Annotated in this window: 57 protein-coding genes, 2 tRNA genes, 2 rRNA genes and 1 pseudogene (2 of these 62 only partly in view); 5 read left to right on the plus strand and 57 right to left on the minus strand. The window is 48.0% G+C overall.

Going from position 1 to position 57,671, the window contains the following annotated elements:
• The 16 genes from ACX4JR_RS15565 to ACX4JR_RS15640 all read right to left on the minus strand — a co-directional run.
• Positions 1-1,644, minus strand: a 23S ribosomal RNA gene (locus ACX4JR_RS15565) (it extends 1,784 nt beyond the left edge of the window).
• Positions 1,645-1,692: 48 nt separating this feature from the next.
• Positions 1,693-1,768, minus strand: a tRNA-Ala gene (locus tag ACX4JR_RS15570).
• An 81-nt stretch (positions 1,769-1,849) separates the two neighbouring features.
• A tRNA-Ile gene (locus ACX4JR_RS15575) sits at positions 1,850-1,926 on the minus strand.
• A 202-nt stretch (positions 1,927-2,128) separates the two neighbouring features.
• A 16S ribosomal RNA gene (locus ACX4JR_RS15580) occupies positions 2,129-3,679 on the minus strand.
• Together the 16S and 23S rRNA genes with 2 tRNA genes alongside form the textbook arrangement of a ribosomal RNA operon.
• Before the next feature lie 283 nt (positions 3,680-3,962).
• On the minus strand, positions 3,963-5,483 hold the full coding sequence (gene lysS / locus ACX4JR_RS15585) for a lysine--tRNA ligase (RefSeq protein ID WP_476058913.1): 1,521 nt from the start codon (positions 5,481-5,483) through the stop codon (positions 3,963-3,965).
• Positions 5,484-5,581: 98 nt separating this feature from the next.
• On the minus strand, positions 5,582-6,055 hold the full coding sequence (gene greA / locus ACX4JR_RS15590; RefSeq protein ID WP_476058914.1) for a transcription elongation factor GreA: 474 nt from the start codon (positions 6,053-6,055) through the stop codon (positions 5,582-5,584).
• Positions 6,056-6,301: 246 nt separating this feature from the next.
• The gene (locus ACX4JR_RS15595) at positions 6,302-7,384 is read right to left on the minus strand and encodes a shikimate dehydrogenase (protein ID WP_476058915.1); all 1,083 of its coding nucleotides are present in this window, start codon (positions 7,382-7,384) and stop codon (positions 6,302-6,304) included.
• Between the two features lie 26 nt (positions 7,385-7,410).
• Positions 7,411-7,935, minus strand: coding sequence for a transcriptional regulator (locus ACX4JR_RS15600; RefSeq protein ID WP_476058916.1), 525 nt, complete (start codon positions 7,933-7,935; stop codon positions 7,411-7,413).
• A 360-nt stretch (positions 7,936-8,295) separates the two neighbouring features.
• On the minus strand, positions 8,296-9,249 hold the full coding sequence (gene dusB / locus ACX4JR_RS15605; protein ID WP_476058917.1) for a tRNA dihydrouridine synthase DusB: 954 nt from the start codon (positions 9,247-9,249) through the stop codon (positions 8,296-8,298).
• An 18-nt stretch (positions 9,250-9,267) separates the two neighbouring features.
• Positions 9,268-10,035: a type III pantothenate kinase gene (locus ACX4JR_RS15610; protein WP_476058918.1), complete on the minus strand. Its 768-nt coding sequence runs from the start codon at positions 10,033-10,035 to the stop codon at positions 9,268-9,270.
• Positions 10,036-10,202: 167 nt separating this feature from the next.
• On the minus strand, positions 10,203-10,787 hold the full coding sequence (locus tag ACX4JR_RS15615) for a biotin transporter BioY (protein ID WP_476058919.1): 585 nt from the start codon (positions 10,785-10,787) through the stop codon (positions 10,203-10,205).
• A 65-nt stretch (positions 10,788-10,852) separates the two neighbouring features.
• A complete protein-coding gene (locus ACX4JR_RS15620) occupies positions 10,853-11,848 on the minus strand; it encodes a biotin--[acetyl-CoA-carboxylase] ligase (protein WP_476058920.1) in 996 nt (331 codons plus the stop codon).
• Positions 11,849-12,018: 170 nt separating this feature from the next.
• Entirely contained in the window at positions 12,019-12,402 is a 384-nt protein-coding gene (panD, locus tag ACX4JR_RS15625) for an aspartate 1-decarboxylase (RefSeq protein WP_476058921.1), read from the minus strand.
• A gap of 2 nt (positions 12,403-12,404) precedes the next feature.
• Complete coding sequence (gene panC / locus ACX4JR_RS15630; protein WP_476058922.1) at positions 12,405-13,253, minus strand: pantoate--beta-alanine ligase; 849 nt, start codon at positions 13,251-13,253, stop codon at positions 12,405-12,407.
• A gap of 52 nt (positions 13,254-13,305) precedes the next feature.
• A complete protein-coding gene (panB, locus tag ACX4JR_RS15635) occupies positions 13,306-14,139 on the minus strand; it encodes a 3-methyl-2-oxobutanoate hydroxymethyltransferase (RefSeq protein WP_476058923.1) in 834 nt (277 codons plus the stop codon).
• A complete protein-coding gene (locus tag ACX4JR_RS15640) occupies positions 14,129-15,088 on the minus strand; it encodes a Rossmann-like and DUF2520 domain-containing protein (protein ID WP_476058924.1) in 960 nt (319 codons plus the stop codon). Before ACX4JR_RS15640 ends, panB begins: the two co-directional genes overlap by 11 nt.
• Before the next feature lie 279 nt (positions 15,089-15,367).
• Between ACX4JR_RS15640 and ACX4JR_RS15645 the strand changes: the two genes are divergently transcribed.
• The gene (locus ACX4JR_RS15645; protein ID WP_476058925.1) at positions 15,368-16,531 is read left to right on the plus strand and encodes an amidohydrolase family protein; all 1,164 of its coding nucleotides are present in this window, start codon (positions 15,368-15,370) and stop codon (positions 16,529-16,531) included.
• 50 nt (positions 16,532-16,581) lie between these two features.
• Here ACX4JR_RS15645 and folK read toward each other — a convergent pair whose 3' ends face one another.
• From folK to ACX4JR_RS15785, 28 genes and pseudogenes are all read right to left on the minus strand, one after another.
• Positions 16,582-17,097 (minus strand): 2-amino-4-hydroxy-6-hydroxymethyldihydropteridine diphosphokinase, encoded by a 516-nt coding sequence (gene folK / locus ACX4JR_RS15650; RefSeq protein WP_476058926.1) that lies wholly within the window; start codon positions 17,095-17,097, stop codon positions 16,582-16,584.
• On the minus strand, positions 17,094-17,465 hold the full coding sequence (gene folB, locus ACX4JR_RS15655; RefSeq protein WP_476058927.1) for a dihydroneopterin aldolase: 372 nt from the start codon (positions 17,463-17,465) through the stop codon (positions 17,094-17,096). The genes folK and folB overlap by 4 nt, the downstream gene beginning before the upstream one ends.
• 19 nt (positions 17,466-17,484) lie before the next feature.
• The gene (gene folP, locus ACX4JR_RS15660; RefSeq protein WP_476058928.1) at positions 17,485-18,669 is read right to left on the minus strand and encodes a dihydropteroate synthase; all 1,185 of its coding nucleotides are present in this window, start codon (positions 18,667-18,669) and stop codon (positions 17,485-17,487) included.
• Between the two features lie 243 nt (positions 18,670-18,912).
• Complete coding sequence (locus tag ACX4JR_RS15665; RefSeq protein WP_476058929.1) at positions 18,913-19,425, minus strand: HD domain-containing protein; 513 nt, start codon at positions 19,423-19,425, stop codon at positions 18,913-18,915.
• A 72-nt stretch (positions 19,426-19,497) separates the two neighbouring features.
• A complete protein-coding gene (locus ACX4JR_RS15670; RefSeq protein ID WP_476058930.1) occupies positions 19,498-19,959 on the minus strand; it encodes a DUF134 domain-containing protein in 462 nt (153 codons plus the stop codon).
• 188 nt (positions 19,960-20,147) lie between these two features.
• Complete coding sequence (locus ACX4JR_RS15675) at positions 20,148-21,908, minus strand: formate--tetrahydrofolate ligase (protein WP_476058931.1); 1,761 nt, start codon at positions 21,906-21,908, stop codon at positions 20,148-20,150.
• Positions 21,909-22,022: 114 nt separating this feature from the next.
• Positions 22,023-22,424 carry a thioesterase family protein gene (locus ACX4JR_RS15680; RefSeq protein ID WP_476058932.1) on the minus strand — a complete coding sequence of 134 codons (402 nt, stop codon included), beginning with the start codon at positions 22,422-22,424 and terminating at the stop codon, positions 22,023-22,025.
• Positions 22,425-22,728: 304 nt separating this feature from the next.
• Positions 22,729-23,178 (minus strand): nucleoside-diphosphate kinase, encoded by a 450-nt coding sequence (gene ndk / locus ACX4JR_RS15685; protein ID WP_476058933.1) that lies wholly within the window; start codon positions 23,176-23,178, stop codon positions 22,729-22,731.
• 98 nt (positions 23,179-23,276) lie between these two features.
• Entirely contained in the window at positions 23,277-25,100 is a 1,824-nt protein-coding gene (ftsH, locus tag ACX4JR_RS15690) for an ATP-dependent zinc metalloprotease FtsH (RefSeq protein ID WP_476058934.1), read from the minus strand.
• A 139-nt stretch (positions 25,101-25,239) separates the two neighbouring features.
• On the minus strand, positions 25,240-26,667 hold the full coding sequence (gene tilS / locus ACX4JR_RS15695; RefSeq protein WP_476058935.1) for a tRNA lysidine(34) synthetase TilS: 1,428 nt from the start codon (positions 26,665-26,667) through the stop codon (positions 25,240-25,242).
• A gap of 109 nt (positions 26,668-26,776) precedes the next feature.
• Positions 26,777-29,227, minus strand: coding sequence for a stage II sporulation protein E (spoIIE, locus tag ACX4JR_RS15700; RefSeq protein ID WP_476058936.1), 2,451 nt, complete (start codon positions 29,225-29,227; stop codon positions 26,777-26,779).
• 83 nt (positions 29,228-29,310) lie between these two features.
• Complete coding sequence (locus ACX4JR_RS15705) at positions 29,311-30,201, minus strand: Ppx/GppA phosphatase family protein (RefSeq protein WP_476060589.1); 891 nt, start codon at positions 30,199-30,201, stop codon at positions 29,311-29,313.
• A 91-nt stretch (positions 30,202-30,292) separates the two neighbouring features.
• Positions 30,293-30,676 (minus strand): FtsB family cell division protein, encoded by a 384-nt coding sequence (locus ACX4JR_RS15710; protein ID WP_476058937.1) that lies wholly within the window; start codon positions 30,674-30,676, stop codon positions 30,293-30,295.
• A 4-nt stretch (positions 30,677-30,680) separates the two neighbouring features.
• Entirely contained in the window at positions 30,681-30,911 is a 231-nt protein-coding gene (locus ACX4JR_RS15715) for a helix-turn-helix transcriptional regulator (RefSeq protein WP_476058938.1), read from the minus strand.
• 153 nt (positions 30,912-31,064) lie between these two features.
• Positions 31,065-31,205, minus strand: a complete 141-nt coding sequence (locus tag ACX4JR_RS15720; RefSeq protein WP_476060600.1) for a hypothetical protein — start codon at positions 31,203-31,205, stop codon at positions 31,065-31,067.
• Positions 31,206-31,364: 159 nt separating this feature from the next.
• Positions 31,365-31,625: pseudogene (yabQ, locus tag ACX4JR_RS15725) on the minus strand (spore cortex biosynthesis protein YabQ); the annotation flags it as partial.
• A gap of 52 nt (positions 31,626-31,677) precedes the next feature.
• Positions 31,678-31,962: a sporulation protein YabP gene (yabP, locus tag ACX4JR_RS15730; protein WP_476058939.1), complete on the minus strand. Its 285-nt coding sequence runs from the start codon at positions 31,960-31,962 to the stop codon at positions 31,678-31,680.
• Positions 31,963-32,059: 97 nt separating this feature from the next.
• Positions 32,060-32,998 (minus strand): SpoIID/LytB domain-containing protein, encoded by a 939-nt coding sequence (locus ACX4JR_RS15735; RefSeq protein WP_476058940.1) that lies wholly within the window; start codon positions 32,996-32,998, stop codon positions 32,060-32,062.
• 88 nt (positions 32,999-33,086) lie between these two features.
• Complete coding sequence (locus ACX4JR_RS15740; RefSeq protein ID WP_476058941.1) at positions 33,087-33,353, minus strand: RNA-binding S4 domain-containing protein; 267 nt, start codon at positions 33,351-33,353, stop codon at positions 33,087-33,089.
• Between the two features lie 36 nt (positions 33,354-33,389).
• A complete protein-coding gene (locus ACX4JR_RS15745) occupies positions 33,390-33,770 on the minus strand; it encodes an HU family DNA-binding protein (protein ID WP_476060590.1) in 381 nt (126 codons plus the stop codon).
• Positions 33,766-35,250: a bifunctional methyltransferase/pyrophosphohydrolase YabN gene (gene yabN, locus ACX4JR_RS15750; RefSeq protein ID WP_476058942.1), complete on the minus strand. Its 1,485-nt coding sequence runs from the start codon at positions 35,248-35,250 to the stop codon at positions 33,766-33,768. Before yabN ends, ACX4JR_RS15745 begins: the two co-directional genes overlap by 5 nt.
• Before the next feature lie 134 nt (positions 35,251-35,384).
• A complete protein-coding gene (gene spoVT, locus ACX4JR_RS15755; protein ID WP_476058943.1) occupies positions 35,385-35,945 on the minus strand; it encodes a stage V sporulation protein T in 561 nt (186 codons plus the stop codon).
• Positions 35,946-36,103: 158 nt separating this feature from the next.
• A complete protein-coding gene (locus ACX4JR_RS15760; RefSeq protein WP_476058944.1) occupies positions 36,104-37,102 on the minus strand; it encodes a SurA N-terminal domain-containing protein in 999 nt (332 codons plus the stop codon).
• A 73-nt stretch (positions 37,103-37,175) separates the two neighbouring features.
• Positions 37,176-40,706, minus strand: a complete 3,531-nt coding sequence (gene mfd, locus ACX4JR_RS15765; RefSeq protein ID WP_476058945.1) for a transcription-repair coupling factor — start codon at positions 40,704-40,706, stop codon at positions 37,176-37,178.
• Between the two features lie 108 nt (positions 40,707-40,814).
• Complete coding sequence (locus tag ACX4JR_RS15770) at positions 40,815-41,216, minus strand: hypothetical protein (protein ID WP_476058946.1); 402 nt, start codon at positions 41,214-41,216, stop codon at positions 40,815-40,817.
• 82 nt (positions 41,217-41,298) lie between these two features.
• Positions 41,299-41,862 (minus strand): aminoacyl-tRNA hydrolase, encoded by a 564-nt coding sequence (pth, locus tag ACX4JR_RS15775; RefSeq protein ID WP_476058947.1) that lies wholly within the window; start codon positions 41,860-41,862, stop codon positions 41,299-41,301.
• 73 nt (positions 41,863-41,935) lie between these two features.
• The gene (locus tag ACX4JR_RS15780) at positions 41,936-42,265 is read right to left on the minus strand and encodes a hypothetical protein (RefSeq protein WP_476058948.1); all 330 of its coding nucleotides are present in this window, start codon (positions 42,263-42,265) and stop codon (positions 41,936-41,938) included.
• 46 nt (positions 42,266-42,311) lie between these two features.
• The gene (locus ACX4JR_RS15785; protein WP_476058949.1) at positions 42,312-42,938 is read right to left on the minus strand and encodes a 50S ribosomal protein L25; all 627 of its coding nucleotides are present in this window, start codon (positions 42,936-42,938) and stop codon (positions 42,312-42,314) included.
• 114 nt (positions 42,939-43,052) lie between these two features.
• Here ACX4JR_RS15785 and ACX4JR_RS15790 point away from each other — a divergent pair, with 114 nt between their 5' ends.
• Positions 43,053-43,754: a PRC-barrel domain-containing protein gene (locus ACX4JR_RS15790; protein ID WP_476058950.1), complete on the plus strand. Its 702-nt coding sequence runs from the start codon at positions 43,053-43,055 to the stop codon at positions 43,752-43,754.
• A gap of 55 nt (positions 43,755-43,809) precedes the next feature.
• On the opposite strand, the gene ACX4JR_RS15795 is transcribed toward ACX4JR_RS15790, so the two are convergent.
• The 7 genes from ACX4JR_RS15795 to ispE form a co-directional block, all read right to left on the minus strand.
• Positions 43,810-44,754 carry a ribose-phosphate diphosphokinase gene (locus ACX4JR_RS15795; protein WP_476058951.1) on the minus strand — a complete coding sequence of 315 codons (945 nt, stop codon included), beginning with the start codon at positions 44,752-44,754 and terminating at the stop codon, positions 43,810-43,812.
• Positions 44,755-44,789: 35 nt separating this feature from the next.
• A complete protein-coding gene (gene glmU, locus ACX4JR_RS15800; RefSeq protein WP_476058952.1) occupies positions 44,790-46,160 on the minus strand; it encodes a bifunctional UDP-N-acetylglucosamine diphosphorylase/glucosamine-1-phosphate N-acetyltransferase GlmU in 1,371 nt (456 codons plus the stop codon).
• Between the two features lie 172 nt (positions 46,161-46,332).
• Positions 46,333-46,593, minus strand: coding sequence for a septation regulator SpoVG (gene spoVG, locus ACX4JR_RS15805; RefSeq protein WP_476060591.1), 261 nt, complete (start codon positions 46,591-46,593; stop codon positions 46,333-46,335).
• 98 nt (positions 46,594-46,691) lie between these two features.
• On the minus strand, positions 46,692-47,900 hold the full coding sequence (ilvA, locus tag ACX4JR_RS15810) for a threonine ammonia-lyase (protein WP_476058953.1): 1,209 nt from the start codon (positions 47,898-47,900) through the stop codon (positions 46,692-46,694).
• Positions 47,901-48,045: 145 nt separating this feature from the next.
• Positions 48,046-48,807 carry an NTP transferase domain-containing protein gene (locus ACX4JR_RS15815; RefSeq protein ID WP_476058954.1) on the minus strand — a complete coding sequence of 254 codons (762 nt, stop codon included), beginning with the start codon at positions 48,805-48,807 and terminating at the stop codon, positions 48,046-48,048.
• Position 48,808: 1 nt separating this feature from the next.
• The gene (locus ACX4JR_RS15820; protein ID WP_476058955.1) at positions 48,809-49,492 is read right to left on the minus strand and encodes a GntR family transcriptional regulator; all 684 of its coding nucleotides are present in this window, start codon (positions 49,490-49,492) and stop codon (positions 48,809-48,811) included.
• A 67-nt stretch (positions 49,493-49,559) separates the two neighbouring features.
• Positions 49,560-50,405, minus strand: coding sequence for a 4-(cytidine 5'-diphospho)-2-C-methyl-D-erythritol kinase (gene ispE, locus ACX4JR_RS15825; protein ID WP_476058956.1), 846 nt, complete (start codon positions 50,403-50,405; stop codon positions 49,560-49,562).
• A 172-nt stretch (positions 50,406-50,577) separates the two neighbouring features.
• On the opposite strand from ispE, the gene ACX4JR_RS15830 reads away from it, so the two are divergent.
• Positions 50,578-51,147 carry a L,D-transpeptidase family protein gene (locus ACX4JR_RS15830; RefSeq protein WP_476058957.1) on the plus strand — a complete coding sequence of 190 codons (570 nt, stop codon included), beginning with the start codon at positions 50,578-50,580 and terminating at the stop codon, positions 51,145-51,147.
• Positions 51,148-51,154: 7 nt separating this feature from the next.
• Entirely contained in the window at positions 51,155-51,880 is a 726-nt protein-coding gene (locus ACX4JR_RS15835; RefSeq protein WP_476058958.1) for a ZIP family metal transporter, read from the plus strand.
• Here ACX4JR_RS15835 and ACX4JR_RS15840 read toward each other — a convergent pair.
• Positions 51,866-52,318, minus strand: a complete 453-nt coding sequence (locus ACX4JR_RS15840; RefSeq protein ID WP_476060592.1) for a DMT family transporter — start codon at positions 52,316-52,318, stop codon at positions 51,866-51,868. The genes ACX4JR_RS15835 and ACX4JR_RS15840 overlap by 15 nt on opposite strands.
• A gap of 233 nt (positions 52,319-52,551) precedes the next feature.
• Positions 52,552-53,109: a hypothetical protein gene (locus ACX4JR_RS15845; protein ID WP_476058959.1), complete on the minus strand. Its 558-nt coding sequence runs from the start codon at positions 53,107-53,109 to the stop codon at positions 52,552-52,554.
• Positions 53,110-53,244: 135 nt separating this feature from the next.
• Here ACX4JR_RS15845 and ACX4JR_RS15850 point away from each other — a divergent pair, with 135 nt between their 5' ends.
• Positions 53,245-53,631, plus strand: coding sequence for a hypothetical protein (locus tag ACX4JR_RS15850; protein ID WP_476058960.1), 387 nt, complete (start codon positions 53,245-53,247; stop codon positions 53,629-53,631).
• A gap of 71 nt (positions 53,632-53,702) precedes the next feature.
• Here ACX4JR_RS15850 and ACX4JR_RS15855 read toward each other — a convergent pair whose 3' ends face one another.
• The 4 genes from ACX4JR_RS15855 to ACX4JR_RS15870 all read right to left on the minus strand — a co-directional run.
• Positions 53,703-53,921: a hypothetical protein gene (locus ACX4JR_RS15855; RefSeq protein WP_476058961.1), complete on the minus strand. Its 219-nt coding sequence runs from the start codon at positions 53,919-53,921 to the stop codon at positions 53,703-53,705.
• A gap of 15 nt (positions 53,922-53,936) precedes the next feature.
• Positions 53,937-54,239, minus strand: a complete 303-nt coding sequence (locus ACX4JR_RS15860; RefSeq protein WP_476058962.1) for a YbaB/EbfC family nucleoid-associated protein — start codon at positions 54,237-54,239, stop codon at positions 53,937-53,939.
• A 159-nt stretch (positions 54,240-54,398) separates the two neighbouring features.
• Complete coding sequence (locus ACX4JR_RS15865; RefSeq protein ID WP_476058963.1) at positions 54,399-55,970, minus strand: DUF3794 and LysM peptidoglycan-binding domain-containing protein; 1,572 nt, start codon at positions 55,968-55,970, stop codon at positions 54,399-54,401.
• 179 nt (positions 55,971-56,149) lie between these two features.
• Positions 56,150-57,671: the 3' portion of a CAP domain-containing protein gene (locus tag ACX4JR_RS15870; RefSeq protein WP_476058964.1), read on the minus strand. It continues 188 nt past the right edge of the window; the window shows 1,522 of its 1,710 coding nt (coding positions 189-1,710); its start codon lies off the right edge, out of view — the gene reads right to left on this strand; its stop codon occupies positions 56,150-56,152.

A 57,671-nucleotide genomic window follows, 5' to 3' on the forward strand; every position in this document is an offset into this window, starting at 1 on the left:
AACGGAGCGGATTTGCCTGCCCCGCACCCTACAGGCTTGGACGCGCTTTTCCAGCCGCGCGCTTGGCCTACCCTCCTGCGTCACCCCTTCCTCAATCGGCCTGCCGGTGGCATCGGACTCTCAACCGATTCCCCATCGCCTACGCCTCTCGGCCTCGGCTTAGGCCCCGGCTTACCCTGGGCGGACGAGCCTTCCCCAGGAACCCTTAGGCTTTCGGCGGGCAGGATTCTCACCTGCCTTATCGCTTACTTATACCGGCATTCTCACTTCCCAGCAGTCCACAGCTCCTCCCGGTACTGCTTCTGCCCGCTGGGAACGCTCCCCTACCCCCACCACTCAATCCCTTGAGTGCTGGGCCACGGCTTCGGTACTGTGCTTGAGCCCCGTTACATTTTCGGCGCAGGGCCACTCGACCAGTGAGCTATTACGCACTCTTTAAATGATGGCTGCTTCTAAGCCAACATCCTGGTTGTCTCGGCAACCCCACATCCTTCCCCACTTAGCACAGTTTCGGGACCTTAGCCGGTGGTCTGGGCTGTTCCCCTCTCGACCACGGATCTTTGCACTCGCAGTCTGACTCCCAAGGTCCAATATCCGGCATTCGGAGTTTGATTGAGTTCGGTAACCCGTGAAGGCCCCTAGCTCAATCAGTGCTCTACCTCCGAATATCACCCCTTGAGGCTAGCCCTAAAGCTATTTCGGGGAGAACCAGCTATCTCCGGGTTCGATTGGCATTTCACCCCTACCCACACCTCATCCACCGCCTTTTCAACGACGGTTGGTTCGAGCCTCCACGCGACTTTACTCGCGCTTCACTCTGGACATGGGTAGATCACCCGGTTTCGGGTCTACTCCGGCGGACTTATGCGCCCTCTTAAGACTCGCTTTCGCTGCGGCTCCAGACCTCTGGCCCTTAACCTCGCCCGCCAAACGTAACTCGCCGGTCCGTTCTACAAAAAGTACGCCGTCACCCAGCACTCAACCCAACACTTAAGTTGAGTGCCAGGGTTTGGTAAATACTCCCCAAATCAACACTCTGTTCCCTTAAATGCTTGGTTGAGTGCTGGGCTCCGACTGCTTGTAGGCATACGGTTTCAGGTTCTCTTTCACTCCCCTCCCGGGGTGCTTTTCACCTTTCCCTCACGGTACTATCCGCTATCGGTCGCTAAGGGTATTTAGCCTTGGGAGGTGGTCCTCCCCGATTCCCGCGGGATTCCCCGTGCCCCGCGGTACTTGGGATCCTCTCCAGGTTAATTCGCCCTTTCGCCTACAGGGCTTTTACCTTCTCCGGCGGAACGTTCCAGTCCACTTCGGCTAGAACTCCTTAACCCCTTCGGAGAGTCCCGCAACCCCGGCAGCTGCATGCCGCCGGTTTAGGCTGGCCCCCTTTCGCTCGCCGCTACTCAGGGGATCGCTCTTGCTTTCTTTTCCTCCGGGTACTTAGATGTTTCAGTTCCCCGGGTGCCCCTCCCGCACCTATGTGTTCAGTGCGGAATGATACCGGTTTGCGGTACCGGGTTGCCCCATTCGGAAATCCACGGGTCTTCGCCTGCTTGCGGCTCACCGTGGCTTTTCGCAGCTTGCCACGTCCTTCTTCGGCCCTTAGCGCCCAGGCATCCACCGTACGCCCTTATTAGCTTGACCTACGGTATCTTACCTTCTCTACTGTGCAGTTCTCAAAGAGCAGGTACCTGGTGGAGATGACCGGACTCGAACCGGTGACCCCCTGCTTGCAAGGCAGGTGCTCTCCCAGCTGAGCTACACCCCCACACTTGGGATGTGAGAAGTGAGATGTGGGAAATGAGAATTTACTTTCCCACCTCCAACCTCTCACTTCCTACTCCTCAAATGGTGGGCCTGGATGGACTTGAACCATCGACCTCACGCTTATCAGGCGTGCGCTCTGACCGACTGAGCTACAGGCCCATATTAATTATTGGTCGCTTGTCGCTGGCCGTTGGTTATTATAACAACTTATAATAACAACTTTCAACGTATATTTTTTACCAACGACCGCTCACTGAAACAAACAACCACCTTGGTCTTTCAAAGGTCTTTCAAAACTAAACAGTGAACCCCGGTCTCTTAAGCCCCCTCTGTTTCCCGCTCTTTCGCAAAAACTCCTTAGAAAGGAGGTGATCCATCCCCACCTTCCGGTAGGGATACCTTGTTACGACTTCACCCCAATCACCAACCCCACCTTCGACGGCTGCCTCCCTTAAAAGGGTTAGCTCACCGGCTTCGGGTGTTGTCGGCTTTCGTGGTGTGACGGGCGGTGTGTACAAGGCCCGGGAACGTATTCACCGCAGTTTGCTGACCTGCGATTACTAGCGATTCCGCCTTCATGCAGGCGAGTTGCAGCCTGCAATCCGAACTGAGACCGGCTTTTTGGGATTCGCTCCGCCTCGCGGCTTCGCTGCCCTCTGTACCGGCCATTGTAGCACGTGTGTAGCCCAGGACATAAGGGGCATGATGATTTGACGTCATCCCCACCTTCCTCCGTCTTGTCAACGGCAGTCCCTCTAGAGTGCCCACCCTCCCGTGCTGGCAACTAGAGGTAGGGGTTGCGCTCGTTGCGGGACTTAACCCAACATCTCACGACACGAGCTGACGACAACCATGCACCACCTGTCTCCGCGCCCATAGTATCACTATGGAAAACCGTATCTCTACGGCTGTCGCGGGATGTCAAGCCCTGGTAAGGTTCTTCGGGTTGCGTCGAATTAAACCACATGCTCCACCGCTTGTGCGGGCCCCCGTCAATTCCTTTGAGTTTCAGTCTTGCGACCGTACTCCCCAGGCGGGGTGCTTATCGCGTTAACTACGGCACTGATGCCTCAGCGACACCAACACCTAGCACCCATCGTTTACAGCGTGGACTACCAGGGTATCTAATCCTGTTCGCTCCCCACGCTTTCGCGCCTCAGCGTCAGGTCCAGGCCAGAGAGCCGCCTTCGCCACTGGTGTTCCTCCCAATATCTACGCATTTCACCGCTACACTGGGAATTCCACTCCCCTCTCCTGCCCTCAAGCCGAGCAGTTTCAAGAACACTCCTGCGGTTGAGCCGCCGGCTTTCACCCCTGACTTGCTCGGCCGCCTACGCGCGCTTTACGCCCAGTAATTCCGGACAACGCTCGCCCCCTACGTGTTACCGCGGCTGCTGGCACGTAGTTAGCCGGGGCTTCCTCCAGGGGTACCGTCACCTCTTCTTCCCCCTGGACAGAGCTTTACGACCCGAAGGCCTTCTTCGCTCACGCGGCATCGCTCCGTCAGGCTTTCGCCCATTGCGGAAAATCCCCCACTGCTGCCTCCCGTAGGAGTCTGGGCCGTGTCTCAGTCCCAGTGTGGCCGGTCACCCTCTCAGGCCGGCTACCCATCGTCGCCTTGGTGCGCCTTTACCACACCAACTAGCTAATGGGACGCGGACCCATCCAGAAGCGGCGCTCCCGCACCTTTCCTTCTACTGCCATGCAACAGTAAAAGCTCATCCGGTATTAGCACCGGTTTCCCGGTGTTATCCCGGTCTTCCGGGTAGGTTATCCACGCGTTACTCACCCGTCCGCCACTAGGCACTCCCCCGTCCGTCCCGAAGGACTTCCAAAGGCTGCCCCGTTCGACTTGCATGTGTTAGGCATGCCGCCAGCGTTCGTCCTGAGCCAGGATCAAACTCTCCATCTATTTATCCGGAAAGTTTAATCTCTTATCTCCAAGGGCTCTATCAAAACCAGGGTCACTGTTCAGTTTTCAAAGACCTTTTGTCATGCCTCGGGTTCTTATGTTAGCATAACCTTTGATAACTGTCAAGCCAATTTTTTAACTTTTGGATCGGAACTTTTCTCAATTATCTAATTTGGCTTGTGTAATATCGTTATCTCGCTTAACAATTAAGTATAGTACCATAAGAACCTTTAAGTGTCAACATTCAAATTAAGCCGCTTTAAATGTTTTTAAGGCCCGGGATTTAATCCCTGGGCCTCATTAGCGGAAACAATATGACATCTCTTATGGATGGAGAATCGGTAAGCAGCATAATTAGCCTGTCTATCCCTATACCCAGTCCTCCGGCGGGAGGCATACCGTACTCCAGGGCAGTTATGTAATCTTCGTCCATCATATGGGCCTCATCATCCCCAGCCTTGCGCTTGTCCAATTGGCGTAAAAAACGTTCCTTTTGGTCAATGGGATCATTTAATTCCGAAAATGCATTGGCTATTTCCCAGCCGTTGATGAAGAGCTCAAATCTATAAGTCAATTCCGGCTGATCTTCTTTTCTCTTGGCCAGGGGGGATATTTCAATGGGATAATCCATAATAAATGTAGGCTGAATAAGGTGGGGTTCAACTTTTTCTTCAAAAACTTTGTTTAAAATGCTACCCCACCCGTCGGCCTCTTCTACTTCCAGCCCCATGTCTTTGGCCACTTTTTGGGCCTCCTCTACTTCAAGCCGGGTAAAGTCCAATCCGCTATACTGCTTTACCGCTTCCAGCATAGACATTCTTTCCCACGGGCGGGCAAAATTTATTTCTTTCCCCTGGAAGTTTATTCGGGTGGTGCCAAGGATCTCTTCGATCACGGCAGATATCAGCTTTTCCGTAAGGTCCATCATATCGTAATAATCGGCATAAGCCTGGTATAATTCCAGCATGGTAAATTCGGGATTATGTTTGGTACTTATCCCTTCATTGCGAAAATTACGGTTAATTTCAAACACCTTTTCGAAACCGCCCACAAGCAGGCGCTTAAGGTAAAGCTCAGGAGCAATGCGCAAATAAAGATCCATATCTAAAGCATTATGATGGGTTATAAACGGCCGGGCTGCAGCACCACCTGCTATGGGGTGCATCATGGGTGTTTCTACTTCTAAAAAACCTTCTTCTGTTAGGAAATTCCTAAGCGCCTTTATTATTTTACTCCTTAATATAAATGTTTGCTTAACATCAGGATTAACAATTAAATCTAAGTACCGCTGCCTGTAGCGCAAATCCACGTCTTTAAGCCCGTGCCATTTTTCCGGCAAAGGGCGCAGGGATTTTGCCAGTAAAACCAGTTTTTTTACTGCCACGGTTACTTCGCCCGTCCGCGTTTTAAATACCGTTCCCCTGACGCCCACTATATCTCCTATATCCAGGCCTTTAAACAATTGATAATTTTCCTGCCCTAAATCATTTAAGCGGGCGTAAATCTGTATTTGACCCGTTGCATCCTGGACGTTGGCAAAGCCGGCCTTCCCATGACCGCGCTTGGCCATTATCCTGCCGGCTATGGATACATTTTTATCAGCATATTCCTCATAATTTTCTCTTATTTGCCGGGCATGATGGGTAAACTCAAATTTTTCACCAAAAGGATTGATGCCGGCATTCCTGAGTTCCTCAAGCTTCTCCCTTCGCACCCGCATCAGCTCATTATATTTTTCCTTATCTGTATCTGTCAAATCATCACATACCGGTTCCGCTCCGTCAAATTCCCTGCTATTTGCCATAGCACTCCCTCCGGGTTCTTATAACTTCACCTGTATATCAACAAGCACAGGAGCTCTATACCGTACTGTTAAATTAAATTTTAATTCGGCGGAAGTCTTTAAGACATTATATCTAATATTTGATACTTAAAAACACCTGCCGGAACAGTTATTTCTACCACGTCACCTTTTTTATGGCCAAGAATGGCCTTACCAACGGGAGATTCATTGGAAATTTTATTTTCATCCGGTTCCGCCTCCATTGAGCCCACAATGGTATACTGGATTTCATCTCCGGTCTCAATGTCTTTTAACTTTACAGTGGATCCAATAGAAACTTCATCTGTATTGGTATCTCCGATGATCTTGGCGTTCCGCAACATTTTTTCTAAAGTGATAATTCTGCCTTCAATAAAGGCCTGTTCATTCTTGGCATCTTCATACTCAGAATTTTCACTGATATCCCCAAATTCAATTGCCTGCTTAATTCTTTGAGCTACTTCCCTGCGGCGAACAGACTTTAACTCTTCCAACTCATCTTCAATTTTTTTAAGGCCGCCTTTAGTCAAAATGACTTCTCTATTCTCACTCATAAATTTAAATCGTCTCCTCACCTAAAGTAATTTTTAACTTCAATTACAAAAAAATATATTGCATTTCCCCAGATGTTATTCAAAAAAAGAGCAGGAGAAAATATACTCCGGCCCTCAATCTTACAACGGCGTATGAAAACACTGCAAAAAAAATTTGCAGTGCACCATATCCCCGGCTAAACTTTTTAACATTATATGAGCCATGGTATTGTTTGTCAAGGCAATAATAAAAGACGAGGAGCATACCTAATTTGCAACTTTCAACTTCATTTCCGCATTTCTTTTTATTGTCTCTATTTCCTCCATAGTAACTGCCCTCTCAAAACTTCTAAAGCCCGCCAGTTCAAATCCATGTTTTTCGGCCAAGCGCGAAATTTCTTCCACCTGCTCCAAAGTTAAATCCCTACCCAAGGTAAAATTCTCATAGCGCTCTTCCAAGGCCAAAATCATTGTTTCCGACATGCAGGCATAAGCCATGCCCGGAGGAAAACCAAAATTAAAATTAAATTTTACCGGGCCCGGCACCTTTACAACTCCTCCCTCAATAACCAATACGTCATTTCTCTGTTCGGCCACCTGCCTGGAAACATTGCGGGGCCTGCTAACATCACAAACAACCGCTCCCGGCATAAGATCTTCAGGGCCGATAAGGGAATCTAAGGCACTGGTTACAGCCACCACCACCTGAGCAGATCTAAGAGCACTTTTAACATCTGAAGTTATCTTCGCTGCCAGGCCGGTCTCATACATTATGGTCCGGGCCAATTGTTCCAGCCGTGACCGCTGCCGGGCCACCAGGGTAAGTTTATTTACTTCTTCGGCCAACAGCCGTGCACACACCCTGCCGATGGAGCCTGTGGCGCCCAGTACCACCACCCGTGCCTTTTTTAAATCATGTCCCATCAGCTTCGCTGCCTCCCGGATCCCCTGCATGGCAGTGGCCACGGTATAACTGTTGCCTGTGGTTACGGCAATATTAAGTTCCCTGGCAATACTTATACCGGCATCCCCTACCACGGAAGTAAAAGCCCCCAGGCCAAGCACCTTGGCCCCCAGTTTTTCTGCCAGTTTTCCGGCTTGAATGATTCGCTTTATTACATAGTCTTCAGGCAATTCCATCATTTGTCTCGCAGTAAGAGGGCAGGAAATAAACCAGCCCTCCACCGAATTGTAAGGTGATTCAACTCCGGTAATTTTTGAAACCTGAAGGGGGGGAAGCACCCGTAAAAGTCTCTCCACCAGAGAAGCAGGCATGTACTTTACAAAACCAAACTTCCGGGCAACATCTTGAACATCCAGTGGATGAATTATAAAGGCAAAGGAACCCATTATTAATTATCTCCCTCCCTGCAGGCTCAGTCCTTAATGGCCTCTAGCAATTCTTTAATTTCCTGTACATTTACGTACTTATCTTCTTGAATAGGCGATTCCCCAATTTCAAAACCTATAACGTCCTTATCCATTACCGCTTCAGCTATCTTTATCCTCTTGTTGGAACCAATGATAACAATGCGGTCATAGCTATGCAACCTGGCTACCATGTCCATAATAGCGTTAAAAAGGTCCAACCCGGTTTTTTCTTTAACAAATTGCCACCTTTCCTTCTCCGTCATCAAAAAAACGAAATCAATACCCATGGATGCCAGGACATTTTCCAACTCTTTTTTGTTGGCTATAGGAAAGCCTATGACGGCAATCCGCCTGCCCTTCCTGATTTCCCCAAGGCTCTCCAACCTGCTTATAAAAGTACGGTCAATAGATAACCGCTGGGCGACCTCACTTTGGGAAAAACCCGCCTGGCGGAGTTTTAGAATTTCCTTTATGGATTTATCAATCTTTTTTTTACTGATGACCTTTTCACCGATTCTTATAAAATCCATTTCCTTTCCCTAACATTTTATCCCCTTAGCAGAATTTTTATGTGCACAACTTTGTGTACAAAACCTATTTTAGCTAAAAATACCAGTGTTGGCAAGAAAAAAAGTATTGTTGCCGCTAATTTACCTGTAACATTACCGGGCAGCGGAGATTTGCCCCCCCCTTAACCCTGGACTGGCGAGATTTTTGCTCCCGGGAAAAGCTGGAAGCCCATGCCATGCATCTGGAGAATGTGGGAAATAAAGAGGGTGGTGTCCATGTGCGAAAGGTTATCTCAGAGGGGATGGGGGATTAAAGCCTGCATCTCCAAAGATGCAGGCTTTATTAACAGCATGGGGCTGGTTAATTTTTCTATTGTTTTTCTAATCCAAAAACGCCAGCAATATCCCCCTGAGTTCCTCCAGGGATTTGGCCTTGTTTACCTGTTCCCGCAGGCGGGCGGCACCCGGCATTCCCTTCATATACCAGGCAGCATGCTTCCTCATCTCCCAAAGGGCCGATTCCCCCTTGTCTTCAACCATCAAATCCAGGTGCCGCAAGGCCGTGGCGATTTTTTCCCTTTTCCCGGGCCCGGGAGGTAAAATTCCCGTTTGCAAATACATAACCGTTCTATTGAAAATCCAGGGGTTTCCCAGGGCGGCCCTGCCGATCATAACGGCGTCGCAGCCCGTTTCCTCCATCATTCTGGCCGCATCCTCGGGACAAAAAATATCCCCGTTGCCGATAACGGGTATGGATACCTTTTCCTTAACCGCTTTAATAATATTCCAGTCCGCTCGCCCGCTGTAAAACTGGTCCCTGGTTCTGCCGTGTACAGTTACCGCCTTTGCCCCGGCATCCTGCACGGCCATTGCCAGTTCAACGGCGTTAATGCTGTCGCCGTCCCAGCCCTTACGCATCTTAACGGTAACGGGCAGTTCCACTGCCTTTACCACTTCAGACACTATTTTGGCCGCCAGGGCCGGGTTCTTCATCAAGGCCGCACCTTCCCCGTTTTTCACTATTTTGGGAGTGGGACAGCCCATATTAATATCAATAATGGCAGCACCGTACCGGGATACAATCTCCGCGGCACGGGCCATGTATTCAGGATTGCTGCCAAAAATTTGCACACTCACCGGGCCCTCTTCGCCCCTGCAATCCATTAACCGGTAGGTTTTTGCATTTTTATAAACCAGGGCCTGGGCACTGACCATTTCAGTGCAAACCAGGGCACACCCGGCTTCCCGGGCCAAAATACGAAAAGCCCGGCAGGTTACTCCGGCCATGGGGGCGGCAACCACCGGGTTCTCAAGGGGTACACTTCCAATATGCACGTATTTACCTCCGTGGATTTAAGATTTGTTCCTTTCGTATATTATTCTCAATCCTTTAAGGGTTAATAAACGATCCACCTTGTCTATCGTCCTGGATTCGGCGGAAATCAAGCCGGCCAGGCCGCCGGTAGCCACTACCATTGGATCTCCCTTTAATTCCTGCTTCATGCGTCGTACTATTTCGTCCACCTGGCCGACAAACCCGTAAAAAATACCCGACTGCATACTGTTTACGGTGGTCTTACCTATAACGGAAGGGGGTTTTGCTATTTCCACCCGGGGAAGTTTAGCCGCCTTGGCAAATAAGGCCTCGGTTGAAATACCGATACCGGGGGCTATGGCGCCTCCAAGGTACTCTCCGCGGGCGGATATGGCACAAAAGGTAGTGGCAGTGCCGAAATCAACAATAATTAACGGGCCGCCGTAAATCTCGAAGCCGGCCACCGCGTTAACAATTCGGTCTGCTCCCACTTCCCTGGGATTTTCATACTTTATGGGCATGCCCGTTTTAATGCCCGGGCCCACAACCAGCGGGTCAACCCCCAAATACTTTTGGCACATTCGTTCCAAAGAGTAATTCAACGGGGGAACCACCGAAGACAGAACTACCGCCTTAACCCGGGATAAAGACAACCCTTTGGACTCAAACAGGTCCCGTAAAAGCATCCCGTATTCATCCGCCGTGCGGTGGCTGGCAGTGGATAATCTCCAGTGTACCACCAGGCGGGATTCTTCAAAAATACCGAGCACAATATTTGTATTTCCCACATCAAAAACCAGTAACAAATTAATCCCTGCTTTCCTTGCTTCGTTGTCCTAATTCTATCAAAGGCATATTTCAGGTGCAACTTCAGAAAACATGCCCTTACTTTCAATAAAGGCACTATTCAAAGAAAAAAACGGCCGGGCGGCTTTAAAGCAGCCCGGCCGGCATTCTTCATTTTGCGACACCTTCAGCTGCTTCCCTGCATGTCATATTTTCCTTGAGACAGGCGCAAGTGAACCGCCCTGGCCAGTCCCGCAGCTACCACAGCTTTCAGAATATCCCACCCGACAAAGGGAATAAAGCCAATTTTTAATACTTCCCAAACGGGAAAAGCTTTGCCCATGTAAAAATTAAGTACCAAGTAAAGGTAAGGAAGGCCTACCAGGTATATTGCCGCCATCCCTGCCAAAGTGGCCACCACGTACCGTGCCAGCCCCGCTGAATCATTCCCTTTAATTACACGCCCGGTTACATAGGCCGCAGCTACAAAGCCCATGATAAATCCAAAGGTGGGCTGCAGGATATAGGCGGGCGTCCCGAAGGGCGGCTTTTCAAATACGGGCACTCCTACCAGGCCCAAAAGCATGTATACCAGCATGCTCAGGGCTCCCAGTTTGGGCCCCAAAATACACCCCGCCAAAACTACTATAAACGGAACAATGCTAAAGGGAACTATTGCTCCTCCCAGCCACCTGAAAATCAGGGCTCCCACGGCAGCCAGGGCGGCAAACATGGAAACCAGCACCATATCCCGGGCTGACAGATTTTTCACTGAAATTACCTCCTTTAGATAGTAAACCACTTACAATCTAACAGTTAACGATATAGATAAAAAACTTACTCATTATTCTCCCGCAGGGAAACCTCCCCGGCCATAAATCTTTTTAATCCCCCGCTGTCCAGCCTGACTACAAGGGACCCGTTTTCATCTACATCTTCCGCCCTCCCCTCTACTACCTCTTTAAAAGTAGTAACTTTCACCCTGCGCCCCAGGGTAACATTCCAATCTTTCCACTGTTCCAAAACGGGCTTAAACCCCCTGGCAAGCCATTCTTGATACCAGTGGTCCAATTCCCGGAGAATAACCTGCAGCAACTTGACCCGGTTAATCTTTTTTCCCGTTTCCATAGCCACCGAGGTAACTATATCCCGTAATTCCCGGGGAACATCCTCCCGGGTAATATTTACATTGAGGCCGATACCGAGCACTGCATAATTTATCCGATCCATATCTGCATTCATCTCGGTCAAAATCCCGCACAATTTTCTCCGCCTGCCGTTTCCCATAAGTAAATCGTTAGGCCACTTGATTCCTGCGGTCAGGCCTGTTTCTTTATAAACAGCCCTGGCCACTGCCACGGCAGCCACCATGGTAATCTGCGGGACATCCGCCGGATTCATGCGGGGCCGCATAACCACGCTAAACCAAAGGCCCTTGCCTGCGGGAGAAAACCAGGCACGGCCCAGGCGCCCCTTTCCTGCACCCTGTTCTTCGGCAATAAAAACACCCCCGTCGGGAGCACCTTCCCGGGCCCATTCCTTGGCAAATTCATTGGTGGAGCCCACACTAGGGGCATAGCGTATTTCCCTGCCTATTACCGAAGTGCCCAGGCCCGCCCCCACTTCTTCCGGGTAAAGCCGGTCAGGTACGGAAACCAGCCGGTACCCGGCATTGGAGCGGGCGTCAACTTCATAGCCCATATTCCGGAGAATTTCCACCTGTTTCCAAATTGCCGTTCGAGACACGCCCAGCTGCCGGCAAATTTGCTCCCCGGAAACATAATGGGAGCTGTTCTCTTTTAAAAGCCGGAGTAAGTCTGCCCTTAAAGCCATCGGCTCTCTCCCCGTTAAAGATTTATTGCTCAACATAATGTTATAAAATAAATATTTCCAACCTTGTCAACTGATATACTTTAAAAGGTTAACAAAGAATTGTTACTTACAAGGCCCGGTGCATCCTGTAAGTCAATTATACAGGCACCGGCCCTGCTTAAGTACTGGCTTCACGCCGTTTCACCGTGAACTTCTCCCTCTACTACCTTCTTGATTTTGTTTTGCTCATCTACCAGGATTACCTTCGGGCGAAATTCAAGGGCCTCCTTTTTATCCATCATGGCATAGGAAATAATAATTACGGTATCCCCCGGCTGCACCAGCCTGGCAGCAGCCCCGTTCAGGCATATGATACCGGAGCCCCTGGGTCCTTTTATGGTATATGTTTCAAACCTGGCGCCGTTATTAATATTTACTATTTGCACCTTTTCATTGGAGAGTATGTCCGCCGCTTCCAGTAATTCTTCATCTATGGTTACGCTACCCACATAGTTAAGGTTGGCTTCGGTTACCGTGGCCCGGTGAATTTTTGACTTGAACATGGTAATGAACATTTCTACGACACCTCCACCATGGTGTTGTCAATCAGCCGGGTTTTGCCGAACCGGACAGCCAGGGCAATCAAAATCCGGCCCTTTAAAACTTTCAAGGGCCTAAGATCCGGAATGCCCAGTATTTCCACATAATCTATATCGGCAAGGGGCTCGGATTTAATTTTATTTACTATTTGTCGGCGCAGTTTCACCGGGTCGGTTTCCCCGTTTTTTATCCTTTCCTCTGCCTCCCGGAGACTGCGGTATAACACGGTGGCGGCCTTGCGCTCCTCCGGGCTTAGATAAACATTTCGAGAACTCATGGCCAGCCCGTCATGTTCCCGCACAATGGGCCCGGTGACAATTTCAACGTTCATATTCAAGTCCCTTACCATTTGTTTTATAACCATTACCTGCTGGGCATCCTTTTGGCCAAAATAAGCCCTGTCCGGCTCCACAATATTGAATAGTTTTGTCACCACCGTGGCCACACCCCTGAAATGTCCCGGCCGCGAACGCCCGCACAGGGGCTTGGAAACCTCTTCAACTTCCACGTGGGTTTGGAAGCCGGAAGGATACATTTCCTCTGGCTCCGGAGCAAAAATAACATCCACCCCCACATCCCTGGCCAGCTGGACATCCCGCTCGAAATCCCTGGGATATTCGGCATAGTCCTCATTGGGTCCGAATTGAGTGGGGTTCACAAAGAGACTCACCACCACCAGGTTACAATCCTTGCGAGCGGCCCGCATTAGGGAAAGATGGCCTTCATGAAAATATCCCATAGTGGGCACCAGCCCTACGGTGCGGCCGGCGGATCTGGCCTCGCGGATAACGGATTTTACTTCAGCAATTGTTCGGCAGATGATCACTTAGTCTCTCCCCCACCTTTAAAGGCTTACCAACGCAGTTAAAAGGACCGCCTTAATATAACTTCTTTAAAACCTCTTCATTCATGTCAAACTGGTGTTCTTCGGCGGGAAATACGCCTTCCTCAACTTCCCGCTTGAAGGTTTGGAGCGCTTTCCGTATATCCTCCCGGACATTAATGTATCGCTTGGCAAACTTGGGGCTGAAACCGCCCACCAGACCTATCAAATCGTGGGTTACCAAAACCTGGCCGTCACAGTAGGGCCCTGCCCCTATGCCAATTGTGGAAATGGCTAATTTTTCGGTAATCAATTTGGCCAGCGGGGTGGGAACACACTCCAGCACCAGGGAAAACGCCCCGGCGTCCTCAACCGCCCTGGCATCCGCCAGCAGTTTCCGGGCCGCCTTTTCATCCCTACCCTGAACCTTATAGCCGCCCATCTGGTGAATGGATTGCGGTGTCAGTCCCAGGTGCCCCATTACGGGAATACCGGCATCCGTTATGGCTTTTATTATTTCCGCCACTTCCTGCCCGCCTTCCAGCTTCACGGCCTGGGCGCCCGCCTCCTGCAGCAGCCGCCCCGCATTACGTACAGCCTCTTTCTTGGAAACATGATAAGACAAAAAGGGCATGTCGGCTATTACTATGGCCCTTTTCACCCCTCTGGTAACCGCTTTGACATGGTGAACCATATCGTCCATGGTAACGGGAATGGTTGATTCATATCCCAGCACCACATTACCCAGGGAATCTCCAACCAGTATGGCATCAATACCCGCCTCATCCACCAGCTGGGCCAGGGGGTAATCGTAAGCGGTAAGCATGGTTATAGGTTGACCTTCTTGCTTTTTAGCCCGAAAATTTGCCGTAGTTACCCTATCTTTCAATCCAAGCATCTCCTTTTAACATTTTTATCAGGTGTTTTCCCTGATTGGCGTCAATACTCCCTTTTTCCAGGGCCACCCGCACGGTGTATTCGCCTAATTGCCTGTACAGTTCCCTTTCCTGCCCGCTCACCTTCTCCAGGGCCTCCAGGTGTCCTTTAACGGTGGGGACATCTCCCCGGGCCAGCGGCCCGGTAAGTGCCTTTACCGGCCCCGCGCGCCTGATGTTTTCCACCGTTCCCCGCACAAGGGGAAGTAATGCTTTAAAGGCCTCCTCTCTGGAAAGGCCGAAGTTTCGATACAATCCGGTGGCAAAGTGCATCAATGAAACCAGGTAATTGGACGCTATACAGGCGGCAGCGTGATAGAGGGGTTTATCCCTGGCATCAATAATAAAACTTTTGCCGCCCAAATCCTTTACAATCCTTTCGGCAAGTTTTACGGCGCCCTCATCACCCTCCAGGGCGAAATAAGAGCCGGGCAGATTTTCCATGGCCCCCTCCACTTCCGCAAAGGACTGCAGGGGGTGAATGCTGACTGCCAGGGCCCCGGCCTCCCTCGCCCCGTGAAGTTCACCTGAAGGATGTGCACCGCTGGTATGGGCCACAATCTGCCCCGGCCTGTACCCGCCGCCCGCAGCAATTCGGGCTGAAACAGGGGCTATTTCCCGGTCCGGAGTAGTCACAAAAACCACCTCTGCGTCCCGGGCGGCCCGGGCGCAGTCCTCAAATGCGGGACAGTTCAACCTCCCGGCCAGCCTGGCTGCAGAATCCAATGTCCTGCTGGCCACACCGGCCACGGCATAACCCTTCTTATGTAATAATATGGCCAGGGCGGAACCCACTTTTCCCGCTCCGATTACGGCTATACTTGGCTTGCTCATACCCTCTCCTTTCCCCGGGCAGACCGCAAAAAACGTTAAAATGCCCTCCGGGCACATTCCGGAGGGCATTAACAGCCACCAGTTTAAAGCACCCGTCTCGGTCCGCTTCCGGCTCCAAGCGGAATGTTTTTTGTTATTTTAAGGAAAAAACAACGGAAGGTGCGGTTCCACAAGGATACCGCCCTTTTCGTCAATAATTTTAACATATCATTATTTTTTCGGCAACGTTAAGTTTTAAAAAATTATTTAAAGTTTTTAAATTTCAAGAAATGTTTCTATTTAATTGATTCCCCGCCCCGGTAGTGATAAATTGGAAAACGTAATACCACAAAAAGCAGGTGTCCGGTCTTGAAATTAATAGATATCAATAACATTTTAATACATGCCGGGACGTTACTTGCCGGCAAATCCCTGCACCCTGTTAAAAGTGTTTACGTGGAGATCAGGAACGGCATCATCACCGGCATTAAACCGGAAAGAGATAGTAATAACCCCGGAAAGGAAGTACTGGACCTGTCCCACTTCACCCTGCTACCGGGACCCGTTGACTGCCATGTACACCTGGCCCTGGACGGCGTGGATTTTCGGAGGTGCCTGCAAAAGTGGGAATCGCCCTCGGAAATGGAACGGCATATCAGGAAACAGCTTAAAAATAACCTTGAGCACGGAATTACACTGGTAAGGGACGGGGGGGACAGGAAAGGGCAGGTACTGGCTTTTAAGGCCGGGATAAGCCCAAAGCCCTGCATAAAAGCCTCCGGAGCGGCCCTCCGGGTGAGGGAAATGTACGGGAGCTTTCTTGGCCCCGGCCTGGAGGAACACCAGGTGCGGGAAGCTGTTTCCTACCTGGCCCGGAAGGGAGCAGACCAAATCAAGGTGCTTGTCTCCGGGGTGGTGAGTTTTAAGGAATACGGGCGCGTGGGCCCGCTGCAGTTCGACCTGCCGGCTTTAAAAGAAATCGTCCGGGCAGCCCGGCACCACGGGCTTAAGGTCATGGCCCACGCCAGCTCGGACCGTGCAGTGGAAATCTGCGCCCGCGCCGGGGCTCACTCGGTGGAACACGGCTATTTCCTCAGCGAGGATACCCTTAAAATTATGGCTGAAAAGGGTATTTGGTGGGTTCCCACCCTGGTCCCCGTAGCTAACCAGTTAAAAGGAGCCCGAGCCGAAAAACTGTCCCCGCAGGAAAAAAACACCATTGAAAAAACCTGCAAGAAACACCAGGAAATGCTCTGTACAGCCCGCCATCTGGGCGTTCCCGTGGCCGTGGGCACCGATGCCGGGGCCACCGGGGTCCTGCACGGAAAAGGCTTCCACGAGGAACTGCGCCTCTACAGCGAAGCGGGACTCTCCAACCTGGATATTTTAAAGGCCGCCACTATTGAAGGCTCCAGGCTGCTGGGGCTTGATTCAGGCTTGGAAGTGGGGAAACCGGCCCGGTTTATAGCAGTTGAAGGTAACCCCTTAGAGGATCTAAGCGTTCTTAGAAATCCCGCCTATGTGGCTTTGTAACGATTATAATTACATACATACCAAAACCAAAACTCTATAATTATTTCCGGTCAAATTGAGCACCGGTCACAGAGTAAATGCCACCTTTCTATCCCCTGCTCCCCTTTTAAAACCTCTGCCAGCTCCGCAGCCAGTTTCCCCCCGGGAAGCACCAGGTGAGGGGCCAGGTCGGCCAGGGGAACCATAACAAAGGCCCGCTCACACATCCGCGGGTGTGGCACTTCCAGGCCCGGCTCTGAAATTACCTGCCGGCCGTATAAAAGCAAATCAAGGTCCACCACCCGGGGCCCCCAGCGAATTGTGCGCTTCCTTCCCAGGCGGTCTTCTATCTCCAGCATTTCCGCCAGGAGCTCCCGGGGCCCCAAACTGGTTCTTATTTCCGCCACAGTATTTAAAAACCAGTCCTGCTCCGTATAACCCACCGGTTCGGTCCGGTAAAAGGGTGCCAGCGCCTGTATTTCAACTCCGGGTGAATCCCCGAGCATGTTCAGGGCCCGGTAAATATAGCCGGCTTTATCCCCCATATTGGACCCCAGCCCCACGAAAACACGCTCCCCATTCATCATTTTTCAACATCCCCGGCACGGCGGGTTATTTCCACGGCCATATACGAGAAGTGACCGGGCACGGGGGCCGACGGCTTTTTTACCTTAACCGTAACCTGCCGGACAGGGAACCGCTTTATTATAGCCGCGGCAATATCTTCGGCCACCGCCTCAATTAGCTTGCGGGGCTTACCCTCAACTATTTCCCTGGCCACCTCAAAAACCTCGGCGTAACTGACTGTGTGGGCGGGGTCATCGGTTATGCCAGCCTTTTTCAAATCCAGGTCCAATTCCAAATCAACAAAAAACCTTTGTCCCAATTCATTTTCTTCCGGAAGTACGCCATGGTACCCGAAAAATTCCATACCCTGCAGGATAATCTTGTCCACGAAAAACACCGCTTTCCCTTTATTTCCTCACCATGGCATCGGTCATCCTGGCCACCCTGACCATTTCCTTCACGTCGTGCACCCGAACTATATCGACACCAAAGGTAATGCCCACCGCCACTGTGGCGGCGGTGCCTTCAACCCTCTGGTCCACGGGCAGATCCAGGGTCTTTCCAATCATGGATTTGCGGGAAGTACCCAGGAGTACAGGCTGTCCCAGGCAATCCAATTCTTTAAGCCTGCGCATTACTTCCAAATTTTGCTCCAGGGTTTTGCCAAAGCCGATACCCGGGTCGATAATGATTTTTTCCCTGGGTATACCGGCCTCCTCCGCCATGGCAATGCTTTCCCGGAAATAGGCAATAATATCACCCATCAGGTCCCGGTATTCGGTACCTTGTTGGTTATGCATAATCACCACAGGTGCCCCGTACTGCGCCACCACGCCGGCCATATCCTTGTCCGCCCGCAGCGCCCACTGATCGTTTATTATATTTGCGCCAATCTCCAGCGCCCGCCGGGCCACTTCTGCTTTGAAAGTATCCACCGAAATGGGGACCTCTATTTCCTTGACCAGCCGTTCCAGCACCGGCATTACGCGCCGCAACTCCTCATCCAGCCCGACGGGAGTATGCCCGGGCCTGGTGGACTCGCCGCCGATATCAATTATATCTGCCCCTTCATCCACCATTTGTCTGGCCCTTTTAAGCGCATCCTCAACATTGACATACCTTCCGCCGTCCGAAAAAGAATCCGGCGTAACGTTCAGTACACCCATTACCAGGGTTCGTTTACCAATGATTAACGTCTTTCCCCGGCAGTCCAGGGTATACGGGCGGCGCCCCTCCAGATTTTCCAGCGCGGCTTTTATTTCCCCGGCCAGCCGGGCCAGGCCGAAGGGCTGCATCTTCAATTTGGCTACAAGCCCGTCAAACTGTTTCAAGGTACCCATGAGCAAAAGGTCCGTCTTTTCAACCGACCCGTCCACGGTCCCGCGGGCAACTGCTGCTTCTCCTCCCCGGCTGAGCATTTCTTGCTTTATTATGTTGGCCTGCTTGGGCTCAAGGCCGGGAACTTTCAGCACCCGGTGAACGGCTTTGGGGGCCATCAAGCGGCACCCCACGGAGTCGCTGCCCACCCGGGATATTTCCTCCCGTGCCTCTTCCTGATTGGATAACACAACATTGCGTACCGAAAAAGACAAACCCTATCCCTCCATACGAAGAGTAATTATTCATAAAAAATGAAATTAGAGAGGATTAACAGGATAGAACAGAATAAAATCAATAATATCCTAATTAGCCTCATAATTTTTTAAAAATAGATGTTTTTTGAATAAAAAAGTTTAATTAGGTATTAAAAATTATCAATTAAATTCATAATTTATATCCAGTTAATCCGGTTAATCCTGTAATCCTGTCAAAAAATTAAAAATTAATCCTTTATCTTAATAAAGCACCCCCCCGGCTGTTTCCATCCGCGCCAATTTCTTACACTCGTCCCGCACCTTACAATTCCAGCAAGGGCGAGCCAAGTCATCAGCCCTCCGCAAGTATCCTCCCAGTGGCCCGCCGCCGGCGGCACCAGTTCGGTGCTGGGATATGGCCCGGACTATCAGGGCTATTTCCTCCCCGTCAAACCCGGCATCTTTAAGGACTCCTTCGGCCAGTTGGGCCCCTAGCCGGGCATGGTCTTCACCGGTATCATATTGCTGCCACCGCCCAATATCATGAAGCAACCCGGCAGCATATACCACTTCTTTAACTTGCTCTTTGCCGGCGCCGGGAATAATTTCACCTGCTGCTTGTTCTTCCAGCACCAGAATATAACATATGCGGGCCACATCAATTAAGTGCTGCCAATCATGGCGACAAAAGCGCCTGTTTTCTTCCCGGGAGCAATTGAGGGCCAAACACTTCTGGAAAAAAGCATTTTTTAATATTTTGTAAATCCTGTGCATAAAACTCCCCCACCCCGTGACCTTCCGCAACCAAATAACCCCGGTTAACAAGCCGGGGTAATTAAAAAATAATTATTGCTGCTTTGCCGGGCCCCTTCGGCAGCGCCACTGACGGCCGAAGGGCTTGCCCTTGTCGTCCACCCGGTATACCCCGGGATGCGAACATTTGGGGCAGCCGCCCCGCTCCTTACCGCAGGTGGTTTCCCACTCATGGCCACACTGCTCACACCTGAAGCGCTTCATAATAATTTTAAAGTGGCCACCCTCCACCCTTATGGCCTTACCTTCCACCAGGGCCCGGGCAACCTTTGCCCGGGCGGAAGAAAGGATCCTGTGATAAGTAGGGCGGGAAATTCCCATCCTTTCCGCGCACGCCTCCTGTTCGAGGCCTTCCACGTCCTTTAGCCTGATAGCTTCCAATTCCTCCACGGTTACTGAAATCTCTTCCAGATCCCGCAGGGGAACCCCGGCGGGCTTAAAAAAGGTTAATTCAGGCATGAACTCAACACGCCGACACTTAGGTGGTCTGGACATGATTATGCACTCCATTCCGTTTAATTAGGTTAAACATTTTTCACCGTCTACAGTTTTAATTAATTTTATATGGTTCTATTTTAAACAATTTTTCTCCTGCGGGATAGTTTTAAAAATTGTTTAATTCTAAAAAAAATAAATAACTCCGGGCCTGAGCCCGGAGTTATTTAACATCGGCAAGCGCTTTTTTAGAACAAGCCTATTACCTTTCCGGTTTCGGTATCTACATCGATTCTCCGGAAAGCCGGATCAGAGCTGGTGCCCGGCATCAAGCTGATGGTACCGGTCATCGGGCAGAGGAACTTGGCTCCGGAGTAAACCAGAACGTCACGAATCGGAAGAATCCAGCCCTTGGGTACTCCTTTAAGGTTCGGGTCATGGCTCAAGCTCAGGTGAGTCTTAACCATCATGGTAGCGTAGTCCCTAAACTTGGGATCTTCTTCAAACTTCTTGGCCTTGGCTTCGGCTTCCGGGGTCCAGGAAACGCCGTCGGCACCGTAGACTTCTTTGGCAATTACTTCTACCCTTTGCCGCAGCGGCATCTCAAGAGGATAGAGGAACTTGAAGTCTACCTTGTCATTGCAGGCATCGATAACAGCATCGGCCAGCTCCAGCGCACCTTCCCCGCCCTTGAGCCAGTGCTCGGAAACAGCGCAGCGGGCACCCGCCGCTTCTGCAGCCCTGCGGACAGCCGCAATTTCATCCTTGGTATCGGTATAGAAAGCGTTAATGCAGACCACAGGATTGATACCGGCTTTCTTGACGATATTGATATGATGGATGAGGTTCTCGCATCCCTTTTCCACCAGTTCCACATTTTCCCTGGTATACTCATCAGGCAGGGGACGGCCTGGTACCACCTTGGGACCGCCACCGTGCATCTTAAGGGCCCTGATGGTGGCCGTCAGTACCGATACGTTGGGAACATGCCCGCTCAAGCGGCACTTCACGTTCCAGAACTTTTCAAAGCCGATATCGGCGCCGAATCCGCTTTCAGTTACATGGTAGTCGAACATCTTCAGGCCGATGCGGTCGGCAATAATGGAGGACTGGCCTATGGCGATGTTGGCAAAGGGACCGGCATGCACCAGAACAGGCTGGTATTCAACGGTGCTCATCAACGTCGGGTTAATGGTATTCCTCATCCAGGCACACATGGCGCCGTCAACTTCCAGGTCGGCAGTGGTTACAGGATTACCCTTCTTGTCATAGGCCAGGGTAATCTCACCCAGTCTCTTCCGCAGGTCCTTCAAATCGGTGGCAACGGCAAGAATGGCCATAAGCTCGGAGCTAACGGCAATGCCGAACTTGGACTTCATCATGTAGCCGTCCATTCTGCCGCCGATGCCAATTATGATGTTGCGCAGGGCCTGGGCACAGAAATCGATAACCCAGCCAAATTCCACATTGGTGGGGTCAATATCCAAGCGCTTCAAGTTGCGCTTGGCCAGCTCGGCATCATCGTAGTTTCTTTCATGCTGCATCCTGGCTGTAAGGGCCACCATAGCCAGGTTGTGGGCATTCATGATATCGTTCAGGTCACCGGTAAGCCCCAGGGAAAATTCAGTCATGGGGATGGCCAGGGCGTTTCCGCCTCCTGCAGCCGTACCCTTGATGTTCATGGTGGGACCGCCTGAAGGCTGGCGAATGGCAGCGCCTACATTCATTCCCCTCTTACCCAGGCCTTCCACCAGGCCCATAGTAGTGGTGGTTTTCCCCTCGCCCAGCGGAGTGGGGGTGATGGCGGTGACCTCTATGAATTTGCCATCGGGTCTGTCTTTCAAGCGCTCCATTATTTTCATGAAATCAAGCTTGCAAATTCTGCCGTAAGGAATGATTTCATCCTTTTCAAGTCCCAGTCTTTCCCGCCACTCATCAGGAGTGGGCATATTTTTTTCCGCGGCCTCGGCTATTTCGTAATCTTTCATTTTAGTTGGATCGTAAGGCATTATCTTTCCTCTCTCCTTTCTTAAAAAATAATTTAGGTGCTACTAGCAAAAAGCACTACACGGCCTCGATTCCCAAATTCTACCTCTCACCCCTTTTAATGCTAATTAAATATCCTACCCCTTACCCTTTGCTTCGGCCTTCGAAATGAATTTTTGCAAAGGGACTATAAACCTTTCGTGCCTTCCCTTCCCAATTAGCTCTTTATCGTCACGGGCCTCTACTTTAAATACAAGGCGGCGGCCGTCAATTTCGATCAATTCAGAAGTAGCCACCACATTCATTCCCTTTGGTGTTGCCGCCAGGTGCTCCACCTCCAATTTGGTTCCTACAGTGGAATAACCATCGTCCAGCAATGGATCCACTGAAGAGAGGGCGGCTTTTTCCATCAGACCTATCATGGCTGGAGTAGCAAAAACACTTACACTCCCACTGCCGTAAGCAATTGCCGTGTTTTCATCAGTTACAGCGGCTCGGGCTTCACCCTTCAGTCCTACTGCAAGCTTACTGCTGCCCATATAACTAAACTCCTTTGGTACCATAGTTTTGTTTTATAGACATTCGTTACATTCTCAGAGAATTCCTGCTAGTGATAAAATTTTTTTAATTATATTTATTTTAAGATTTACTAAAACTCCGCCAGAATGCCCCCCATTTTAACCGGGACATGAATGGCGGCTTTAAAACATTATTAGATAAAATAAAATGTGCCTGGAAATTAGTTTATCTTGTACCAGCTCAATTAATACAAAAAACGGCTGATACCACCTCTTAAGCGGTTAATGGTTGGTGGTTAGCCGTTGGCATAAGATACCAGGAGAATTATTCATAAATCCAGATTTCTGCGGCCAGTTTATAGTCCACTAACTCTTCCGGTCTAAAAAAGAGGTTTATTTCTCTTTCAGCACTGGCCGGAGAATCGGAGCCGTGCACGATGTTACGCCCTATATCCAGGCCGAAATCCCCGCGGATGGTTCCCGGGGATGCTTTTTGCGGGTCTGTGGCACCCATCATCTCCCGGACGGCAGCGATGGCATTCTTACCCTCCAGAACCATTGCCACTACCGGGCCGGATGTAATATATTCCACAAGGGCATCAAAAAAAGGCTTACCCTTATGCTCACCGTAATGTTCTTCAGCCAGTTTTCGGGGTATTTGCAGCATCTTCATCCCCACAATTTTTAATCCCCGGCGCTCAAAACGGGAAATCACCTCCGCTATCAAACCCCTTTGTACTCCGTCGGGCTTGACCATTACATATGTGCGTTCCAAATCGAATCCTCCTTTTTTAACACATATTTTTATATCAAAACTTTTAGATTAATCAACCTCAACCCCAAGGCTGCAGTCGTAACTGCGGCCTTTCAAAACTATGCCTTATGGGCCTCTTCCCCTGCCTGTTTCATCAATTCTTCAAATTCTCCGGCCTCTATGGTCTCCTTTTCCATCAACGTCTGGGCCACCAGATGGAGGGTATCCATGTGCCTCTCCAATATTTCCTTGGCCCGGTTATAACATTGCTCTATTATCTTGCGGGCCTCCTTGTCAATTGCCGCAGCTACTTCCTCACCGTAATCCCGGTCCCTGGCAATATCCCTGCCCAGGAAAACCTGCTCATGTTTCCTGCCCAGGGTCATGGGTCCCAATTCCTCACTCATACCGTATTCCATGATCATTTTACGGACCAGCTCCGTCGACCGCTCCAGGTCATTTTGGGCCCCGGTACTTATTTCTTTGAGCACCAGGCTTTCAGCGACTCTTCCCCCTAAAAGCATAACAACCTGGTCCAGCAGCTGCGACTTGGTCATGTAAAAACGATCTTCTTCAGGTAGCAAGAGAGTATAGCCGCCGGCTCGTCCCCGCGGGATAATGGAAACCTTGTGAACCGGATCGGTATGGGGAAGCAAATAACCCAAAACAGCATGACCTGCCTCGTGATAAGACACCAGGCGCTTTTCAAAATCACTGATAACCCTGGATTTCTTTTCTGGCCCGGCAACCACCCGTTCAATGGAACTTTCCAGCTCGGCCATCCCGATCTTCTTTTTATTATGTCTTGCCGCCAAAAGAGCCGCTTCATTTACAAGATTTTCAAGATCTGCCCCGGTAAAGCCCGGCGTTCTTCGGGCCAGAACGTCTACATCCACGTCGTCATCCAGCGGCTTACCCCTCATATGAACCTTCAAAATTTCCTTCCGCCCGTTGATGTCGGGAATATCCACGGTGATCTCCCGGTCAAACCTTCCGGGGCGCAAAAGTGCCGGGTCCAAAATGTCCGGCCGGTTGGTGGCGGCAATAATTATAATACCCTCATTGGGGGCAAAGCCATCCATCTCCACCAGCAGCTGGTTCAATGTCTGCTCCCGCTCGTCGTGTCCTCCGCCAAGGCCGGCCCCGCGCTGGCGCCCTACGGCATCTATCTCGTCTATAAATACAATGCAGGGGGCATTTTTTTTAGCCTGCTCAAACAAATCACGCACCCGGGAGGCACCGACACCAACAAACATTTCCACAAAGTCAGAGCCGCTAATGCTAAAAAAGGGAACCCCGGCCTCACCGGCCACAGCCCTTGCCAGCAGCGTCTTACCGGTCCCCGGCGGGCCGTATAGCAAAACCCCCTTGGGTATTCGGGCCCCCAGTTCGTTAAATTTTTTGGGATTTTTTAAAAACTCCACTATTTCTTCCAGTTCTTCCTTAACCTCATCCGCACCCGCTACATCGGAAAAACGAACTTTTTTCTTATCATCTGTGTGCAGCCTGGCCCTGCTTTTACCAAAGGACATCACCCGGTTACCGCCGCCCTGGGTTTGCTGCATCAGGAAGAAAAACAGCAATACGAATACCAACACCGGCAACAGGGTGGTCAGGAGCCCCGTCCACCAGCCCGGCTCAGGGGGTTCGGTAACTTTGACCTCAACTCCCTGTTCCCTCAGCAAAACCTCCAATTGGGGATTGGGGTAGGTAGACCTGCTTTTAAATTCAGTATTATCCACTTTAACTCCGGCAATTAACAGGGTGTTATTTTCCGGCTGCAAGGTAACTTCACGTACCTGGCCCTTTTCCACCATGGCAATAAATTGATTGTACGTCCATTCATCAACCATGGCATCCTGGGGCGAAGCAAGGCGGACAAGGGCAACTATCACTAGTACTATTAACAAATAAATACTTAGATTTTTTATGACCTTGTTCAACAAAGCCACTCCTCTCCACGCTTAAAAAGCCCCATAGGCAACAGTTTACTATAATAATTTCGCCGCATCAATTATTATTTTATATCTCTTTAGAGCTGGAAATATCATTCCATAAAAATATTTCCCCTAATTTAAGGCCTTACCAGTCCGCACGCATTTCAGTGTCACCGGAAATGACGGAAAGATGCAAAAGTTTTTCCGAATCTTCGCTCACCTTATATTTTTCCCCCGGCCTTATTCCGGCAACCCAAACAATTTCACCGTTGCAAACCACCAGGGGAATATTATCCCTCTCCTCTCGGGGAATTTTTTTATCAATGAAAAACTTCTTAAGTTTAATTTTAGCTCCCCCCATTCCCAGGGGGGCAAAACGATCACCCGGCAGACGCCTGCGAACATAAAGCTCACCGTGCAATTTCTTAAAGTCAAGCAGAACCTCTCCCGGGGGCAAATTTTCGGGATCATCCGCCTGTGCCCTGGAAATAAGGCGTGCCCGGATAATAACCCCTGTTTCGGGAATAAAAACCTCCCCGGGTACGTTAAGGTGATAACAATAAGGGGGAATTTCCCTTATACGGCCGTCTTCCTTTTTAAATTGCAAATATTGATAACTTCTGGCTACCCGTATACCCTTCGGCAGGTAACTGACCCAACTTCCTTTACCTTCCTTTAACAAATTTAAAATATTTTCCAGATGTTCAAACCCCAATCCTGCCGGTCCCCCGGTCAATGTATTCCATAGTTTGCGTAGTACCCGGCGCTGCAATGCAGCCGGTTGGCTTAATAAAACATCCACGTCCAAGATAAAACAACCATCCCTGCCGGAAGTTACAGCTCTGGAATAAACCTTTTCGGCCTCACCTTCCAAAAATTCATCATCTGCCCGCAATATATCACTGGTCCTCAAAAGGGTAGCTGCTAAAGCCGGGTTATATTTCTCCAATGCCGGAATTAGCTCCAAGCGTATGCGATTCCTTTTATAAATTGTTTTTTTATTGGAAGAATCCACCCGAAAAAAAATATTATGTCTTTTGCAATAATCCTCTATATCTTCCCGGCGCAACCTGAAAAGCGGTCTAATGTAAAAATTATCCCTTACCGGCAAAAACCCCTTCAAGCCGGTTAAGCCGGAACCCCTTAAAAAATTCAAAACAATGGTTTCAGCCAGATCATCGGCATGATGTCCGAGGGCCACGCGGGCAGCCCCCACCCTCGAGGAAACCTGGGAAATTAAACGATACCTTACCTCCCTGGCCCCTTCTTGCTTGGACTTATTATATTTGGCACAATACTCTGGCACATCATATTCTTCTATAGTACTGGGAATGCCTAAAAACCGTGCGGTATCTCGAACCAGGCGGGCGTCTTCTGCACTTTCGTCTCCCCGAAAGCGGTGGTTTAAATGAAAAACATGCAGCTGAATCCCCAATTCTTCCTTTAAACGAAAAAGAATATGTAACAGGGCCATGGAATCAGGCCCCCCTGAAACAGCCACCAACACTTTTTGCCCGGAACTAACCATTTTATATTTTTTTATGGTTGCCAGCACCTGTTGGGCAACAGACATGTTATCACCGGTTTAATCCTTACCAGAATAATTTTTCAACAAAAAGGGGCATTTTCCTGCCGGAAAGTAATATTTGCATAAGAAAGGTGGCTTAAAAAGCCACCGCGAATTAATTTTTTACTTTTTCAACCTTGGCCACTATTACCGTCATATCGTCACGGCGGGAGCCGGCTTGAGCCAGGTTTATTATCAGCTCCGCCACTTCTTGGGGCTTTAACTCCGAGATTTCCTGTAAAACCTCGGCCAGCCAGTCCTCTTTGTCGCCAGGACCGTCATAGGCATCCAGCACCCCATCGGTAACCATAATAACCATATTGCCCTGGCTCAGCTGTTTTGAAACCGCAAAAACTTCCACCTCGTTCACAATACCCACGGGGAGGGAATTTGCCCGCACCGTTCCCACCTGCCGCCCCCTTACCACAAACGCCGGGGGAGCCCCTATTTTTACAAATTCAGCCTCTGCGCTGTATATATCCAAAATAGTCATATCCACAGTAGCAAAACTTTCCTCCGGCGAGCGCAACAAAAGAATAGAATTAACAGTTTTAATGGTCAAATCCCTGCCGAACCCGGAATCCAGGAGCTTGGCCGTAAGTCCCAGGGTAGTACTGCTTTCCACCGCCGCCCGGTGGCCGGACCCCATCCCGTCGCTTAAAAGCAGGGCAAATTTGCCCCCGGCAAGGGGCAGAAATAAATAACTATCCCCGGAAATGATGTTATCGTTCTTTCCGGCAGCGGCCACACCCAGGGAAAACTGGTACCGGGGATTAGGATATACCCGGAAACTGCAAAACTCTTTTCCGTCCTCCTGGCAGCAACACGTTGTGGCTACCGACATGGAACATCCCAGTTCCCTGGATAAAAAGGGGCCCACTTCATAGCGGCATATCATGTGCCCCCCACAGGAAGGCATGGTGATATACACCTCCGGATAATCGCCGCCGGCAACATACACCTCCAGGGAAGAAATTCTTATACCCATCCTTTTCAGTTTCTGTTTTATGTCCAGGGCCTTTTTTTTATATAACTCGCCCCCTGCTTCCAATTGAGTGGAAAGATTTTCAATGATCTCACTGATCCCCTTAAGTTGTTCGGAAACCAACTCCTTACTTTCAATTAGCCGCCTGGACCAAAAACGGTTTAACTTAAACATCTCGTAAAGGTAGGTTACGGTTATAACCAATTCCCTGGTCCTGTTACATCTTACCCTTGTCTCTTCATCCAAATCATCCACGGTTACCCGTCCATAGGTATCGGCAACGGTAAAAAGAGCCAACAAGTTTTGATAAGTTTTATAAAACTCTCTCTCCCAGCAGGCAGAATAATGTGAGCACCCTTTACATACCTTATTCCCCACTTCCCCGAAAAGAGCCTGCAAATCTTGCTCATCCGTAGCGGAATTCCCGGCAGCAGCCGCTTGCTCAAAATTACGGGCTATTTCTTTAAATACTCCCGACCACCGGCCCATTCTTTCCGCTACCAATTCCTTTATACTTTCATCAATGCCGCTCTGTTCGTTGCTGCCGCCCACCACCGGAACCAGGGAGTTTTTCAATTCATTGATCCACTTCCCAGGAATGCAAAAAAAGATAAGGGAAACAAGAACTGTTTGGGCCACAGCGGCGGTTAACTCCCTGTAGCTGGACATGTACATGGAAAGAATAATGTTGCCCAGCAGAAAGCCCACCACTACTCCGGGCTTGTCAAAAAACCGAAACAGCCCCGCCAGCAGCCCGCTAAAGGAATAAGCGCCTGCCACAGCTGGAAAAGAGGTATAAGCAAGTCCGGGGATAACCCCCACCACCGCACCGGCGGCAGCACCCAATCCAGCACCCCCTGTCAAGGCAGCTAATAAAATTAAAAAATAACTTAAGATACTTTTTAAGGAAAACAAGCCCCAGGATATTCCCTCTGTCCCGGCCACTACACCTCCTGCCAGGGCCATAATACAAAAAAGCTCTTCCCCTTTAAGTGCCCCCGGTGAGTGCAACATGGACAGGGCAGGGATGGCATTCATTATAAAAAGGGTAAACAAGGCGGCAAATACCGCCTCAAAGGAAACACTTATGTAATTATAAGGAATTGCACTGGTAAAGGCAAGAAAACTGCTCCGCACCACCGTTACCGTAACCAGAACAACAGCAGGTACAACCAGCCACGGGCGCTTTGTTTTCACCGGGATAAAATATATACCTAACCCGACAATGAGGATACAAATAATTTCCGCCAGCAAAAAATTCCCATGGATTACACTGCTGAGGCCTCCTGCAACCCCTGCAATGGCAAAAATACCTTTCAAAGGAAGGCTCCAGAAAACCCCAGCCACAAAAGCCACTCCAAAGGGATAAAGTTCTCCCAGCAACACAGCCCGGCCGAGAAAGAACCCGGCAATGACCACCAACAGGCTTTCAAGGTTAACGTTATTAATCAGATATAAAAAAAAACGGTTAAGAAGGCTTTTTAGAAAACCATTCTTCCGCCCGCGCCCCCTTGTCTTTTCCGTTAGTTTATGTTTTTGTTCTCTCCGGTATGGATAAATGGATTCGATTCTTCCAAACACGCATTACACCCCTTATACTACCTTCCTCCGCAAGGTTATTATAGTATAAGGGTAAAAAAATTTTTGTCATTTTTGGTAATTGCTTACATTTTTTCTCTCGACATTTTTTCCGCCTTTAAGGCCAGGCCATATAAAATGTCAGCTTCACTGACTATCATGGACGAAACTTCCAGGTATCGCATTATCAGGCTGACAATCCTTGTACCCGCCTCGATAATATCCGCCCGCTCAGGCTGCAGGCCGGGAATTTTTTTTCGCTCTTCTACAGTCATACCTTTAAAAATGTCCAACAATTCCTCCACCTTTTGCAGGGTAAGCAGGTAGCCATGAACCCGGGAAGGATCGTAAACCTTTAAGCCCAAGGATACAGCGGCAAGATTGGTTGCTGTACCGCCAACCCCCACCAATCCGGTTATTTTAGCCTTGCGAATTTCATCCATTACGGGCTTGAGAAGTCCTGTTATTGTACCGTCACTGTAATTCCCCTCGGTGGCCCGTACCGCTCCCACATTAACGCTTTCCCAATGCATTTCCCTTTCCGCCTGCCATATAAATTCCGTACTGCCGCCACCCAAATCAATTAACGCCATTTTGTCAGGCTTCCTGTTTAATCCGGTCAGCACCCCCTTGTAAGTGAAATAAGCCTCTTCCTTGCCCGACAGGATCCTTACATCCAGCCCTAAATTATCTTTTACCAGGTCCACAAATTCATTTCTGTTTTCAGCGTCCCGCACCGCGCTGGTAGCAGCTGCCAATACGCCAAGAGGTTTTAATTCCCGGGCCTGCAGCATAAATTGCTCCATTGCCCTCAACGTCCTTTCCATAGCACCGGGTAAAAGATATTTATTCTCAATTCCCTGGCCCAGCCGGGTAGTTATAAGATTTGTATGGAGAGGAACCACTTTACCTTCTTTTACATCAGCTACCAAAAGCCTTACCGAATTGGTACCCACATCAATGACGGCGACCCTCATCAAAATCCCCCTGCCTTTTAAATTAAAAATGAGCATTCCCTGCCGGGGAATGCTTTAAACGTGCCTCCAAGGGGCGGTATGAGGTCTACCCTTAATCACGGATGCTGGAATCCACTTCTTTTTTAGGAGGTTTTTCCACAAGCACAATCCGGGTTTCTCCTTCCTTTACAAGGCCCAACTTTTCCCTGGCCACTTCTTCCACATAAGCATCGCTCATCACCATTTCCAATTGTTTGCGAAGCTCGGCATTTTTCCTTTCCAGTTTGTTAACCTGTTCCTGGATTTTCCGCAAGTCCTGCTGCATGGTATAAAGGTTATTAAAGCGAACGCCTACAGAAAATATGGCATAAACCAATAGGAAAATTAAAAATACAACAGGCAACTTGCTCTTAGCCAAGTTAAACCTTTTTCTTCTCCGTAAAGAGCTTTTTCCGGAAGGATACATGAGCATCTTTTTCTGTGGAGGAACGTTCATAAATTTAACCCTCCTCCTGTTCTTCAGGCCCAAACAGCCCGAGACTATGCCCTGGAATAACTATCACTACTTCATATCCCTTTCCCCGCGCCCTGTTGTAAAGGGTTGCCACGGTGCTGGGGCTAAGGTTCAACCGTTTTGCTATGCTTTCAGAGGAATAACCCATCTCTTTTAAAGTAACTACTTGGCGCTCCCTAAAACTAAGTTTTTCCGCCCCTCGTATCTCAATCTTCAATACAGCCACCCCTGGCCCTTATGCCTGATTACAAAACGAGTACAAGTTGATTACACTTTTTCTACAAAGCATGAGTAAATCCTTCTTAAGCATGAAAAAATTGGATAGTGCCGAAATACTAATTATACCGGGACCAAAGTCACAAATTTGCTGTTATTTCTTTTTCCATATCCTGCTTTTAATCATTACCAAAAGGGAAAGAACCCTTTTGTAGTTATTTTTCACGGGTACCGGAATTGCCCGGGTTAACAGGCCGGTAAAAACGTCTAGAAATTTTGCTAATATTTTAGCCATTGTTTTAAAGGGCCACGTAAGCAGAAAATAAATAAACTTGAAAGGGGCCGTTACTAAAATCCAAATCCGGCCCATAAGCAAGACTGAAAAAGAAAAAGTTTTTTGTATTAATACTAAACCGCGCATAATCACCCGGGGGGAGTGTTCACCAAAAACCTTTATATATATACCTGCGCCCAGGGCCAACCCCAAAAGCATAAACCCCCTCACTTCCCCGTTATTACCTAAGAGCAATAATATAAATACAATTCCTGTTAATAAAATCCAAAATATAATGTCCCCGATTCCCAAAGCCAATTTCCTGAACCGAAAAAAACGGACAAGCGTTCTATATATATCAAAGAAAAATCCGGCCAGGCAACCGGCACCAACGGTTATTAAAAAAGTGCATACCTGTTGTTCCAAAGGCACCGCGCCCACTCCCCTTCCGCGGATATAAATTAAAAAGCGCCTTACGCGCTTTTTCAACTGGTTATTTAAGAATACGTTTTAAAAAAGTTTTACCCTTATCCTTTACTCCCTTTGCCGATTTGCCTTCGATAAATTGAATCAAAGAAATGAAACCTTCCACCGTTAACTTTCCTTTTTCCAGATTAAGTTCTGTAATATGCATACCTTTCCCCTTAAGAAGGAGGAAACCCATATTGGTATCCAGGGAAATTTCAGTTTCATCAAAGGTACCCACATGCTCTACTCCGTCCAGAACTAATCGCCTGCGGTCGGTCAGCTCCAACCGGTTTTGAAATCTATCTTCCATGCCCCATCACCTCTGACCGAAATCCGGCACTGGTATTAATCTATATCTATGCTGGTTCCTTTCCAATATGCAAAAAAGGTGGCCTGTTAAGCCACCTTTAATCCCATAATTTTTGTATGGCTATATTTTGGTAATAAAACTTAATAATATCTTCCGGAGATTTACCTTGCTGGGCCATCTTTTTAGCGCCCCACTGGCACATCCCTACGCCGTGTCCGAATCCTCTGCCTGCTATAACCAACCGGTCTTCGTTAATAAAAAAGTCGGAAAGAAGGGTAGAGCGCATTTTTTCGGAACCCAGCGCCAGACGGAGGTCCATAGCCTTTATGGTGGCACTGCCCAGCCTTAGTTCCATGGCCCGCCCGGACGGCCCTTTCCTGACTATTCGGGCAGAAGTTATGTTACCCGGGTCCCGGCCCGTTTTTTCTTTAATTGCCCTTCGAACTTCCGAAAGGGGAAATTCAGCCACCCAGTGCTTGTTCTCAGCAGTAGTTATAGCCAGGCACCCGTCCTTTACATTTGCCTTAATATACCCTACGGGCCCCTTTTGCTCTATAAGTCCTTCACTGGGTGCAGCACTAATACCGCCGTCACAGGCAGAAAACCATCCCCGGATATATTTACCGTTGTAAGTTATAACCTTGCCACGGGTTTTCTCCACGGCCTTTATTACCCTCTCATTAATTCTGGAGGGGGCGTAAGCCTGGAACTCTTCGTGATTGGTACTGGCATCTGCGCCATGGAACTTTCTCCCGGCGTTAATATTTTCCATGGTAAAAGTCCGGGTCAGGATAGCCTGGGCTGCCAGGGCATTAACAGGCCACGTGGGTTCCATTTCCCCCGCTACAACTCCGGCAATATACTCTTCCATTTTTATGTTTTTTATTTTACCTTCATCGGCCACATATAAGCTAATTGTAGGCTCTTTCGTGGGAGCCCCCTCCGGTTTTTTCTGTGGCTGGCCCGCACAGCTTGCTATCAAAAGGCAAGTGACCAGCAGGCCAATGGATACCATTATCAAAGGTCTTCTTTTCATGAAATACCCTCCCGTTATTTTTTTACCTTTTATTTTTTGTGGGAGGGCAATTAAATATGCCGCTGAAAAAAAAGAAGACCGGTTATTTTTAAATTTCATCTTTCACTTTATAATCTTCTATCAGTTCATAAAGACTTGCCGCTTCTTTTACCGAAACTGTATCTTTAACGGCTAACACTTTTATTGTCAGTCTCCGCTGCCCCAAATGTAATTTTAAGATATCCCCGGGCTTTACATCAGTTCCCGCTTTAGCAGGCCTGTCGTTAATAAAAACCTGTTTATTATCACAAGCTTCTTTTGCCAAAGTTCTACGTTTTATTATCCTGGATACTTTTAAAAACTTATCCAGACGCACCGGGCCGGCTCCTTTTTCCAAGTAACAAATTGGAACTTATTTGGCTACACTTTCACGCAATGCTTTTCCGGCCTTAAATACCGGCACCCTGGCGGCCGCAATATCAATTTCTTCCCCGGTTTGGGGATTACGGCCCTTACGTGCTGCCCTTTCCCGGATTTCAAAAGTACCAAATCCAACCAATTGCACCTTGTCACCATTAGCCAAGGCTTCCTGAATGCTCGCCAAAACAGCAGCTACTGCCTTTTCTGCATCTTTTTTGGTAAGTTCTGCCTTTTCCGCTACACTGGCAATTAACTCTGCTTTATTCATAAATACCCCCCTCAATGATTTGGCGTATACTACATGCGTACTATTCGCTAAACAGGCGTTAGTTCCTTCTTTTATGAAAATATTTCCTCGAAAATTCCCCCTAATTTTCTATCTTTTTTGCCCTTTCCCAAAGGGCATCCAGCTCTTCCAGGCTGCAGCAATCCAATTTTTTCCCCTGTTTCTTGACATTTTCTTCAACAAATTTAAACCTGCGGATAAACTTTTCCACCGTACCGTTTAAGGCCACTTCAGCCTCCACACCGAAAAAGCGGGAAAGGTTAACTACTGCAAAAAGTAAATCACCCACTTCCTGTTGAATCAAACGCCTATCCTTGGCCCGATAGGCCCTGAGCAACTCTTCCTGTTCTTCTTTTATCTTTTCCAGGGGACCCTGGTAATCAGGCCAGTCAAAGCCCACCCGGGCTACTTTTTTCTGTACCTTTGAAGCCCTTAAAAGAGCCGGCAGCCCCCGGGGAATGTCATCTAAAATGGATCTTGCCCGGTAATCACCGTCCTTTTCCCCCTGCTTTATTTTTTCCCAATTCTCAAGAACCTGGGAACTGTTCTCCACTGATACATCCCCAAATACATGAGGATGCCTGCGGACCATTTTTTCGGTAATGGACTTCACCACGTCGTTTATGGTAAAGTACCCATTTTCTCTGGCAATTTGAGCATGAAAAACTATTTGTAATAATAAGTCTCCCAATTCTTCACAAAATTTATGCATATCTTCCTGTTCCAAGGCATCCAGCACCTCATAAGCTTCTTCCAGTAAATAAGGGGTAAGGCTATGGTGATCTTGCTCCCTATCCCACGGACAACCATTTTCCCCCCGCAGCCTGGCCATAATATCCACTATGGGGTCCAGGGGAAACCTGGCCTTAATGCTAGAAGATATATTATCTTCACCCAGGGGAGGGATATATACACTGGTTAAATGGTCGATCCAGTGCAGTCTATCTAACTGATATAATGGAATCTTTTCAATCTTTTCCAGCTGGGGAACACCTGCTGCCCTGATAACTTTTACCGGGTATTCGGGAGGATAATGCTCTAACAATTGCAATTTAACATCTGAGGCTATAAAACGGTCAAAAACCTGGTAAATTATGTATCCCACTCCGGGCTGTGGCTGCCACTCATCCATTTGCAGCCCGTCAACCAGTTCATTTCTTTCTCCTAACTCCGGACCGATGCGGGCATAAATAATATCAACAAAACCCATACTTGGAACTATTTTATACAAAATACCCCTTTCCTGTGCCTTTGATAAAATTTTTTCCACCGTTTTTTCTCCCATGAAGGGATGACCGGGCACGGCATATACCACCGGGCCGCTTAAAGATTCCTTGATTACCGACTCGGCAATTAAATCGTATACCTCTTCAAAGGAGGAACCTTTTTCATAACATTCATCATAACTTTTATAACTTATACCCTTGCTGTCAAGCCACTCCACCACGGGGTGCCGGACAGTGCGCAAAAGCAGCTTCTCTGCCTTTTTTATAACTTCCCATGCTCCCAGGGAAAGATGCTCAGGACTGCCCGGGCCCAAACCGACTACTACTATACCTTCCTTCAACAACAAAACCTCCAATACATTCCCAAATTGGACAAAACCCCCGCCTTATAATATACACCACTACACTCAAAACCGAAACCCGCCATCCGAATAAATACCCCAATAAAAAAGGTAACCCGTTTCCGGGTCACCCTTTACTGCTCCATTTGCTTGGCTAAAAAACCCGCAGCTGTTTCAGCCAACTTCAATTCCATTTCGCCCATCTTAACATCAGGTCCCTTTGAAGCTAAAATTACCGCTCCTATGGGATCCCCCTCAGCAATAATAGGGGCAATTACTTCCGAAGAAAACTTACACTCACCCTCCTCAACAATGGAACATTCCTTACAATGAGGATCTTCCCCCGGATTATTGATAATTACAGCCTTACGCTCTTCCATAACCTTTTCCACTACAGACCCTATTGGTTTATTCAAAAATTCTTTTTTGGGAGCTCCGGAAACAGCTATAATGGTATCCCGGTCCGCAATGCAGGCTATGTGTCCCAATGCTTCATGCAGCGATTCGGCATATTCCTTGGCAAAATCCCCCAATTCTCCAATGGGAGAATATTTTTTTAATATAACTTCACCATCTCTATCAACAAAAATTTCAAGGGGGTCACCTTCACGAATTCTTAGCGTTCTTCTTATTTCCTTGGGTATTACGACTCTTCCAAGATCATCAATGCGGCGTACTATTCCCGTGGCCTTCATGGCACCCTTCCCTCCTTTGGTTGAATAATTCCCTCGCGAATTACTTTTTAATAATAGAATTGCTTTTTGCTTTTTAATGATAGTATATAACGGGAAAAAGGGAATTATTCATTTTTTACCAATCCATAGTAAATTTATTTCACCGTTCACTGTTTCCTCTATTTTTTCGTAAAGCTGTTATGGTTATTCGAGAGTTTGTTTTCAATTTTTGCATCCTTTCTCAAATTTTCCATATAGTCAGCAAACTTTTCGGCACGGCGCATATCTTCCAGTTCAGCTTTTATCTGGTCTTTTACTTCCTCAAAGAGTTGTACCCGGGAAGGAATTATCTCTTCCAGCTTGATTATGTGATACCCGAACCGGGTTTTGACAGGGCTTTGCGTAACTTCTCCTTCTTTCAAGGCAAAAACCGCATCTTCAAACTCTTTCACAAATCCACCGCCACGGGTAACCGTTAAAAGACTGTCCTTGGTGTCCCGGTCTTCTGATTTTTCCTTTGCCAGTTGGGCAAAATCCGCTCCCTGCTTGACCTCCTCTAAAAGCCGCATGGCCTTTATCTTAGCGTCCAGCCAGGCGCGCTCATCCTCTGTTTTATTACTTTCAACTCCTACCAATATGTGCCGGGCTTTACGTTTTTCCGGCTCAGTAAATTTGTCTTCATTATCCCGGTAATATTGCTTTACCTCATCAGCAGAGACCGTCACACCGGCAGTTACTTCATCTATCAAATTTTTTATGGCCAGCTGTTTTTTTATATAATCTTCCAATTGCGGCTCATTAATACCGTTGGCTGCCAAAAACTTTTTAAATTGCCCTTCGGATTCAAAACTTTCCTTAATCTTTTTAATCTCTTGTTGAACTTCCCCGGAAGAAGGCTCAAGGCCTTTCTTTTTTACTTCCTGCAATAACAGCCTTTCATCTATCAATTGTTTTAGAATATCTTGACGCAGGCGCTCCAGGACATCCCGGCCTTCCTTGCCGGAAAAATCAGCGCCCTGGTTTTCCAGGCCCGTCTTGTACATTTCCACTTGCTTATCCAGTTCCTGTCGAGTGATATCTTCACCGTTGACGGTAGCCACTACTTTACTGCCGCATCCCGCAAGTAATAACAGCGCGGCAAATAAAACAACCATTAAAAAAAATAAGCTCTTGCGCATGTAAATTCTCCTCTCCCCTAAAAAACTACCCTCATTATATAGCAGAGAAACAACAGGCTTCAATAAATTAATTTTAAGCCAGCTTTTTCAAAAACTCTTGTAACTTTTTTAAAAGATCCAGAGGGGGCATTCCGGCATCCCGCAGCTTTAGACGTATCTCAAAACCTTCTTCCGAATTGTTAAATTTAATTCTATTGGGATATTCTTCTCCAATTCTTACTAATTTCTCGCCGCTGAGAGAATGTTCAGAAGAAAACTGAAACTTATAAAACCCTTGCTGCTTGCTAATAGTCTTAACTTTAAGCCTTCCGGCAATATTTTTGAGACGGGCCACTTCCACCAGATTCCTCACTGGTTCCGGCAAATCTCCAAACCGGTCAACCAGCTCTTCCTCAATTTCCATAAGTTGTTCTTCGTCAATAATTTTTGCTATGCGGCGGTACAGTTCCACCTTTTGATCGGTATCCGGTATATAGTGATCCGGGATATATGCTTCCACGGGCAATTCCACCACGGTATCCACCGGGCGGTCTACTGTCTCACCCCTCGCTTCCTGAATGGCTTCCTCCAGGAACCTGCAATACATATCAAAGCCCACGGCAGCTATATGACCGTGCTGTTCCGCGCCAAGCAAATTTCCTGCCCCGCGGATTTCCAGGTCCCGCATGGCAATCTTATATCCGGAACCGAATTCTGTAAATTCCCTGATAGCCGCCAGCCTTTTTTCAGCCACTTCATTTAGAACCTTATCCTTGCGAAAGGTAAAATAGGCATAAGCTATCCGCGTGGACCGCCCCACCCTTCCCCTGAGCTGGTAAAGTTGTGCCAGTCCGAAATTATCGGCCTCTTTTACTATCAAAGTATTTGCATTAGGTATATCCAGGCCGTTTTCAATGATAGTGGTGCATACCAGTACGTCGTAATTACCTTCCATAAATTCAAGCATTATCTGTTCCAGCTCATCCTCTTTCATCTGGCCGTGGGCCACTGCCAGGCGCGCCTCGGGCACCAGCTCGTGCAGCCAGGAGGCCACGGCATCCAGATCTACAATCCGGTTATGTACAAAATATACCTGGCCTCCCCGGCCAATTTCCCGCCGTATTGCCTCCCTTATCATTACCGGGTCCTCTTCCAGCACATAAGTCTGCACGGGAAAACGATTTTCCGGAGGTGTTTCCAGGATACTTGTATCCCTTACTCCTATAAGGGACATGTGTAACGTACGGGGAATGGGAGTGGCGGTCAGAGTTAAAACGTCAACATTGGTGCGCATCTGCTTCAACTTCTCTTTATGCACCACGCCAAATCGCTGTTCCTCATCCACAACCAAAAGTCCCAGGTCATGAAATTTAACATCATTCTGAACAAGGCGGTGGGTACCTATGACTATATCCACTTTTCCTTTGGCAAGATCTTCTATTATCCGCCTTTGTTCTTTTGCAGACCTGAAGCGGCTTAACATCTCCACCCTGACAGGATAACGGGAAAACCTCTCCCTGAAGGTGTTATAATGCTGTTGGGCCAGAATGGTGGTGGGCACCAGCACAGCCACCTGCTTGCCGTCCATAACGGCCTTAAAGGCCGCCCGGAGGGCCACTTCGGTTTTTCCGTACCCTACATCGCCACAAAGCAGGCGGTCCATGGGCCGGGGGCGCTCCATGTCTCTTTTTACATCCTCTATAGCCTTTAGCTGATCCGGAGTCTCCTCATAGGGGAAAGCGGCCTCAAAGTCCTTCTGCCACGGGGTATCGGGGCTGAACGCATGTCCCCTGGCCGTTTCCCTGGCAGCATAAAGTTTTAAAAGGTCGTCGGCTATTTCCCTGACGGCTTGTTTAACCCGGCCCTTAGCTTTGGCCCATTCAGAGCCGCCCAGGCGGGACAACTTGGGAACACCGGCTTCGGCACCAAGGTACTTTTGCAAAAGTCCCACCTGGTCGCTGGGAACATAAAGTTTGTCCTCGCCTGAATATTTAATTAGCAAGTATTCCTTGCGAATGCCACCGATATCCAGGGGGACTACACCCATATACTTTCCGATACCATGGTTTACATGTACCACGTAATCCCCAACCTTGAGGTCAACAAAAGGCTCCATTCGCCGGGCCGCTTCCTGTTTTACCCGAACCCGGCTCCTTCTGCGGGACTTAATTCGCTGGCCGTAAATATCTTTTTCTGATATAACTGCCAACCTGGCGCTAATCAGGTCAAATCCCCCGGAAAGGGTTCCACGGGTAATTATAATGTTACCCGGTTTCACTTCCTGGTCCAGGGACTCTGCATAAAAAGCATTCAGTTTACGGTCCCTCATTTCATTTAACAGAACCCTGCCCTGCTCTTCATTGGAAACCATCAACACAACGGCATATCCTGCCCGCCGCCAGTGAGAAATTTCTTCCGCCAGCATATCTGTCTTGCCCATAAAGCTGTGCATTGCCTTGGCCGTAAAATTTACTACCCCCTGAGGCCGTATAAATTGTGGCTGCCGGGGCAGGAAGGAAAAATATATCGCCCTGTATTTATTCAAGGAAAGTTCCAAGTGCTTCCAATCCAGATATCCTTCAAACTGCGCCGGCAAGGCCTTACCTTTAATCACCAGCTGGGAATAAGTTTCCGAGCGCTCCTTTTGTATGCTTTCGGAAATACTCTTACATCTTTTCGGCTCATCCACTAAAACCAGGGAACCTTCCGGCAAATAATCTATAAGATTTGCCGGCCGGGAATAAAAGTAAGGTAAGAATTGCTCAATACCGGAAAAATATACGTTATTATCAAGGTATTCCAGGATATCCTGCATGCCGTCCTGCAACCGCCTGGCTGCCTCTTCCGTTCCCCTGCGGGATAATTTACGCACCTGTATTTGGTACTGGTTCAATACCGTTTCCCGGGCCCGCTCCCAGCCGTTTTGAGATACCACCAATTCCAGGGCCGGCCCGACAGTTACCTGCAAAAACTTACCAGTAGAACGCTGGGTGGAAACATCGAAGGGCCGTATGGAATCAACCTCGTCGTCAAAAAATTCAAACCTGAGAGGTTGCTCAAAGGCAGGGGAATAAACGTCAAGAATCCCCCCCCTGAGACTAACCTGTCCCACCGATTCCACCATATCCACCCGCTCGTAACCTAAAGCCACCAGCTTTTCCAGTAGTTCCCCCGGGTCCTGCCTGTCACCTACAGCCAACTTAATCCTGGCCCCGCAAAAAACCTCCTTGGGGCAGAGCCGGCGCATCAGCGCCTCCGTTGAGGCCACTATAACCTTCTTCCCTTCCCTTTCATCACATACGGCATCAAGCACTTTTAATCTCTGGGTTAAAACCTCACGGTCTTGAGCCAGTACAGGAAAGGGAAGAAGTTCCAATACCGGAAAGTGAAAAACAGGGATATCCAGTAAAACTTTTAAATTATCGGTAATCTCACCGGCCTCTTTTTCACCCGGTGCAATAACAAGCGTTACCCCGCCGGCGCGTTCGGCCAGGCCGGCCATGATATAATCCCTGCAAGAAGAAGTAACACCAAATACTATTTGTCGTTTTCTGTTTTCTTTAAAACTTTTTTCCAATTCTTGAAACTCAGGGGTTTTGTATAAAGGTTTTAATAGTCCGCTCACATCTAATCTCTCCAAAAAAGGGCACTACAAAAAGAGCTTTAGCGGTAAAGGCTAAAGCTCTCGGCCTTTTAATTTATCATTTGAAACTATAGCTCTAATTATATCTCCCTACTTTATGCCCGTCAAGCGGCTGCACAATACAACCACTCCCCCGTTCCAAAGGAGATGAGCGGTTAGGGGAATTACTACAGCTAGCAAAAATGAGCCCGTTTTTCCGTATCCAAAAGCAGCCAGGTAGCCGAAGAGACAATGACCGGCAAAACTTGCCACTCCGGCTATAACTCTTCCCGGCTGCCGGCCCGTCATATCACGAATGGCTTCCACAATGCCAAAAACAACATGGGCCCCAAATATGTTAGCACCAAGCAGTAAAGCCAACCCCGTTTTTAAAAATTCCTCCAATCCCGGACCAAAAACAACGACCCACCAGCGCCCGGCCTTATTTACCAGCAGCCCGTTCAGCAGCCAGGAAAAACCTGCCGCTACCAGGCCTGCCAGCACAAACGTCAATTACTTCACTTCCAGTCCGCAATTATTTTTACCGCTATTACTATATATAGTATGGACCAATAAAATGAATTAGTATACTCCCTTAACAATTATACTTATTCATAGCCTTATTAATTCCCTCTGCCACAAAAACGTATAATGCGTCAACCGCCCTGTCCACTACTTCTTTAATTATTTTCCCCTCTTCAGGGCCGAATTCCCCCAATACCCAGCGGATGGCGTCTTTCTGATTTTCTTCCGGCCTGCCTATTCCCACCCGCAAGCGGGGAAATTCATTGGAGCCGATGTGTTCAATAATGGAGGCCATACCCCGGTGGCCGCCGCTTCCCCCTTTGGGCCTTATTCTCATAGCCCCGCAAGGCAAGTCCATATCATCATAAACCACCAGCAAATCGGCTGGGGAAAGCTTATACCACCTCAAAAGAGGAGCCACGGACTGCCCGCTGGCGTTCATGTACGTCTGGGGCTTGACAAGCAAAACTTCTTCACCGGCAATTTCGGCCTGTCCCACATGAGCCCTTAAAAACGGCCGGCTTACCGGTACGCCAAGCTTGCCCGCCAACCGTTCAATAACCCGAAAGCCTATATTATGCCTGGTATTGGCATACTTTGCACCGGGATTCCCCAAGCCCACCAGGAGTTTCATAACTTATCCACCGCCCAATTACCAAGAAATTACCTGCCCAAGAAGGGCAGGTACATCCGGATAACATCCCCAATTACGGCCTGTAAGCTTCCGCGGAGCGCTCTCTCCTGGGCCCGGTAACGGCTATTATAGCGCGAAGCGGTATTAAAACTACCTCCGGCACATTATCCCTCATCCTGCGCAGTTCAATGTAATCATTTCCTACAGCTTGCAACATACCTCTAATAGGCGCGCCGTCCTCGAAATATACAGTGACGGTTTCACCCACCAGGGTTCTCAACCTGTCGGCAAAACCCATACCATAACCGGGACCATAACCCGGTCCGTAACCGAAACCACAATCCAAATCCTTCTTTTCAAAATCACCGGCCATAAGATTACCTCCCGCAAAAATTATCGTCAATTACAAAATATGCAGCAGGGAGGTAATCTGTGTTAAAAATGTAACATTATTCTGCTGCTTCTTCTTGCCTGCCTTCAGCGGGAGCCTCTTCAGTACCTTCTCCGGCTTCTTCTGTTTCAGCAGGTTCTGTCACAGTTTCGGAAATTACGCTAAGAACCACGGTCTCCGGATCATCCAAAACAGTTACATCTTCCGGCACCTGCAAATCATTAACGGTGACGCTGTCCCCGGCTTTAAGGCCGGAAACATCAACGGTAATAGCTTCCGGCATTTTGCCCGGCAAGCAAGAAATTTCCAATTCCCGCAAAGTCATCTGAAGAATGCCGTCCTTTACTTCACCTGTCACATGAATAGGAACAGAGATTTGGATGACATCATCCATGGAAATTTGCTGGAAGTCCACGTGTATTAAATTTTGCTTGATGGGGTCAAACTGCATTTCTTTAACCATTACCTGGTAATCGCCTGCATTTTCCACTTTCATGTTAATGATGGCATTACGGCCGCCTTTGGTGATAACATCATGAAAAGCCCGCCACTCCAATTCAACGGGCAAACTCTCTATTTTTTTACCGTATACTACTCCGGGTATCCAGCCCCGGGCCATTAGTTGCTTGCGGTAGCTTTTTCCTTTCTTTGTCCTTGCAACAGCTTGTAAATCGAACTGTGCCATGGTAAGAACCTCCTTATGGGTAACTAATTAATATTATTCCCTTTTTCTGGTCATATAAAACTCTTATCGGTCATAAGCTTAACTTGAGAATGTGGTATGGAAGGGGGGCTCAGGGTGCGCAAAAGTAAGCAACTTTTATCCATGCCCGTAATTAGCCTTCAGGAGGGCCTGCAAATTGGCTCCGTGAAAGGCCTGGTGGTGGACCCTTCCCTAAAACAAGTGGCCGCCCTGGTAATAGAACAAAAGGGGTGGTTTAAAGAACAAAAATACATTCCCTTTAATAAAGTGAAAAGCGTGGGAGAAGATGCCATCACCATCGACCGCACGGCAAGCGCTGAAAGAGGAAGCAGCTTGCCCAATATCATGAAACTTTTAAAAGACAATATTGAAATAATCGGTACCCGGATTGTTACTGAAAACGGTACTCTCTTAGGTTATGTGGACGAATACTATGTAGACTTGACATCCGGACAATTGGTAGGATTGGAGTTTGCGGGCAAATTCCTGAGTAGCGTAATGCAAGGCAAGGCCTTCCTGGATACCAATTATATCCTGACCATGGGCAAGGATGTAATAATATGCTCCGATGAGGCCATAGACAATGTAATAAAAATGGAAGGAGGTATCCAGGAAACGGTTAAGTCCCTTAAAAATACCACTTCCCAAATTTGGGACAACACCGTTCAAAAAACCCGCAATTTGGGCAGCTCACTGAATAAATCCCTCAGTAAAATTACAAAACGCTCCAGACAACATAAAGAGCAAACCCGGAACAAAGGAGGGCCCACAGGTAATCCTCCAAGTCCTGAAAGTTAATTAAACCCACTGAATTACCCCTGAAGGGATTTTTATTTGCAGCAGCGCCCCGGCTCTAATCGAACAACTTGCTTACTGAAAGATCTTCATGAATCCTTATAATGGCCTCTCCCAAAAGCGGAGCCACGGAAAGTACTTTAATCTTGTCCATCAGTTTCTCCTGGGGCAAGGTAATGGTATTGGTAACCAAAACCTCTTTGATGGGCGCTTTGGCCAATCTCTCAATGGCCGGCCCGCTCAGCACAGGGTGGGTACAGCAAACATAAATATCCCCTGCACCCCATTCTTTCAACGCCCGGGAGCCCTGACTGATGGTTCCTGCAGTATCAATTATATCATCAATCATTATAACTTTTTTACCCTTAATGGTACCTATAATGTTCATTACTTCAGCCACGTTAGGCTCAGGACGCCTTTTATCAATTATGGCAATGGGAGCCCCTATACGCTCGGCCAAATCCCGGGCCCGGGTGACCCCGCCCAGGTCGGGGCTAACCACAACCACATTGTCGAGCTTCTGCTGCAAGAAATACTCAGCTAAAATGGGCACTCCAGGTAAGTGGTCCACCGGTATATCGAAAAAGCCCTGAATCTGACCTGCATGCAGGTCCATGGTGACAACCCGCCGGGCACCACTGGCGTACAGCAAGTTGGCCACCAATTTTGCAGTAATAGGATCCCTGGCGCGGGTTTTTCTGTCCTGGCGGGCATAGCCGTAATAAGGAATTACCGTGGTAATGCGGCGTGCCGAGGCCCGCCTCACTGCATCAACCATGACCAGTAATTCCATGAGATTTTCATTCACCGGGTGAGATGTGGACTGAATAATGAATACATCCGCGCCGCGAACGCTTTCATTAATTTTGACCTGAATTTCCCCGTCTGAAAAGCGAGTTACCTTGGCGGCTCCCAGGGAAACTCCCAGATATTGTGCTATTTCCTCAGCCAGTGCAATATTGGCATTACCCGAAAAAATCTTTAATCTTTTACGGGAAGACATCCCAAGTACCTCCAGTTATCAAGTTCATTAACATTTTATTCCTTATCATCTTTTCTACCCTTCCAGTTATCATACACTTTCTGCCTGCTCCGGGCCACCCCCAGTGCTCCTGGAGGAACATCCTTGGTAATGGTGGAACCGGCACCAATAACAGCCTTTTCCCCGATGGTAACCGGGGCCACCAGGTTTGTATTACTTCCAATAAAAGCCCCGTCACCAATATAAGTGGGGTGTTTTCTCTTTCCGTCATAGTTACAGGTGATGGTACCGGCACCTACATTAACACCCTCACCGACCCGGGCATCCCCCATATACGTCAAGTGGGGCACTTTGCTGCCATCGCCGATTGATACTTTTTTCAGCTCCACAAAATCCCCGACTTTCACCTTCTGCCCGATAACACATCCCGGGCGTATGTACGCATAAGGCCCTATTAAACAATCACTGCCTATAATACTATCACAAATGGTGGACTGTTCAACCTTGGTATTTTCACCCAACCTGACGTTAATAAGTCTGGCGGAAGGCCCGATACTGCACCTGTCTCCAATAACAGTGTCACCTTCTATAATCGTAAAGGGATATATAATAGTATCCCTCCCAATATTTACTTCACTGTCAATATAGGTGGTATCAGGGTCCACCACGGTTACGCCGGAAATCATCAAACGCTCCAAAATCTTTCTACGCATAATTTTTTCCACTCGGGCCAGCTGCCTGCGGTCATTGACCCCGAGAATTTCCAGGGGATCGGCGCTGCTTAAAGCATTCACCTTTAATCCCTTATTTTTGTAAACTTCTATAATATCCGTAAGATAATACTCACCCTGGGCGTTGTTGGAATCCAGGCCGGATAGTACCTCAAAAAGACCTTCCGCAGCAAAACAATAGATCCCGCTATTTATTTCCCGCACTACCAGCTCATCGGGCCCGGCATCCTTTTGCTCTACAATTTTGGAAACATTCCCCCCGGCGTCTCTTATTATTCTGCCGTACCCCGAAGGATCTTCCAGTACAGCTGTAAGTACCGTTGCCGAAGCGCCGGCTCGCTCAGACTCGCCTACCAGCTTACGGAGGGTATCACAACTTACCAGGGGAGTATCGCCACATACCACCAAAATACGTCCCTTATATCCTTCCAGGACGGAACGTGCCTGCAGAAGTGCATGGGCCGTCCCCAATTGTTCACGCTGATAAACAGTGGTCACCCGGCCCCCCAGCTCCCTTTCCACTTCTTCCCCCTTATAACCAACCACCACAACGGTTTTTTCTGCCCCGGCCTTTTCCACCGCATCGATAACGTGAACAATCATGGGCTTTCCGCAAATTTTATGTAAAACCTTGGGCCTTTCGGATTTCATTCTGGTACCTTTTCCTGCCGCCAGTATTACAGCTGCCACACCCATCCCGGCCCCTCCTTATTAAAACAAACTCACTGTACTATTCCACGCAACCTTATTATTAACCATGATCGTGCCAATGAAAAGTTTAATTCTATAAAAAACGTCATTTCCCTTTTACGTAATATTTTCTGAATATTAATAAAAAAGAGAGCTTACATGCTCCCTTTTACCAGATTTATATAGCAGTTGCCTTTTTATATGCTTCCAGCACTGCAGACTGGATAATTTCCCTGGCCGAAGAATTAATGGGATGGGCTATATCTCTAAATTCGCCACTGGGAGTTTTGCGGCTCGGCATAGCCACAAATAAACCTTTTTGCCCTTCTACAACTTTTACATCGTGAATAACAAACATATCGTTGAGGGTTACTGAAACAATTGCCTTCATTTTGCCGTCGGTGAGAATTTTCCGCACTCTAACATCCGTAACGTTCACTGTCTCACCACCTTTCCAGCCATAAGTTGCCATCTGATTGTTTAATTCTTCGGCATAAGGATAAAAATTCCTGCAAGCTTTTTTAACAAGAGAAAATATTACCCTTCTAAATACCCCCTTTTATTCAACGCTTCTTTAATTTCAGATATATGGCTCCGGTCCCTGGTCTCCAAAACCATATCTACCCGGGCCCTCCTTAACGGTACTTTGGGATCGATGCGGTCGTGACTGATACTGATAACATTACCCTTATACCGGGAAACCTCTGCCAGTAATTTATTCAGGCTGCCGGGAATGTCCGGCAGAAGGCAGCTCACCCTGAGGCGCCTGCCTTCCTTAACCAAGCCTCTTTCTATAATCACTGATAATAAATTTATATCGATATTGCCGCCGGAAATAACGACTGCCACATTCATACCTGGAAATACTACTTTACGCTGCAGAAGGGCAGCAAGACCTACCGCACCGGCCCCCTCCACCAACAATTTAGACCTTTCCAGAAGCAGCAATATGGATCTGGAAATTTCCTCATCATCTACAGTCACAATATCATCAACATAGCGGCAAACCATTTCAAAAGTAAACTGCCCCGGCTTTTGTACTGCAATCCCGTCCGCTATGGTAGAAATATAAGAAACTTCTCTTATCTCGCCGGCTTTTTTACTTTCATACATGGAAGGGGCCCCTTGGGCCTGCACCCCCACAACCCTTACTCCGGGCTTTAACTGTTTTAAAACACAAGCCATCCCGGAAATCAGGCCCCCGCCGCCTACGGGCACTACCACGGCATCCAACCCGGGTAATTGCCTCAAAAGCTCCAGGGAAATCGTACCCTGGCCGGCCATAATCCTGTAATCATCGAAACCGTGAATATATGTGGCCCCGCTGGCCTTTTGCAAGGCCATGGCCTGTTCAAAAGCTTCATTATACCCCTTTCCGGACAGTACGACTTCCGCCCCGTGGCTGGCAGTGGCCATAATCTTGGAAATGGGGGCACTCTCAGGCATAACAATGGTAGATTTTATTCCCAGCCGGGAGGCCGCATACGCAACCCCCTGGGCGTGATTCCCGGCCGAAGCGGCGATTACCCCCTTTTGTTTTTCGTGACCCGCCAGGCTGGCTATGGCATAATAGGCACCCCTTATTTTAAAAGAACCGGTTCTTTGGAGGTTTTCCAATTTAAGATAAACTTGACTTCCGGTTAATTCGCTAAAGGTCCGGGAATAATCCAGGGGAGTATAATGTGCTACCCCCGACAGGCACTCTGCTGCCTGCCTGACCTCTTCCACAGTCAATTGATCACTCATGTCATTTTTCTCCCAGTTTCAATTCCCCCAAATAAATAAAACATCACTGGTATATTATTACCAAAATCAGTTTATTTAATTACATAATATTGGCATAAAATAAAAAAACCCCTACGGGGTTAAAAAAACAAGCTTTTTCTTATTTTTATCTCGCCATTCCTAACTTTTTATTTACCAGGTCCAAATCGCTGGGTTTATCCACATCTATACCCAGCTCAGGATCTGTACTTATCACTACCTTCCCCTTAATCCCAAGCAACCTGGAAACCTTTTTTTGTGCTTCTTGCAAGGTGACGGAGCGCATTAAGTATTTTACCAAAAACATCAATCCAACCAAGCGGCATAACTTTAAGGGACTTTTTCTGGCATTAACCAGCTGTTCTCCTATGGGTAGACAGCGCAAAACCACTTCCGGATTCAAAAGGAAAACATTTCCCCCGGTAAAAACACCTTCCTTAAGACTGACATAAGTTCGCTTACTTTTGGCAAAGCGCCTTTCCACCACTTCCCGGGGCACTATGGGATAATAAAGATCTGCCGCCCCTTCTTGCTCACATAAATCCAAAAAATTATCAATAGCTTTAGAATTGATTAAGGGTATATCGGAAGTAACTACCAGTACCCGCTTTGTTTCCGGTAAGCAGGAAAGGCCCAGCACTATATTTTCAACCAGGCTTTCCTTGGGAGTGGTGACCTGTACGTTTTTACTGGCAAACTTGCCCGATAATTCCTCCTCGGGCCCCACCACCACAATTCGGTTAATGCGGTTTGACTCGCGGAGCGCATCGACTACGTACTCTACCATGGATTTTTTCCCTATGGGGATAAGAGCCTCATAGCGAACGGTACTGCACGCACGCAGCGCCCCTTGATTAAGGCTGCCTGCCAACACCAGGGCATCAACCATACTATTTCTCGGCCTCCTGTAAAGCTCTTAGAAAACTTTGTTCAGCATTTTCTATATGTTCCCGGGCCAATGTCTGGGCCAATTCCACGTTTCTTTCACTAATGGCTTCTACAATTTTTTTATGTTCTTCAATGGCATCCCTGGTACGTCCGGGCATGGCCAGGGATGTAGCCCGAAATCGCTGTATTTGCTCGTGAAGAAGGGTTATGATACTTGTCAATCTCTGGTTTCTGCTGGCCCGGTAAATAATTTCATGAAAATTGTTATCACTTTCTACCATGGCATTAATATCATCCCCGGAAATAATTTCCGATGTCTCAAACAAAATTTTTTCCAGGTCATCAAGTTCCTCTTCGGTTATTCTCTCTGCAGCCAGCCCGGCGGCAAGTCCTTCCAGGGCCGCCCTTACTTCAAAAATATCCACGACATCCTTTACTGAAATGTTGGAAACATAGGCACCCTTTCTGGGAACCATGGCAACGAATCCTTCCAGCTCCAGCTTTCTTATAGCTTCCCTGACAGGAGTTCTGCTGACGCCCATTTGCTCGGCCAGCTGAAGCTCCATTAACCGGTCCCCCGGTTTAAGGGCCCCGTTAATAATAGCCTCCCGCAGCGTTTCGAAGACAACTTCACGCAGGGGTTTATAACTATCAAGCTTAATAGGAGCCAACTTGGGTTTATCCATAACCCCCGCCTCCTTTTTAATCTAATTTTACCCTTTAACAGATAATTATAGCAAGTGGTTAGAGGGATTAAATGGTGCGTGTTACTATTATATCCATATCTTTTACTTCCAGGCGGTGCGCCACTTCCCTTGCCGCATCAATACCTGTTGTAAGCCCGAAAACGGTGGGTCCGCTGCCGCTCATTTCCACACCCATTGCACCGGCCTTTTTCAATAAAGACTTTATTTTCCTTATCTTGGAATGCATGCCTGCTGTTACCGGTTCCAGGGCATTACCCAAGCATGAAACTATATCTTCAATCTTTCCTCTTTTTAAAGCTTTAATCATGGAATCGGTATAAGGCCCCGGTACGCTGGAAAGCCGGTCAAAAAGTTTATAGACTTGGGCGGTGCTGACGCCGAAGACCGGTTTTACAAGCACCACCCCCATGGGAGGAGGAGAAGGAAGGGGAGTCAACTTTTCACCCTTACCTTCAGCCAGGGCGGTTTTTCCCATTATGCAAAAGGGAACGTCAGCCCCTATTTTCCCCCCCAGTTCCATTAACTCCTCCGGCGAAAGCCCCAACTCCCAAAAGCGATTAAGTCCAAGCAGGGCTGCCGCCGCATTTGCCGACCCCCCGCCCAGGCCCGCTGCAACCGGCACTCTTTTTTTTATATGGATATGTACTGCCCTTTCAAGTCCGGAATACTCTTGCAAAAGCCTGGCTGCCTTATAAACCAGGTTATCAGACCCTAAGGGGATGACTTTACTGTCAGAAGAAAGGGTAATGCCCTGACTCCCCTCGTAAATCTCTAAAGTATCGTGCAGCTCCAGGGACTGCATCACCGTTCTTATTTTATGATAGCCGTCAGGCAACTTGCCTAAAACATCCAGCGTTAAGTTTATCTTTGCATGGGCGGGTATAGTAATCAAATTTTTAACCTCCGGCTATTTCATAAAGAAAAATTCCAATTAATCATTAACTCAACAGAATTATCCTCAAGTTAAGATTTTATAGAAATACGTATACTAAATTACCTTATAAAGATATTTCTCCCTGTTTACTCTCATAAAATTAAAACCAAAAGTAGAAAGGAGTGTTCTTTTGACTGGAGATTCCGCTACCCGGCTTGTTATCAATACCACCCTCCGCCGGTTATATCATTATCGTGGCAAACAATTGGTAAAAGTTTACCCGGTGGCTGTAGGTAAGCCCTCAACCCCTACTCCCACCGGTGATTACAAAATAATAACCAAAATCTTGAGCCCCGGAGGGGTACTGGGAACGCGGTGGATGGGACTTGACATCCCGGGCGGCAACTACGGCATCCACGGAACCAACAATCCTTCTTCCATAGGAACCGCGGCGTCCCTGGGGTGTATACGCATGTATAATCATGATATAGAAGAACTTTTTCCCCAAGTAACCATAGGAACTCCCGTACACATAACGAAAAAGACCTGCAACGGACTGGAAAAAACTAACCTCCCCCTTTCCCAGCCCAAAACACCCTCCACCGGGAAAAATGAAATTTATATAGTCCAGTTGGGAGATTCCCTTTGGAAAATTGCCACCAAATATAATCTTACAGTGGAAGAACTGGTAGCCTTCAATCAAATAAAGAACCCCGATCTGATTTACCCGGGACAGAAAATAATCATTCCCGGAAGGTAGCATAAAAGTGGAGGTAATATTAATCCAGGCCTTAATAGCCGGGCTGGGGACCTGTCTGGGGTCTGCAATTGTTCTCTGCCTCGGGTATTTAAAAGCCCGTTCTTTCAGCTTTCTTCTCGCCCTGGCAGCGGGAATAATGGGCTCAGTGGTCCTTCTGGACCTGCTACCCTCCTCCCTGCGGCTAGGCGGACCTGTAAAATGCTTGGTGGGATTTTTAGCCGGCCTTTTTATTATAACATTTTTAGATATTTTAATCAGTCATGGTAACTGTGATAATCTAAAAGAAAATCATTCCTTGCAAAGAATGGGCTACCTGATTGCCCTGGGCATAGCCCTTCATGACCTTCCGGAAGGGTTGGCAATTGCCGCCGGATTTTTTACCCCGGGATCCCTGGGGCCAATGATAGCCCTTGCTATCGGCCTGCATAATATACCCGAAGGCATGGCCACCGCCCTACCGCTCAAGGCCGGAGGAGTTTCCCCCGCACGAATACTGGCCCTTAACGCAGCCGTGAGCATGGTTACGCCCCTGGGAACTCTTCTGGGATTGTTAATACTCCATACTACGCCCTCCCTCATATCCGTACTTTTGGCTTTTGCCGCCGGGGCAATGACCTATATCGTGCGGGATAAGCTTATCCCGGCCTCCCACCGCAGCGGAAAGGCTCTTTTAATTCTGGGAATGACTCTGGGATTCTTTCTCATGTCGGGCATGAATTTATTTTTTGAGTAAGAGCCATGCACCTCCTGCCATGAGTAAAGTTCCTGCCACCCGGTGCCAGGTAAAAGGAATTTTATTCATGCCAAAAAGGCCGAGGTGATCCACCAGGGCCGCCGTAAGAACCTGCCCCAGTATGATAGCCGTTGTGGCCACGGCCACACCCACCTTGGGAATACTTCGCACAACACCGTAGATGATTAAAACACCCAGTACCCCTCCCAAATAAGTATACCAGGGGGACCTGGTAAAAAGGGCCAGATTACCGTCCCCCAGACCAAAAACAAAAAGGAGAATGCTAACCAGTAAAAGCCCTACCAAGTGTACAACAAAAGTAGCTTCTAAAAGTCCTATTACCTTTCCCAGGGCAGAATTAAGAGAGCCCTGCAAGGCCATGGTAACTCCTGAGCCAGCTGCGATAAAAAGAGCGATAATTCTCCCCGTTAAGTGCATGCACATTCCTCCGTTTTTTGTTAAGCCGGGCCGGTGCTTCCCGGCAAAGGGAGCACCGGCCATAACCAGTGAAAAGCAGGCCTTCATGCCTGCTTGTTCGCCTTACCCCTTCTTCGCTGAAAAGGCCACCTGCCAGGAAGGTTCTTTCGGCTACAGGGCTGTGCATTGTTTCACTCCTTCCCGGAGTTATCTACCTTATTTTCTTTTCCCGGTAGAACTAAAAATATACGGGGTCAAGTTTTTTTCTCTTCTCCGAAATCCCACTTAATAATTCCCTGCTTTTGGCCTTTATCCTTTTGTCCTGGCAAAGCATCCTTTTCGAGCTTACCTTTAGGCTCGCCTGGTGGCTTATATACATTCCTTTCCACTTTCATTTTGCCGGCAGCCTTTCCCACCGGTGGATTTTCTGGAGCAGTACTTTGCAGGGCCTTTGGTACCATACCCCCTCCGGGCATACCGCCTAAAAAATTACCCAGTAACCCCATTAAAGAAGAAAGATCAAAAGCTTGCCCCCTGCCTTGGCCGCCTCCCGGCAAATTTAAAAGCATGGCTGGATTAAAGGGCAATTGCCCCCAGGGAGAGTTACTTTGATTCGCTTCTTCATCCCTTTGCACATTTAATCCCCACACTATGCCTAATAAATTAAGCAAAGCCAGCATAATCAATGTATTTTTTTTCCCGTTCTTTTGTTGATATTCCAATAACTTTTCCAGCACATCAGTTAACCCGTTTCTTTCCGACGATATCTCTTTTTCTTGCTCACTCAAAACTACCACCTTCCTTTTTAGCATTTATCACTATCATATTCAGGTCCTCCCCAGGATTGCTTCGATTCAGAAAAAGTATAGGTAACACATTTTTCCCAAAAGGCATAATATAATCCAAAGTCATACCACAGCCGATGATTGAAAGGGGGTCAAAACAATTTGTCCGGCCAGCAGTATAATCCATTTGCTTTTTTCATAGTTTTAAGTTTACTCGCCTTAACCCCTCCACAAGTTCTTAACAAAAGCATGGAATCCTTAAGTTTTGCCCTGGGCGCCACAGCTAAATCCGTAGAAAATATTAAAAAAGGGATGGAAACTCTCAATAGCGGGCTACAGCAATTTGCCCAGCACAGCACGGGTACCGGCGGATTTCAACAGGGCAGCTTTGGGGGAAATGTAAAAGAGAGCCAAAATGCAAATGTTTCCATATTGCCCGTGACAGCCGGCCGGGAGCATGGGGAAGGTAAAAAACAGCAGGAACCACTTGCCACGAACAATGAAACTTCCACAAAAGATACTTCCGCACCGAAAAATAATCAAGGATAATACATAAAAAGTGACCCTGCGCGCGGTATTAATATTTTTCATATAAAAAGGGCTGCAGCAAAACTGCAGCCCTAACTTTTGTTTACAGGCACCCGGCCCAGGGGGAAAAACAACTCGCCGGACATTTTTGCCTTGGATTGATCCTTTTCCCCGCCGATAAGCTCCACAAGTCCCATAAGGTTGACAAGGCTTAAAAAAGTCAAAAAACTGGCTGAATCCATCCCCTGCTTGTTTTTTAACTCCAAAATATCAAAAAGCAGCTTTTCCATACCGGTCCGGCCTGCTGTCAATTTACTTCACCCCCTCTACAAAAGCCCGGAAATTGACGGTAGTCCTATACCTCCGGTAATCTTTTTGATCTCTTCCTGCAACATCCTTTTTGATTCTATTAAAGCCTGGTTAAAAGTTTCTGCAATAGCGGCGGCAAGCCCGGAAGCATCCTTTTTTTCAAAAACCGCCGGGTCTATGACCACCTGCATCAATTCCTGGTGCCCGTTCATTACCACCTGCACGGAACCGTCTTCAGCGGTTACAGTTACTGTCATGCTCCGCACCTTTTTTTGGATATCCTGGATGTATTGCATTATATTCCCTATATCCAGACCCATTTAAGCCCCTCCTCGGCATAAAAATGAACTTTTAAAGTATATGTACCGAAATTAATAATTAGAATAAAAAAAGCTGTTTAATAAAAACAGCTTTTACTGCATATAACATCTCTTTACAAAAGGGCACACCCCTTTTATCTCGCAACAGTTCCTAAAAGTTTAACCCTTAGCAGGGCAAGGTATTTTAATTTTCTGGCCGATTTGTAAATTTAGAGGATCCACGCCGGGATTTGCTTGTTTAATTGCTTCTACGGTAGTGCAGTACTTTTGGGCCAGCTTATAGAAGGTATCTCCCGGTTTGATGGTATATTCAATTACCTGGCCGGGCGGGCAAACTTCCGGCGGCTTTTCTTCGGGTATTTCTACTTCAGTAACAACTTTCTTTTGCATGGTCTCGATAACTCTACCCGTTACTTTTAATACCACTTCCACATGTATATCATTATTAGAAAGATCTGCCTTAGTATACTCCGCCATTACTTTTACCTGTACATCCATATCTTCCTCGGCACCGGGGATTTCCAGGAAAGTTCGGAAATTAAGCTGCCGGTGTACCGAATGGACCGGCTGGTCTAAAGCTGCCGTATCAGCAACGTAAATAATGTGCATATCAACGTAACCCCGGACTACCACCTTGTTCTTTAGAACTTTTTTCTCCGTTACTTCAACTTCACTGACGTTGGCATCCAGCACTTTTTGCGCCGGTGGTTTCCCTTCGGGGGGTGAAAAAGTATCCCTCAGAACAACCTGGCTGGTATCCTCACCTACCACGCTTTCCACGCGCAGCAAAGTGGTTTCAAAGGGACAATCCAAAACATTGGTAATAATGTTAATTACCCTTGTTTCCGTTACATCCACATCCAGCCTTAACACCACGTAGGCTTTAACTCTTTCAAACCCTTGATTAACCTGCTCCCCGGCCAATTCTACATCCGCACTTTCAACCGTGGCATCCACTTCCACATTCATATCCGGCTCGACTCCGGGTATTTCCACGTAGCTGCTGAAAGGCAGTTCAATGTGCATATGGTGTACCGGCTGAGCCGGGTCTTCTGCGGATACATACAAAACCTGAAGCACCACTTCACCATCAATGATTACTTTATCCTTAATAACACGCGTATCAGTAATAGTGACTTTTGTATCCACCACATCTAATATCTTTGCCGCTGCCGGTTTCTCTGCCGGTATATTAACCTCATCCTCAACTATAATCTGGGTACTTTCACTTCCTACTACATGTTTAATCTTTATTTTCTCCGATTCTACCTTGCAGCCGGGAATTTCCACCAATACTTCAATCTCACGGGTTTCAGTAACTTTTGCATGTACTTCCAATACTGCAGTTACATTTAATACCCGTGAATTGGCCCGTGTGACTTTCACATCCTCAATTTCCACATCTACCTTGACATTCATGCCGGGCTCTGCCCCGGGGACCTCAACATAAGTAGTAAAGGGCAACTCCCCCTGTGTGTGGTGAACCGGCTGGGCTGGATCGTCTGCCACATAAATCACTTGCAGTGTTAAAGTACCGTCCACTATAACTTTATTTTTAAGCACGCTTACATTATCTACTTTTACTGTCTTATACACAGATACAACTTCACTTACATCCGGTTTACCTTCCTCTACGTTAATTTTTCCCCGGACCACTTCCTGTCGCGTTTTCTCGGCAACTACTTGTTTAACGGTAATTTTTTCTGTAACCGGTACCTTATTTACAGCCATACCTGCTCCTCCTTTCACAGAAGTTCTGTATTATATATATGGAAGTTAATCCCGAAGTGTGCCAGGTAAAGTAGCGGGATGAAATAAAAAGAAAAGAAGGACGTCAACCGTCCTTCTTTTGGGGGAAATTTTCCAAGTTAAGTTTTATTTATTTAAAGATAATGTTTCTATGAAAAATTCTACCCGGCAAACATTTGTACAAACATTTTTCCGTAAGGCCCGCCATTAACAACACCTATACCCACTTCATGAAAATTTTCACTTAATATGTTTCTTCGGTGTCCGGGAGAATTCATAAGGGCCTCATGGGCACTGAGTACCGTGGGGGCCCCGGCAAGGTTTTCCCCGGCATAATTAAACTTTACTCCGAACTGGCGCATCATATCAAAGGGCGAGCCATAAGTAGGTGAAGTATGGCTAAAGTACCCCTTTTTTATCATTTCCCGTGCTTTTAGCCTGGCAATTTGAGTCAGCTTCAAATTGGGGCGGAGCTCGTGCAGCCCCCGGGAGACCCGCTCCTTGTTTACCAGGCTGAGCATTTGCCGTTCGTCCGGAGAAAGTCCCTGGATGGAAGCGGAATTAGCTTCAGATTCGCCCCCGGGAGAACCGGAGCCAGCTGGGGATTCAGATTTCCGTTCCTGCCCTGGCTGAATCCCGGGCTCGAGTGCTGCTTCGGATTGAGAATCATTACCACCATTTTGACTCTCGATAAATAACAGTACGATATATTTGTAACCATCACCCTCAACAATGCCAATGCCTATACGGTCAAAATCGGTACTTAAAATATTTTCCCTGTACTTTTCTGAGCGGTTCATCAAAAAATCATGGGCCGAGGCGGGAGAAACGGAAGAACCGGCAATGGCCAGGTTTTTCCCCTTACCGGCAAACTGTACTCCCATATTATGGAGCATCTCAAAAACATCAAGGGATGATTTATAGACAAATGTTCCACCTGCAAAATCACCATTTTCGAGCATATCTCCAGCTTTGAGCCGGGCCAATTTAACCAGGGCGGCATCGGCCTTCAGGGGTTGTAACCCCCTACTGGTGCGCTCGTTATTCACCAGTTCCAGCACCTGTTTCTCGCCGGCAGCCATTACTCCGGTATTCCCGCTGCCCGCAGGAGAGTCCGGCTGCGGACTGGGACCGGAATCCGGAGCTGGCTCAGGATTTGACTCCGGCTGCGGGTGGGGCCCGGGTTCCGGAGTTGATTCAGGGCCCGGCTTCACCTCATTATTTTGTTGACCAGTTTGCTGGTTAGATTCAGGTTTCGAAGATTGTTCATGTTCAGGCTTTGAACCAGGCTTAGACTCCGGGTTAGACTTTGCAGGGTTAGGCTTATATTGCCCAAGTTCATTTTGTTCAGGTTCTTGCTTTTCCCCGGCAAAAATTTCTACTACATACTTCTGCTCCCCGGCGTTTACCACCGCCACTCCAACGGTATCGTAGCGAGAATCAAGTATATCTCGGCGGTGGGACTCGTAGCACATCAGGGTACTGTGCAAGAGGTCAACAGAAACCGATGCCGAAGCGCGGGCAATTTTTTGACCCACGTACCGGTACTCCAGGCCGGCCCTTTCAAGCATGTCCTCCAGAGTGCCGTGGGTACGGGAGGTATAACTTAAATAATTGTTATTTGCCATATCCTCGGCCTTAAGCCTGGCCAACTCGCTAAGTTTCTCATTCAAGTTCAGCTCA

The organism is Desulfofundulus sp. JL263-se (genome assembly GCF_056316025.1).

Coding starts and splice junctions, on each gene's coding strand:
- lysS (WP_476058913.1), bottom strand. CDS start 5,483: ATGGCAAATAGCAGGGAATTTGACGGAGCGGAACCGGTATGTGATGAT.
- greA (WP_476058914.1), bottom strand. CDS start 6,055: ATGAGTGAGAATAGAGAAGTCATTTTGACTAAAGGCGGCCTTAAAAAA.
- ACX4JR_RS15595 (WP_476058915.1), bottom strand. CDS start 7,384: ATGGGTTCCTTTGCCTTTATAATTCATCCACTGGATGTTCAAGATGTT.
- ACX4JR_RS15600 (WP_476058916.1), bottom strand. CDS start 7,935: ATGGATTTTATAAGAATCGGTGAAAAGGTCATCAGTAAAAAAAAGATT.
- ACX4JR_RS15620 (WP_476058920.1), bottom strand. CDS start 11,848: ATGGCTTTAAGGGCAGACTTACTCCGGCTTTTAAAAGAGAACAGCTCC.
- panD (WP_476058921.1), bottom strand. CDS start 12,402: ATGTTCATTACCATGTTCAAGTCAAAAATTCACCGGGCCACGGTAACC.
- ACX4JR_RS15640 (WP_476058924.1), bottom strand. CDS start 15,088: ATGCCCTCCGGAATGTGCCCGGAGGGCATTTTAACGTTTTTTGCGGTC.
- folK (WP_476058926.1), bottom strand. CDS start 17,097: ATGATGAATGGGGAGCGTGTTTTCGTGGGGCTGGGGTCCAATATGGGG.
- ACX4JR_RS15665 (WP_476058929.1), bottom strand. CDS start 19,425: ATGCACAGGATTTACAAAATATTAAAAAATGCTTTTTTCCAGAAGTGT.
- ACX4JR_RS15670 (WP_476058930.1), bottom strand. CDS start 19,959: ATGTCCAGACCACCTAAGTGTCGGCGTGTTGAGTTCATGCCTGAATTA.
- ACX4JR_RS15675 (WP_476058931.1), bottom strand. CDS start 21,908: ATGCCTTACGATCCAACTAAAATGAAAGATTACGAAATAGCCGAGGCC.
- ACX4JR_RS15680 (WP_476058932.1), bottom strand. CDS start 22,424: ATGGGCAGCAGTAAGCTTGCAGTAGGACTGAAGGGTGAAGCCCGAGCC.
- tilS (WP_476058935.1), bottom strand. CDS start 26,667: ATGTCTGTTGCCCAACAGGTGCTGGCAACCATAAAAAAATATAAAATG.
- ACX4JR_RS15705 (WP_476060589.1), bottom strand. CDS start 30,201: ATGAGGGTCGCCGTCATTGATGTGGGTACCAATTCGGTAAGGCTTTTG.
- ACX4JR_RS15710 (WP_476058937.1), bottom strand. CDS start 30,676: ATGAACGTTCCTCCACAGAAAAAGATGCTCATGTATCCTTCCGGAAAA.
- ACX4JR_RS15720 (WP_476060600.1), bottom strand. CDS start 31,205: ATGGCTAAAATATTAGCAAAATTTCTAGACGTTTTTACCGGCCTGTTA.
- yabP (WP_476058939.1), bottom strand. CDS start 31,962: ATGGAAGATAGATTTCAAAACCGGTTGGAGCTGACCGACCGCAGGCGA.
- ACX4JR_RS15735 (WP_476058940.1), bottom strand. CDS start 32,998: ATGAAAAGAAGACCTTTGATAATGGTATCCATTGGCCTGCTGGTCACT.
- spoVT (WP_476058943.1), bottom strand. CDS start 35,945: ATGAAGGCCACGGGAATAGTACGCCGCATTGATGATCTTGGAAGAGTC.
- ACX4JR_RS15760 (WP_476058944.1), bottom strand. CDS start 37,102: ATGCGCAAGAGCTTATTTTTTTTAATGGTTGTTTTATTTGCCGCGCTG.
- pth (WP_476058947.1), bottom strand. CDS start 41,862: ATGAAACTCCTGGTGGGCTTGGGGAATCCCGGTGCAAAGTATGCCAAT.
- ACX4JR_RS15785 (WP_476058949.1), bottom strand. CDS start 42,938: ATGGCACAGTTCGATTTACAAGCTGTTGCAAGGACAAAGAAAGGAAAA.
- ACX4JR_RS15795 (WP_476058951.1), bottom strand. CDS start 44,754: ATGTCTTCCCGTAAAAGATTAAAGATTTTTTCGGGTAATGCCAATATT.
- glmU (WP_476058952.1), bottom strand. CDS start 46,160: ATGGGTGTGGCAGCTGTAATACTGGCGGCAGGAAAAGGTACCAGAATG.
- ilvA (WP_476058953.1), bottom strand. CDS start 47,900: ATGAGTGATCAATTGACTGTGGAAGAGGTCAGGCAGGCAGCAGAGTGC.
- ACX4JR_RS15815 (WP_476058954.1), bottom strand. CDS start 48,807: ATGGTTGATGCCCTGGTGTTGGCAGGCAGCCTTAATCAAGGGGCGCTG.
- ACX4JR_RS15820 (WP_476058955.1), bottom strand. CDS start 49,492: ATGGATAAACCCAAGTTGGCTCCTATTAAGCTTGATAGTTATAAACCC.
- ACX4JR_RS15840 (WP_476060592.1), bottom strand. CDS start 52,318: ATGCACTTAACGGGGAGAATTATCGCTCTTTTTATCGCAGCTGGCTCA.
- ACX4JR_RS15845 (WP_476058959.1), bottom strand. CDS start 53,109: ATGCTAAAAAGGAAGGTGGTAGTTTTGAGTGAGCAAGAAAAAGAGATA.
- ACX4JR_RS15860 (WP_476058962.1), bottom strand. CDS start 54,239: ATGGGTCTGGATATAGGGAATATAATGCAATACATCCAGGATATCCAA.
- ACX4JR_RS15865 (WP_476058963.1), bottom strand. CDS start 55,970: ATGGCTGTAAATAAGGTACCGGTTACAGAAAAAATTACCGTTAAACAA.